Source organism: Limnohabitans sp. (assembly GCF_036804465.1).
Lineage (GTDB): Bacteria > Pseudomonadota > Gammaproteobacteria > Burkholderiales > Burkholderiaceae_C > Limnohabitans.
Map to the genome: position 1 here is coordinate 54,175 of NZ_DAIRSK010000011.1, position 55,813 is coordinate 109,987.

The 55,813-nt window shown below is 56.3% G+C and carries 57 protein-coding genes, 1 tRNA gene and 1 pseudogene (2 of these 59 running past the window's edge); 31 read left to right on the forward strand and 28 right to left on the reverse strand.

Going from position 1 to position 55,813, the window contains the following annotated elements; translation table 11 throughout:
* The 5 genes in view from ccmE to ccmI are tightly spaced (at most 1 nt apart) and all read left to right on the forward strand, a layout consistent with a single transcriptional unit that may run on beyond the window.
* A protein-coding gene (gene ccmE / locus V7Q41_RS07540; RefSeq protein ID WP_333844967.1) for a cytochrome c maturation protein CcmE crosses the window boundary here: on the forward strand, window positions 1-47 show its final stretch. It extends 421 nt beyond the left edge of the window; 47 of the gene's 468 nt are visible here — the last part of the coding sequence; the start codon falls outside the window, past its left edge; the stop codon is at window positions 45-47.
* Entirely contained in the window at window positions 44-1,963 is a 1,920-nt protein-coding gene (locus V7Q41_RS07545) for a heme lyase CcmF/NrfE family subunit (protein ID WP_333844970.1), read from the forward strand. Before ccmE ends, V7Q41_RS07545 begins: the two co-directional genes overlap by 4 nt.
* Window positions 1,960-2,541 (forward strand): DsbE family thiol:disulfide interchange protein, encoded by a 582-nt coding sequence (locus V7Q41_RS07550; RefSeq protein ID WP_333844973.1) that lies wholly within the window; start codon window positions 1,960-1,962, stop codon window positions 2,539-2,541. The genes V7Q41_RS07545 and V7Q41_RS07550 overlap by 4 nt, the downstream gene beginning before the upstream one ends.
* The gene (locus tag V7Q41_RS07555) at window positions 2,538-3,002 is read left to right on the forward strand and encodes a cytochrome c-type biogenesis protein (protein WP_333844976.1); all 465 of its coding nucleotides are present in this window, start codon (window positions 2,538-2,540) and stop codon (window positions 3,000-3,002) included. The genes V7Q41_RS07550 and V7Q41_RS07555 overlap by 4 nt, the downstream gene beginning before the upstream one ends.
* A 1-nt stretch (window position 3,003) precedes the next feature.
* A complete protein-coding gene (ccmI, locus tag V7Q41_RS07560) occupies window positions 3,004-4,320 on the forward strand; it encodes a c-type cytochrome biogenesis protein CcmI (protein WP_333844978.1) in 1,317 nt (438 codons plus the stop codon).
* Window positions 4,321-4,372: 52 nt separating this feature from the next.
* On the opposite strand, the gene V7Q41_RS07565 is transcribed toward ccmI, so the two are convergent.
* From V7Q41_RS07565 to V7Q41_RS07595, 7 genes are all read right to left on the reverse strand, one after another.
* The gene (locus tag V7Q41_RS07565) at window positions 4,373-4,963 is read right to left on the reverse strand and encodes a response regulator transcription factor (RefSeq protein WP_333844980.1); all 591 of its coding nucleotides are present in this window, start codon (window positions 4,961-4,963) and stop codon (window positions 4,373-4,375) included.
* Between the two features lie 22 nt (window positions 4,964-4,985).
* A complete protein-coding gene (locus tag V7Q41_RS07570; protein ID WP_333844982.1) occupies window positions 4,986-6,182 on the reverse strand; it encodes a tryptophan--tRNA ligase in 1,197 nt (398 codons plus the stop codon).
* A 20-nt stretch (window positions 6,183-6,202) separates the two neighbouring features.
* Window positions 6,203-6,874 (reverse strand): site-2 protease family protein, encoded by a 672-nt coding sequence (locus V7Q41_RS07575; RefSeq protein ID WP_333844985.1) that lies wholly within the window; start codon window positions 6,872-6,874, stop codon window positions 6,203-6,205.
* Window positions 6,875-6,920: 46 nt separating this feature from the next.
* The gene (locus tag V7Q41_RS07580; RefSeq protein ID WP_333844988.1) at window positions 6,921-7,556 is read right to left on the reverse strand and encodes an L-threonylcarbamoyladenylate synthase; all 636 of its coding nucleotides are present in this window, start codon (window positions 7,554-7,556) and stop codon (window positions 6,921-6,923) included.
* A 77-nt stretch (window positions 7,557-7,633) separates the two neighbouring features.
* Complete coding sequence (locus V7Q41_RS07585) at window positions 7,634-8,491, reverse strand: 3',5'-nucleoside bisphosphate phosphatase (RefSeq protein ID WP_333844992.1); 858 nt, start codon at window positions 8,489-8,491, stop codon at window positions 7,634-7,636.
* A 4-nt stretch (window positions 8,492-8,495) separates the two neighbouring features.
* Window positions 8,496-9,320 (reverse strand): TatD family hydrolase, encoded by an 825-nt coding sequence (locus tag V7Q41_RS07590; RefSeq protein ID WP_333845121.1) that lies wholly within the window; start codon window positions 9,318-9,320, stop codon window positions 8,496-8,498.
* Window positions 9,317-9,847, reverse strand: a complete 531-nt coding sequence (locus V7Q41_RS07595; protein ID WP_333844995.1) for an Rrf2 family transcriptional regulator — start codon at window positions 9,845-9,847, stop codon at window positions 9,317-9,319. Before V7Q41_RS07595 ends, V7Q41_RS07590 begins: the two co-directional genes overlap by 4 nt.
* A gap of 105 nt (window positions 9,848-9,952) precedes the next feature.
* On the opposite strand from V7Q41_RS07595, the gene nhaR reads away from it, so the two are divergent.
* The gene (nhaR, locus tag V7Q41_RS07600) at window positions 9,953-10,849 is read left to right on the forward strand and encodes a transcriptional activator NhaR (RefSeq protein WP_333844998.1); all 897 of its coding nucleotides are present in this window, start codon (window positions 9,953-9,955) and stop codon (window positions 10,847-10,849) included.
* On the opposite strand, the gene lolD is transcribed toward nhaR, so the two are convergent.
* Window positions 10,846-11,529, reverse strand: coding sequence for a lipoprotein-releasing ABC transporter ATP-binding protein LolD (lolD, locus tag V7Q41_RS07605; protein ID WP_333845000.1), 684 nt, complete (start codon window positions 11,527-11,529; stop codon window positions 10,846-10,848). The two genes, nhaR and lolD, sit on opposite strands and share 4 nt — an antisense overlap.
* 8 nt (window positions 11,530-11,537) lie before the next feature.
* Window positions 11,538-12,809, reverse strand: a complete 1,272-nt coding sequence (locus V7Q41_RS07610) for a lipoprotein-releasing ABC transporter permease subunit (RefSeq protein WP_333845003.1) — start codon at window positions 12,807-12,809, stop codon at window positions 11,538-11,540.
* A 73-nt stretch (window positions 12,810-12,882) separates the two neighbouring features.
* Between V7Q41_RS07610 and V7Q41_RS07615 the strand changes: the two genes are divergently transcribed.
* From V7Q41_RS07615 to V7Q41_RS07660, 10 genes and pseudogenes are all read left to right on the forward strand, one after another.
* The gene (locus V7Q41_RS07615) at window positions 12,883-13,908 is read left to right on the forward strand and encodes a phosphoglycerate mutase (RefSeq protein WP_333845006.1); all 1,026 of its coding nucleotides are present in this window, start codon (window positions 12,883-12,885) and stop codon (window positions 13,906-13,908) included.
* Window positions 13,909-13,911: 3 nt separating this feature from the next.
* Complete coding sequence (gene recJ, locus V7Q41_RS07620; protein WP_333845008.1) at window positions 13,912-15,621, forward strand: single-stranded-DNA-specific exonuclease RecJ; 1,710 nt, start codon at window positions 13,912-13,914, stop codon at window positions 15,619-15,621.
* Window positions 15,622-15,660: 39 nt separating this feature from the next.
* Window positions 15,661-16,680, forward strand: a complete 1,020-nt coding sequence (locus tag V7Q41_RS07625) for a DNA cytosine methyltransferase (protein WP_333845010.1) — start codon at window positions 15,661-15,663, stop codon at window positions 16,678-16,680.
* Window positions 16,681-16,703: 23 nt separating this feature from the next.
* Window positions 16,704-17,665 (forward strand): annotated as a pseudogene (locus tag V7Q41_RS07630) (BsuBI/PstI family type II restriction endonuclease).
* Between the two features lie 5 nt (window positions 17,666-17,670).
* Window positions 17,671-18,429, forward strand: a complete 759-nt coding sequence (locus V7Q41_RS07635) for a spermidine synthase (protein WP_333845123.1) — start codon at window positions 17,671-17,673, stop codon at window positions 18,427-18,429.
* A 120-nt stretch (window positions 18,430-18,549) separates the two neighbouring features.
* Window positions 18,550-19,035: a tripartite tricarboxylate transporter TctB family protein gene (locus V7Q41_RS07640; protein ID WP_333845014.1), complete on the forward strand. Its 486-nt coding sequence runs from the start codon at window positions 18,550-18,552 to the stop codon at window positions 19,033-19,035.
* Window positions 19,036-19,052: 17 nt separating this feature from the next.
* Entirely contained in the window at window positions 19,053-20,564 is a 1,512-nt protein-coding gene (locus V7Q41_RS07645) for a tripartite tricarboxylate transporter permease (RefSeq protein ID WP_333845018.1), read from the forward strand.
* 155 nt (window positions 20,565-20,719) lie between these two features.
* Window positions 20,720-22,558 carry a gamma-glutamyltransferase family protein gene (locus V7Q41_RS07650; protein ID WP_442918822.1) on the forward strand — a complete coding sequence of 613 codons (1,839 nt, stop codon included), beginning with the start codon at window positions 20,720-20,722 and terminating at the stop codon, window positions 22,556-22,558.
* 22 nt (window positions 22,559-22,580) lie between these two features.
* Window positions 22,581-23,081 carry an EndoU domain-containing protein gene (locus V7Q41_RS07655; RefSeq protein WP_333845021.1) on the forward strand — a complete coding sequence of 167 codons (501 nt, stop codon included), beginning with the start codon at window positions 22,581-22,583 and terminating at the stop codon, window positions 23,079-23,081.
* A 2-nt stretch (window positions 23,082-23,083) separates the two neighbouring features.
* Window positions 23,084-23,506, forward strand: a complete 423-nt coding sequence (locus tag V7Q41_RS07660) for a hypothetical protein (RefSeq protein ID WP_333845023.1) — start codon at window positions 23,084-23,086, stop codon at window positions 23,504-23,506.
* A 35-nt stretch (window positions 23,507-23,541) separates the two neighbouring features.
* Here the strand turns inward: V7Q41_RS07660 and V7Q41_RS07665 are convergent, their stop codons facing one another.
* Window positions 23,542-25,311, reverse strand: a complete 1,770-nt coding sequence (locus tag V7Q41_RS07665) for a cation:proton antiporter (protein ID WP_333845026.1) — start codon at window positions 25,309-25,311, stop codon at window positions 23,542-23,544.
* A gap of 87 nt (window positions 25,312-25,398) precedes the next feature.
* On the opposite strand from V7Q41_RS07665, the gene V7Q41_RS07670 reads away from it, so the two are divergent.
* Window positions 25,399-26,193 carry an SDR family oxidoreductase gene (locus V7Q41_RS07670; protein ID WP_333845028.1) on the forward strand — a complete coding sequence of 265 codons (795 nt, stop codon included), beginning with the start codon at window positions 25,399-25,401 and terminating at the stop codon, window positions 26,191-26,193.
* Window position 26,194: 1 nt separating this feature from the next.
* Here V7Q41_RS07670 and V7Q41_RS07675 read toward each other — a convergent pair whose 3' ends face one another.
* Window positions 26,195-27,115, reverse strand: a complete 921-nt coding sequence (locus V7Q41_RS07675; RefSeq protein ID WP_333845031.1) for a DMT family transporter — start codon at window positions 27,113-27,115, stop codon at window positions 26,195-26,197.
* A 105-nt stretch (window positions 27,116-27,220) separates the two neighbouring features.
* Between V7Q41_RS07675 and V7Q41_RS07680 the strand changes: the two genes are divergently transcribed.
* Window positions 27,221-28,204 carry a quinone oxidoreductase family protein gene (locus tag V7Q41_RS07680; protein ID WP_333845033.1) on the forward strand — a complete coding sequence of 328 codons (984 nt, stop codon included), beginning with the start codon at window positions 27,221-27,223 and terminating at the stop codon, window positions 28,202-28,204.
* 16 nt (window positions 28,205-28,220) lie between these two features.
* On the opposite strand, the gene V7Q41_RS07685 is transcribed toward V7Q41_RS07680, so the two are convergent.
* From V7Q41_RS07685 to V7Q41_RS07700, 4 genes are all read right to left on the reverse strand, one after another.
* Window positions 28,221-28,970 carry a 2OG-Fe dioxygenase family protein gene (locus V7Q41_RS07685; protein ID WP_333845035.1) on the reverse strand — a complete coding sequence of 250 codons (750 nt, stop codon included), beginning with the start codon at window positions 28,968-28,970 and terminating at the stop codon, window positions 28,221-28,223.
* Between the two features lie 2 nt (window positions 28,971-28,972).
* On the reverse strand, window positions 28,973-29,473 hold the full coding sequence (lspA, locus tag V7Q41_RS07690) for a signal peptidase II (RefSeq protein ID WP_333845036.1): 501 nt from the start codon (window positions 29,471-29,473) through the stop codon (window positions 28,973-28,975).
* A gap of 23 nt (window positions 29,474-29,496) precedes the next feature.
* Window positions 29,497-32,409 carry an isoleucine--tRNA ligase gene (ileS, locus tag V7Q41_RS07695; RefSeq protein ID WP_333845039.1) on the reverse strand — a complete coding sequence of 971 codons (2,913 nt, stop codon included), beginning with the start codon at window positions 32,407-32,409 and terminating at the stop codon, window positions 29,497-29,499.
* Between the two features lie 75 nt (window positions 32,410-32,484).
* A complete protein-coding gene (locus V7Q41_RS07700) occupies window positions 32,485-33,459 on the reverse strand; it encodes a bifunctional riboflavin kinase/FAD synthetase (protein WP_333845042.1) in 975 nt (324 codons plus the stop codon).
* Window positions 33,460-33,568: 109 nt separating this feature from the next.
* Between V7Q41_RS07700 and V7Q41_RS07705 the strand changes: the two genes are divergently transcribed.
* Window positions 33,569-34,126 carry an HNH endonuclease gene (locus V7Q41_RS07705; protein ID WP_333845045.1) on the forward strand — a complete coding sequence of 186 codons (558 nt, stop codon included), beginning with the start codon at window positions 33,569-33,571 and terminating at the stop codon, window positions 34,124-34,126.
* 130 nt (window positions 34,127-34,256) lie between these two features.
* Here the strand turns inward: V7Q41_RS07705 and purN are convergent, their stop codons facing one another.
* Together purN and V7Q41_RS07715 are read right to left on the reverse strand one after the other, a co-directional pair.
* On the reverse strand, window positions 34,257-34,847 hold the full coding sequence (gene purN / locus V7Q41_RS07710) for a phosphoribosylglycinamide formyltransferase (protein WP_333845048.1): 591 nt from the start codon (window positions 34,845-34,847) through the stop codon (window positions 34,257-34,259).
* A gap of 56 nt (window positions 34,848-34,903) precedes the next feature.
* Window positions 34,904-35,140 carry a DUF1653 domain-containing protein gene (locus tag V7Q41_RS07715; protein WP_333845051.1) on the reverse strand — a complete coding sequence of 79 codons (237 nt, stop codon included), beginning with the start codon at window positions 35,138-35,140 and terminating at the stop codon, window positions 34,904-34,906.
* Window positions 35,141-35,160: 20 nt separating this feature from the next.
* On the opposite strand from V7Q41_RS07715, the gene V7Q41_RS07720 reads away from it, so the two are divergent.
* Both V7Q41_RS07720 and V7Q41_RS07725 read left to right on the forward strand, forming a co-directional pair.
* Window positions 35,161-36,495, forward strand: coding sequence for an RsmB/NOP family class I SAM-dependent RNA methyltransferase (locus tag V7Q41_RS07720; protein ID WP_333845053.1), 1,335 nt, complete (start codon window positions 35,161-35,163; stop codon window positions 36,493-36,495).
* Between the two features lie 50 nt (window positions 36,496-36,545).
* Window positions 36,546-37,757, forward strand: a complete 1,212-nt coding sequence (locus tag V7Q41_RS07725) for a DesA family fatty acid desaturase (protein ID WP_333845056.1) — start codon at window positions 36,546-36,548, stop codon at window positions 37,755-37,757.
* Between the two features lie 71 nt (window positions 37,758-37,828).
* Here V7Q41_RS07725 and rpmG read toward each other — a convergent pair whose 3' ends face one another.
* From rpmG to trxB, 3 genes are all read right to left on the reverse strand, one after another.
* Complete coding sequence (gene rpmG / locus V7Q41_RS07730) at window positions 37,829-37,999, reverse strand: 50S ribosomal protein L33 (protein ID WP_100131508.1); 171 nt, start codon at window positions 37,997-37,999, stop codon at window positions 37,829-37,831.
* A 25-nt stretch (window positions 38,000-38,024) separates the two neighbouring features.
* Entirely contained in the window at window positions 38,025-38,258 is a 234-nt protein-coding gene (gene rpmB, locus V7Q41_RS07735) for a 50S ribosomal protein L28 (protein ID WP_100131507.1), read from the reverse strand.
* A gap of 128 nt (window positions 38,259-38,386) precedes the next feature.
* Complete coding sequence (gene trxB, locus V7Q41_RS07740) at window positions 38,387-39,346, reverse strand: thioredoxin-disulfide reductase (RefSeq protein ID WP_333845067.1); 960 nt, start codon at window positions 39,344-39,346, stop codon at window positions 38,387-38,389.
* Between the two features lie 103 nt (window positions 39,347-39,449).
* On the opposite strand from trxB, the gene V7Q41_RS07745 reads away from it, so the two are divergent.
* The 8 genes from V7Q41_RS07745 to V7Q41_RS07780 all read left to right on the forward strand — a co-directional run bounded on the left by V7Q41_RS07745 (window position 39,450) and on the right by V7Q41_RS07780 (window position 47,977).
* Window positions 39,450-41,801, forward strand: coding sequence for a DNA translocase FtsK (locus V7Q41_RS07745; RefSeq protein ID WP_333845070.1), 2,352 nt, complete (start codon window positions 39,450-39,452; stop codon window positions 41,799-41,801).
* A gap of 10 nt (window positions 41,802-41,811) precedes the next feature.
* Window positions 41,812-42,474 (forward strand): outer membrane lipoprotein chaperone LolA, encoded by a 663-nt coding sequence (lolA, locus tag V7Q41_RS07750; RefSeq protein ID WP_333845072.1) that lies wholly within the window; start codon window positions 41,812-41,814, stop codon window positions 42,472-42,474.
* A gap of 8 nt (window positions 42,475-42,482) precedes the next feature.
* Window positions 42,483-43,001, forward strand: a complete 519-nt coding sequence (locus V7Q41_RS07755) for a DNA-deoxyinosine glycosylase (RefSeq protein WP_333845074.1) — start codon at window positions 42,483-42,485, stop codon at window positions 42,999-43,001.
* A gap of 160 nt (window positions 43,002-43,161) precedes the next feature.
* Window positions 43,162-44,451, forward strand: coding sequence for a replication-associated recombination protein A (locus V7Q41_RS07760; protein ID WP_333845076.1), 1,290 nt, complete (start codon window positions 43,162-43,164; stop codon window positions 44,449-44,451).
* 3 nt (window positions 44,452-44,454) lie between these two features.
* Complete coding sequence (locus V7Q41_RS07765; protein WP_333845079.1) at window positions 44,455-45,384, forward strand: branched-chain amino acid ABC transporter permease; 930 nt, start codon at window positions 44,455-44,457, stop codon at window positions 45,382-45,384.
* Window positions 45,385-45,388: 4 nt separating this feature from the next.
* The gene (locus V7Q41_RS07770; protein ID WP_333845081.1) at window positions 45,389-46,480 is read left to right on the forward strand and encodes a branched-chain amino acid ABC transporter permease; all 1,092 of its coding nucleotides are present in this window, start codon (window positions 45,389-45,391) and stop codon (window positions 46,478-46,480) included.
* Entirely contained in the window at window positions 46,477-47,247 is a 771-nt protein-coding gene (locus V7Q41_RS07775; RefSeq protein ID WP_333845084.1) for an ABC transporter ATP-binding protein, read from the forward strand. The genes V7Q41_RS07770 and V7Q41_RS07775 overlap by 4 nt, the downstream gene beginning before the upstream one ends.
* Before the next feature lies 1 nt (window position 47,248).
* A complete protein-coding gene (locus V7Q41_RS07780; protein WP_333845087.1) occupies window positions 47,249-47,977 on the forward strand; it encodes an ABC transporter ATP-binding protein in 729 nt (242 codons plus the stop codon).
* A 50-nt stretch (window positions 47,978-48,027) separates the two neighbouring features.
* On the opposite strand, the gene V7Q41_RS07785 is transcribed toward V7Q41_RS07780, so the two are convergent.
* The gene (locus tag V7Q41_RS07785) at window positions 48,028-49,059 is read right to left on the reverse strand and encodes a CDP-6-deoxy-delta-3,4-glucoseen reductase (protein ID WP_333845089.1); all 1,032 of its coding nucleotides are present in this window, start codon (window positions 49,057-49,059) and stop codon (window positions 48,028-48,030) included.
* Window positions 49,060-49,093: 34 nt separating this feature from the next.
* Between V7Q41_RS07785 and V7Q41_RS07790 the strand changes: the two genes are divergently transcribed.
* Window positions 49,094-50,008: an SDR family oxidoreductase gene (locus tag V7Q41_RS07790; protein ID WP_333845092.1), complete on the forward strand. Its 915-nt coding sequence runs from the start codon at window positions 49,094-49,096 to the stop codon at window positions 50,006-50,008.
* Here the strand turns inward: V7Q41_RS07790 and V7Q41_RS07795 are convergent.
* The 6 genes from V7Q41_RS07795 to V7Q41_RS07820 form a co-directional block, all read right to left on the reverse strand.
* Window positions 50,005-51,006 carry a Bug family tripartite tricarboxylate transporter substrate binding protein gene (locus tag V7Q41_RS07795; protein ID WP_333845096.1) on the reverse strand — a complete coding sequence of 334 codons (1,002 nt, stop codon included), beginning with the start codon at window positions 51,004-51,006 and terminating at the stop codon, window positions 50,005-50,007. The two genes, V7Q41_RS07790 and V7Q41_RS07795, sit on opposite strands and share 4 nt — an antisense overlap.
* A 47-nt stretch (window positions 51,007-51,053) precedes the next feature.
* A complete protein-coding gene (locus V7Q41_RS07800) occupies window positions 51,054-52,175 on the reverse strand; it encodes an NADH:flavin oxidoreductase/NADH oxidase (protein ID WP_333845098.1) in 1,122 nt (373 codons plus the stop codon).
* A gap of 93 nt (window positions 52,176-52,268) precedes the next feature.
* On the reverse strand, window positions 52,269-53,558 hold the full coding sequence (locus V7Q41_RS07805; RefSeq protein WP_333845101.1) for a hypothetical protein: 1,290 nt from the start codon (window positions 53,556-53,558) through the stop codon (window positions 52,269-52,271).
* A 289-nt stretch (window positions 53,559-53,847) separates the two neighbouring features.
* On the reverse strand, window positions 53,848-54,093 hold the full coding sequence (locus V7Q41_RS07810; RefSeq protein WP_333845103.1) for a hypothetical protein: 246 nt from the start codon (window positions 54,091-54,093) through the stop codon (window positions 53,848-53,850).
* Between the two features lie 142 nt (window positions 54,094-54,235).
* Window positions 54,236-54,367, reverse strand: coding sequence for a hypothetical protein (locus V7Q41_RS07815; RefSeq protein ID WP_333845106.1), 132 nt, complete (start codon window positions 54,365-54,367; stop codon window positions 54,236-54,238).
* 139 nt (window positions 54,368-54,506) lie between these two features.
* Window positions 54,507-54,591: transfer RNA gene (locus V7Q41_RS07820), tRNA-Leu, on the reverse strand.
* 392 nt (window positions 54,592-54,983) lie between these two features.
* Between V7Q41_RS07820 and V7Q41_RS07825 the strand changes: the two genes are divergently transcribed.
* A complete protein-coding gene (locus tag V7Q41_RS07825) occupies window positions 54,984-55,544 on the forward strand; it encodes a hypothetical protein (RefSeq protein WP_333845108.1) in 561 nt (186 codons plus the stop codon).
* On the opposite strand, the gene V7Q41_RS07830 is transcribed toward V7Q41_RS07825, so the two are convergent.
* Window positions 55,541-55,813, reverse strand: partial view of a hypothetical protein gene (locus V7Q41_RS07830; protein WP_333845110.1) — the final stretch only. Its footprint extends 285 nt past the window's final position; only the last 273 of its 558 coding nucleotides appear in the window; the start codon falls outside the window, past its right edge; its stop codon occupies window positions 55,541-55,543. The two genes, V7Q41_RS07825 and V7Q41_RS07830, sit on opposite strands and share 4 nt — an antisense overlap.

Below are 55,813 nucleotides of genomic sequence, written 5' to 3' on the forward strand. Positions count from 1 at the left end.
AAGCTGCCCAGTCTTTGCAAACGCCAACCCCTAAGGCCAACCCATGATTCCAGAACTCGGTAATTTCGCGCTCATGCTTGCTGCCTTGGTGGCGGTGATGCAAGGCGTACTGCCCATCGCAGGCACTTTGGTGCGCCAGCCGCACATGCAAGTGACCTTGCAATCCTTGGCACGCCCAACGGCTGCGTTGCAGTTTGCTTTGGTGGCGTTTGCATTTGGTGCCTTGGCCACTTCGTTTTTGAACAACGATTTCTCTGTGCTGTACGTGTCGCAGCATTCCAACTCCTTGCTGCCCAAGCCCTATCAATTCGCTGCGGTGTGGGGTGGCCACGAAGGCTCGCTCTTGCTGTGGGTGCTGATGCTTGCCTTGTGGTCGGTGGCGGTGGCGTTGTTCTCGCGTAGTTTACCGCTCGACATGGTGGCGCGCGTGATTGGCGTGTTGGGCTTGATCTCGGTGGGCTTTTTGTTGTTCATCTTGCTCACCTCCAACCCGTTTGATCGCTTGCTGCCAGCGGCCTTGGACGGCAAAGATTTGAATCCGCTGCTGCAAGACCCCGGTTTGGTGATTCACCCGCCCATGCTCTATATGGGTTATGTGGGCATGGCCGTGGCGTTTGCATTTGCGGTGTCAGCCTTGATGAGTGGCCGCTTAGACGCCGCATGGGCCCGCTGGTCGCGCCCTTGGACGGTGGTGGCTTGGACCTTCCTCACCTTTGGCATTGGCCTCGGGTCTTGGTGGGCTTATTACGAACTCGGCTGGGGCGGCTGGTGGTTTTGGGACCCTGTGGAAAACGCCTCGCTCATGCCTTGGTTGGTGGCCACGGCGCTGATTCACTCTTTGATGGTGACCGAAAAGCGCGGCAGCTTCAAGGCTTGGACGGTGCTGTTGGCGATTGCAGCGTTCTCGTTGTCGCTGTTGGGTACCTTCCTCGTGCGTTCGGGTGTGCTGACGTCTGTGCATGCCTTTGCGTCTGACCCCAAGCGGGGTGTGTTCATCTTGGTGTTCTTGGCCGTGGTGGTGGGTGCCTCGCTCACGCTGTTTGCGTGGCGTGCGCCGCGTGTGGCGCTCGGTGGGCGCATGGAGTTGGTGTCGCGCGAATCGTTTTTGTTGGCCAACAGTGTGTTGCTCGTGGTGGCCACGGCGGCGGTGTTGTTGGGCACAATTTACCCGCTCATCATTGATGCGCTGAACATGGGCAAGTTGTCGGTGGGCCCGCCTTATTTCAATGCGGTGTTTGCGCCGCTGCTCGTGCCCACGGTGTTTTTGATGGTGCCTGGGTCGGTGGCGCGTTGGCGCGATGCCAATGTGCGTGAGATTGCACACAAGCTGCGTTGGACCTTTGCGGCTGCGCTGGCCTTGGGTGTGCTTTTGCCGTTTGTGCTGGGCGGTTGGTCCATTGGCGCAGCGTTTGGTTTGTTTCTGGGCTGCTGGGTGGCTTTGGGTATGGCTCAGCAAGTCGTCGAGCGTCTGGGCAAGCCCGGTCGCATTGGCGCATCGTTTTGGGGGCAACACACGGCTCATTTGGGGATGGCGGTGTTGGTGATTGGCATCACGGGGGTGAAGTGTTATGAGGTGGAGCGCGAAGTGCGCATGCAAATAGGTGATGTGGTCACCATTGCGCCCTACACCTTTCGCTTGAACTCGCTGGACGAAGTGCTGGGGCCCAACTACAAGGCCGTTCGCGCCGATGTGCAGGTGTTGCGCAACGACAAGGTCATTGAAATTTTGCAGCCTGAAAAGCGCCGTTATTTCTCGTCACCCATGGCCATGACGGAAGCGGGCATTGACTCGGGTTTCATGCGCGATTTGTATGTGTCGTTGGGCGAGCCGCTGAATGACGCACGTACCGAGTGGAGCATGCGTGTGTACTACAAACCTTTCGTGCCATGGCTGTGGGGCGGTGTGTTGTTGATGGTGTTGGGTGGTGCATTGGCTGCCCTTGACCGGAGATACCGCAAATGAAAAAGGTGTTGATCCCGCTGGTCTTGTTCATCGCCTTGGTGGTTTTTTTGGCTGTGGGCCTCAAGCGTGACCCGCGAGAGATTCCCTCGCCCTTGATTGGCAAACCTGCGCCGCACTTCACCTTGTTCACTTTGGACAAAGGCGACAGCCACTTTTCACCCGTGGATATGCAAGGCCAAGTGTGGATGCTCAATGTGTGGGCGACGTGGTGTGTGGCCTGTCGCGAAGAACACCCTGTGCTGGTGGCGTTTTCTGACAAGCACCGAGTGCCCATCGTGGGCTTGAGCTACAAAGAAATTCAACCTCAAGACCCAGCCTACAAAGCGCCGTTTGACGACAAGCTCAAGCTCGCGCGTGAGCGCAGCCAAGTCTGGCTCAAGCGTCATGGCAACCCCTACATCACCACGGTGATGGACCTCGATGGCCGTGTGGGCATCAACTACGGCGTGTACGGCGTGCCCGAGACCTACGTCATCGACAAGGCCGGGGTGATTCGCTACAAATTCGTGGGCGCTGTCACGCCAGCCTTGTTGGCCGAGAAAATTTTGCCCCTGATTACGGAGTTGAACAAGTCATGAAGCGTGTCATCCTGAATGCCGTATTGATGCTGAGCATGGTGTTGTCCGCCGCTGCGAGCAATGGCCGTGAGGCCGTCCCGATGGCCCAAGACCCCAAGCTCGAAGCGCGTTTGGATGAGCTCTCGCATGAGTTGCGCTGCATGGTGTGTCAAAACGAATCCTTGGCCTCTTCCCGTGCCGAGTTAGCCGATGACTTACGCACCGAAGTGCGAGAGCTGCTTCGCTCTGGCAAGTCAGATCAAGAGGTCAAAGATTTCCTCGTCTCCCGTTACGGCGACTTTGTGCTGTACAACCCCGAGGTCAAACCGCTCACCTGGGTGCTGTGGTTTGGCCCATTTGTGTTGCTGCTGATGGCGGTCATCTTCCTTGGCATGTATTTGCGCCAACGCCGTGATTTGGCTGCGCCTGAGGCCATGAGTGAACAAGAGCGCGAACGCGCCAAGCAGCTGTTGAAAGGTTGATGTGAATCCTTCCCTTGTGTTTATTTTTGCTGCTGTGGCCATGATGGCCGTGGTGATGGCCGTGTTGAGTGTGGCTCTGTGGCGTGGTTCGCAAGAAGGGGCGCGAATTGCTTCTCAGCAAATCGACAATGCCAACCACCCCGCCCAAGCCAACGCCGCCGTCTACCGTGACCAAATGGCAGAGCTCGACCGCGAATTCGTCATGGGCAACTTGAACTACGAAGAACTCAAAGCCGCACGTGATGAGTTGTCGCAACGCTTGTTGGTCGACGTGGGTGCCGATGGTTTGAGCGCTGCACCTGTTGCGTCGGTTGCGACTGGCAGCGCGCCGTGGCGCAAACCTTGGGTGGCTATCGGACTGCTGGTGTTGGTGGTGCCTGTCTCGTCCATGCTCATGTACAGCATGTTCGGCGAGCCAGCGGCGCTGGACCCGATGGCGCTCAAGCAGGGCGTGGATTCATCCGCTGAGGTGTCGCCAGAAAAGCTGGCTGAGATGGCCACTGCACTGACACGCCGTTTGCAAGACGAACCCAACAGCATGGAGGGTTGGGTCATGTTGGGGCGCGTTCAGCGTGCCCGAGGCTTGTTTGAAGAGTCTGCCGATGCCTATGCCAAGGCTTTGTCGCTGAGTCGCGATGACAACCTGTCGATTGAGCGTGCCGAAGTGTTGGCACAAAAGAACGGTGGCAGTTTTGCTGGTGAACCTTGGTCACTTATTCAGCGCGTTCTCACGGCTGACCCCCTCCATTTGAACGCCTTGTTCTTGGCAGGCAGTGCGTCTTATGCCGAGATGAATTTCAACACGGCGCTGCGCTATTGGGAACGTGCCCGTGAAGTGGTGCCAGTGGATTCGCCCGAGGCGCCAGAGCTTGACCGTGCCATTGCTGAAGCCCGCAACAAGATGGGATTGCCAGTGATTCCGCCTCGCGCTGCCAACCCAGCAGACTCGCAAGCCAATCAGGCCGCCTTGGTTGCCAGCAGCATCAGCGGTCGGGTGACCTTGGTCAAAGAGCTTCAAGGTTTGGTGGCGCCTAGCGACACGGTGTTTGTGTATGCCACGCCAGTGACGGGCTCGCGCATGCCCTTGGCCATCTTACGCACCACGGCCGACAAATTACCCTTTGATTTTGTGCTCGATGACAGCACGGCCATGAACCCTAACGCCAAGCTCTCGGGCATGGACGAGGTGACGGTGAGGGTGCGCATTTCAAAGAGCGGCCAAGCGATTGCGCAAGCTGGCGACTACGGCGTCAGTTTGACACCTGTCAAGCTAGGCAGCAAGGGCTTGAACTTGATGGTGCGAGAGACCTTGCAATAAAGAAAGCCCCGTAGTCAACCAACTACAGGGCTTTGTTGGCGTGTCAGTTGCGTTACAGCAAACCGTTTGTGCGTGCAAAGTGAAGGGTCTGCGTGCGGCTCTTCACATCTAAGCGGCGGAACAAGCGCCACAAGTGAACTTTCACGGTGTGCTCACTGATTTCTAGTTCTGCTGCAATGTCGCGGTTGCTCAAACCGCGATCGAGCATGACGATGAGTTGCTTTTGGCGCTTAGACAATTTGGTCTCGCCAACCACCACCACCTCTTCGTCGCCGCTCTCGGCAGCAAACAAACCTTGGATAGCCAAAGAAATTTCGTTAGCAGGCGTGGCTTTCTCGATGTAGATATCAGCGCCAGCTTCAATGCACGTCTCCTCTGCCTCACCGGCAGGCATAGAGGAGATCACAGCCAACGGCACGTTGGCATACATGGTCTTGATGTCTTTGACAGCTGAGGTGCCTTTGACGCCCGGCAATAACAAATCGAGTACGAACAATTCGGGATCACCGTTTTTGATGATGGCAGCTTGCAACTCGCTGAACTTTTCCAATTCAATCACCTTGGATGCTGGGCGCATGCGGCGCAGCAACATGGCGATGGCTTGACGCACTAAGGGATGGTCGTCAATGATGTACATACTCATTTTTATTACTCCTGAATCAATATTAGTAGTTTAGCCCCATTGCGGACCGGACTTCTCGCATCGTCTCACGGGCCGTTATGCGAGCTTTTTCAGTACCTGCATCCACGATGTCACGCACAATCTTGGGGTTGGAGATATACGGTTCGGCCCGTTCTAGCATGGGTTGCTGTTCGCGCAAGATGGCATCAATGATGGGCTGTTTGCAGTCTAAGCAGCCAATGCCAGCGGTCTTGCAGCCTTGGGCCACCCACTCACGTTGGCCAGCGTCGCTGTAGACCAAGTGGAATTGCCATACGGGACATTTGTCTGGATTGCCCGCGTCGGTGCGTTTTTGGCGGGCAGGATCGGTGGGCATGCGTTTGACCTTGTGCTCAATCGTGGCACGGTCTTCACGGATGGCGATGGCATTGTTGTAGCTCTTGCTCATCTTTGCACCGTCCAAGCCTGGCAGCTTGCTGGCTTGTGTCAGCAGCGCATGTGGCTCGGTCAAGATCACTTTGCCAGTGCCTTTGAAGTACCCCTCCAAGCGCTCTCGGTCTTGCAAATCGAGTTCGGTTGCGCTGGCGATGTAGCCCAGCGCGCCTTCCATGGCTTTGGCGTCACCTGTCTCTTGGTAAGCTTTGCGAGATTTTTCAAAGCGCTTGATGCTGTCTTTGGGCAGCTTGGCCAAAGAGGTTTGCACTTTTTCTTCGGCATTGATTTCGCGACCATACAAGTGGTTGAAGCGCCTTGCGGCTTCTCGTGTCAGCTCCACATGGCTGGCTTGGTCTTCGCCTACCGGCACATGCTTGGCTTTATAGATCAAGATATCGGCTGCTTGCAGCAGTGGGTAGCCCAAGAACCCATACGTGGACAAGTCTTTGTCTTTTAACTTTTCTTGTTGGTCTTTGTAGGTGGGAACACGCTCCAACCAGCCCAGTGGGGTGCCCATGGCCAAGAGGGTGAACAGCTCAGCGTGTTCGGGAATACGGCTTTGCAAAAAGATGGTGCACGCGTTGGGGTCTAGGCCAGCAGCGAGCCAGTCGATCACCATCTCGTACACATTTTTCTCAATCACCTCACGGTTTTCGTAGTGCGTCGTGAGGGCGTGCCAGTCGGCCACGAAATAAAAGCAATCCAGCTCTGATTGCAAACGCACCCAGTTTTTCAAAGCACCGTGGTAGTGGCCTAAATGCAAAGCCCCCGTGGGGCGCATGCCAGAGAGAACGCGTTCTTTCATATTGTGTTTACTTTAATCAATCAGGGTTGCAACACATATTCAATGGGACCGAGCAAGGTTGACAAAGCGATCACGGTCCACTTCATCAAAGGTCCCATCCAGAGGGTGTCAAGTTGTTTGAAGGCGACCAGTGCCAATACGATGTATATGCCGTAAGGCTCCACCTTGGACAGCCACACCGCAGCTCGCCAAGGCAACAAGCCCACCAACACCCGGCCACCATCGAGTGGTGGGAGTGGAAATAGGTTGAACACAAACATCGACACGTTCACCACGACGCCAGCCAAACTCATTTTCAAAAAATAGTCTTCAGTCACGCCGACATGCTTCATCACATAAAAGGCCAGCAACCAAACCAATGCTTGTAAGAAGTTGATGGCCGGACCAGCCAGCGCCACCCAGATCATGTCGCGTTTGGGGTGGTTCAAATCGCCAAATCGCACCGGCACAGGACGCGCGTAGCCAAACAAAAAGTTGCCGCCTGAGGCGAAGTAGAGCAAGGCAGGCAAAGCAATCGTGCCCAAAGGGTCGATGTGTGGGATGGGGTTCAAGGTGACCCGACCCAGCATCCAAGCTGTGTTGTCTCCCAATCTGTGCGCCACATAGCCGTGGGCCGCTTCGTGCAACGTGATGGCAAACACCACGGGCAAAGCGTAGATCAGGACGGTTTGGATGAGCTCAGAAAAATTCACAGAAGGATTGTCGCATTGCGCACTGCTAGCCTATGCCCCAGGCCGTTCACAGGCCCAATGCACTCAGCGGGCCCCGGCCAAGGCGCATCACTTGCGGGTCGCCACCGCCGTTCATGGGCGTGAGGTCGACCACGGTAGTGGGCTCCAGCGGGCAAGCGCCTGCGTCAATCACGGCGGCAAGCTCGTGTTCAAAGCGGTCACGAATTTCTGCGGCGTCGTTCATGGGGACGGATTCACCTGGGGCGATGAGGGTGGTGGCCAGCAGCGGTGCGCCATGGAGCGCCAGTAAATCAAGCAAGGTTTTGTTCAATGGCACGCGCAGGCCAATGGTTTTGCGCTGCGGGTGGCTGACGCGGCGAGGTACTTCTTTGGTGGCTTCCAAAATGAAGGTGTAAGCCCCAGGCGTTGCGGCTTTGAGCAATCGGTATTGGCGGTTGTCCACCTTGGCGTAATTCGCCAGTTCTGACAAATCTCGGCACATCAAGGTGAGGTGATGTTTGTCGTCGACTTGGCGAATGCGGCGCATTTGCTCGACCGCGGCTTTGTCGTCCAAGTGGCAGACCAAGGCGTAGCTGGAATCGGTGGGCACAGCCACGATGCCGCCGCGCGCTAGCAGTTGCACAGCCTGTTTGAGCAAACGGGGTGGGGGGTTGTCAGGGTGAACTTGAAGAAACTGGGCCATGAGCGTGCACGCCAAAAAATGAGCTGGCTGTGGTGCAGAGCACCAAATACTGATCTGAGGTGTTGCACGACGAACAACTACTGAACGCGGTCAGAAAGCGCTTCCCAAACAGGGGTGAGTTGTCCGGGCAGCCAAGGCAGGGTGCCAAGGTCGATGCGGCTCTCAAGGGGGCTATGAAAATCGCTGCCGCGAGAGGCGAAAAGATCAAACTCTTTGGCCATATCGGCATAAGTCACATACTCGGCGGGGGAGTGGCTGCCTGTGACGACCTCAACACCTTGGCCGCCGTGGTTTTTGAATTCGGTAAAGAGGGCAAACTCTTCGTTGGGCGTGAAGCCATAGCGCGCAGGGTGGGCGATGATGGCCATGCCCTTGGCTTGCACAATCCATTGCACCGCGTCTTTGAGCGAGGCCCAGCGGTGCGGCACATAGCCTGGGTTGCCTTCGGTGAGGAAGCGGCGAAACACCTCGTTGGTGTCTTGGCAAACGCCAGTTTCGACCAAAAAGCGCGCAAAGTGGGTACGTGAAATCAGCGCGTGGTTGCCCGCGTATTTGAGGGCACCTTCGTAGGCGCCGTGGATGCCCACTTTGGCCAGGCCTTGTGCCATTTCTTTGGCGCGTTCGCCACGACCGCCACGTGTTTGCAGCAAGCCTTTATTGAGCTGCTCGTCATGCGCATCAAAACCAAGGCCAACGATGTGCACAGTTTGATGTGCAAAGGTGATGGAGATTTCTACCCCCGTGAGGTAGCTCAGGCCGTTGGCTTTGGCAGCGGCGAGGGCGCGTTCTTGGCCGCCGATCTCATCATGGTCAGTCAAAGCCCACAGCTCCACACCATTGGCTTTGGCGCGCGCGGCCAATTGCTCAGGCGTGAGCGTGCCGTCAGAGACCACAGAGTGGCAGTGCAGGTCAGCGTTGAGGATGGAAGAGGTCACGCCCTCATTGTAGGCGTGGCAAGGCAATTCGTGTGTTGGCGCTGGTCGCAGCGGCCAGCGCATCTAAGGTGAGCCCCCGCACATCGGCGAGCACTTGCGCAATGCGCGGCAGCTCGGCGGGTTCGTTGCGGCCTTGGGGTTGACCAGCGGCACGTTGTTCGGCGGTGGTGTAGAGCCAATGCGGCGCAATATCTGGCGCATCGGTTTCGAGCACGATGGCGGAGAGCGGCAACTCGGCGGCCAAGCGGCGTAACTGCAAGGCGCGCTCAAATGTGAGCGCACCGCCAAAGCCGAGCTTAAAACCCAGCGCAATGAAGGCCTGTGCTTGCTGCAAGCTGCCATTAAAAGCGTGAGCAATGCCGCCCACCACGGGCGTGTCACGCAAGCCTTTGAGTAGCCAGTCGGCGCTGCGGCGCACATGCAAGATGACGGGCAATTGGTGTTGTTGGGCTAGCTTGAGCTGGGCTTTGTAGAAAAGCTGTTGTTTGGCAAGAGCCTCGGGTGTGTTGAGCTCTGGGACAAAACCGTCGAGGCCAATTTCACCCACTGCCACCAAGCGCGGGTCATGGCGGTGGGCGTGCAGCGCGGCATCTAGCTCAGCCAAGTGCGATGGGGTGGCTTGTGGCGTGAAAAGGGGGTGAATGCCCAGCGCATAAGCATCATCCTGCGCATGAGCCAGCAGACGCACCGCGTCAAAGTTGGCGGCGGCCACCGCGGGGATCACACAGGCCATGACGCCTGAGGCGCGTGCCCTGAGATGCACACCAGCCCGGTCGACATCAAACTCGGCGGCGTCTAGGTGGGCATGCGAGTCAATCCACATGCTCAGTGGCTGTTGACCCAGGCATTGCCCAGCGCAAACACCGAGTTGGGTGCTTTGGGAGGGGCAGAGGATTGTGGCTTTTTGGCAAACACACCGCGCTTGGGAGAGTTGTTGCTGGGTGCCACACCCCCTTTAGAGAGTTGTGCCGCAATCAAGCTGTGCAAGCTGATGGATTGCATGTGGTCTTCCATTTTTTGATTCAAGCTAGACCACAACTCTTCGGCAGACACGTAGCCGTTTTGCTCGGCGTCTTCGGGCAATTGCTCTTTTTCGTCAGGGCTGTTGACCGCATCAATGATGTCAGCCACGCTGATGAGGTTGGCATCGCGGTTGAGGGTGTAGCCGCCACCTGGGCCGCGTGTGCTTTCTACCAAACCATGTTGACGCATCTTGCTGAAGATTTGTTCAAGGTATGAGATAGAGATGTGCTGGCGCTGGCTGATGGCTGCCAATGACACAGGGCCTTGGTGTTGACGCAAGCCCATATCAATCATGGCAGTCACAGCAAAACGACTCTTGGTACTTAAACGCATGAAATTCTCCTATCGTTGGTGAAGCCACTTTACGTAGTAAATTACTTCGTGTAAATTCGTTTTTTTATTTTTATTGCTTCGTATAAACCGAAGCCTAATCATCCCATGAACTTCAAACACCTTTATTATTTCTGGGTCACAGCACGCGCTGGCGGGGTTATGCGCGCAGGTGAGCAGTTACACACTACGCCGCAAACGCTGTCTGGGCAAATCAAATTGCTGGAAGAAAGCTTGGGGCGAAAGTTGTTTCGCAAAAACGGCCGACAGCTTGAATTGACAGAGGACGGTCACAAGGCGCTGAGTTATGCCGACGATATTTTCGCCTTGGGCTCAGAACTCAAAGCTGCCATGAACCAGACCCAAGCGGGGGTGCGCACCTTGGAATTTCGGGTGGGCGTGGCCGACTCGGTGGCCAAGTCGGTGGCTTATCGCTTGCTCGAACCCGCTTTGTCCATCCCAGAGCCTGTGCGCTTGATTGGCAGCGAGGGCAAGTTTCCAGACCTGCTGGCGCAGTTGGCTTTGCATCGGCTGGATTTGGTGATTGCCGACGAGCCGCTGTCCAAGCGCATCAGCGTCAAAGCTTTCAACCATGCGTTGGGCACCACGCCCATGAGTTTTTTTTGCACGCCAGCTTTGCACACCACCTTGAAGGGCAAATTTCCGCAATGTTTGCATCATGCGCCCATGTTGATTCAGGGCTCGTCCTCTTCGGTACGCCAGCAACTCGATGGTTGGTTGGTGCGACAAAAAATTCAGCCTCGGGTGGTGGGTGAATTTGATGACGGCGCGTTGATGACTGCGTTTGGCCGCGAAGGGCGAGGTGTTTTCATGTCGCCAAGCATTTTGGAAAACGAAACCGTGGCGCAATATGGCGTCAAGGTGCTGGGCCGCAGCGACGAGCTGGTGGAGGAGTTTTTTGCTGTGTCGGTAGAGCGCCGCATTTCTCACCCCTGCGTGGCCGCCATCACGCAAAACGCACGTGGGCGCTTGTTCAACGGCTAAGTGCTTTGCAGCAAACCAGCACGCAGCTGCAGCTGGCGGTCGCAGCGCGCTGCCAAGCTGCTGTCGTGGGTGACCAAGACAAAGGCGGTGTTGTGTTCGCGGGCCAGTTGCAACATGAGCTCAAACACGTGGTCGGCGGTGTGACGGTCAAGGTTGCCAGTGGGCTCGTCGGCCAACACGCATGCAGGGCGTGTGACCAAAGCACGCGCTATGGCCACCCGTTGACGCTCGCCGCCCGACAGCTCAGCAGGTCGGTGGTGGATGCGCGGCCCCAAGCCCACTGCTTCGAGCATGGCTTGTGCCTGAGCGCTGGCTGCAGCGCGGTTCATACGACGAATCCACAAGGGCATGGCCACGTTATCGAGCGCGCTGAACTCGGGCAGCAGGTGGTGGAACTGATACACAAAGCCCAAGTGTTGGTTGCGAAGCTCACCCAAAGCAGCAGCGCTGAGTCCGTCCAATGCGTGGCCCATCAACGACACGCTGCCTGAGCTGGGTGCATCCAAGCCACCCAGCACATGCAGCAAGGTGCTTTTGCCTGAGCCCGATGAGCCGACGATGGCCAAGGTTTCGCCTGGATTGACCGACAGCTCGACGTGGTGCAAAACGGTCACATCGAGCGGGCCTTCATGGAAGCGGCGACTGATGTTGCGTGCATGGAGTACAGGTGTATTTGACATGGCGAGCCTCATTCGTAGCGCAAGGCTTGGGCAGGATTGACGCGGCTGGCACGCCAACTGGGATAGAGGGTGGCCAAGAACGCCAACACCAACGAGATGAGGGTGATGGGCCAGATATCAGCCGATTGCGGGTCGCTGGGCATGCGACTAATCAGGTAGATGTCACGCGGCAAGAAACTCGCACCCAGCAAGTTTTCAATGGCAGGCACGATCACATCAATGTTGAACGCCACGCCCAGGCCCAACAGCAAACCGCCTAGCGTGCCCAGCACGCCCACCGTCGCGCCCTGAACCACAAAGATAGCCATGATGCTTTTGGGGCTTGCGCCCAAGGTTCGCAAAATGGCAATGTCAGCGCGTTTGTCGGTCACGGTCATGACCAGTGTGGTGACAAGATTGAACGCAGCCACCGCCACGATGAGCGTGAGGATGATGAACATCATGCGTTTTTCTACCTGCACCGCTGCAAACCAAGTGCGGTTTTGTCGGGTCCAGTCGCGCACGATCACATCGGGGCCTAGCACCCGCGCTAAGTCATAAGCCACGCTGCGTGCTTGTTGGCTGTCTTTGATTTTCAGACGCACACCTGTGGGCGCCTCCAGACGAAAAATGCGCTGCGCATCCTCGATGTGCAGCAAGGCAAGTGATGCGTCGTATTCGTAATGGCCCGAATCAAAAATGCCCGACACACGCAGCTGTTTCAATCGCGGCATCACACCAGCGGGCGTGACTTGCCCGCCAGGCGCGATGAGGGTGATGGCGTCGCCCACGCGCACGCCCATGGACATGGCCAGCTCACCTCCTAGCACCACGTTGAAGCTGCTCGGTTGCAAGGTGGCGCGCACCTCGGCGGGGATTTGCAAGGTGAAGTCGCTCACCAAGGTCTCGGGCAAAGGGTCAATGCCGCGCACCATCGCGCCGCGCATGTCTTCGCCGCGAGCCATCAAGGCTTGTTGCGAAACAAATGGTGCAGCTGCAACGACTTGCGTGTTTTGCTTGGCTTGCAGGATGAGGGCATTCACATCGGAAAAACCTTCACCGCCAGGGGCAAAGAGCTCGATGTGCGACACCACGGCCAGCATGCGGTCACGCACTTCTTTTTGAAAGCCGTTCATCACACTCAGCACAATGATGAGCGCAGCCACGCCCAGGGCAATGCCCAGCATGGACACGCCTGAGATGAATGAAATAAAACCGTTGCGGCCAGCAACTCGGCCCGCGCGCGTGTAGCGCCAGCCAATCAGCAGCTCGTAGGGAAGTTTGGAGGAGGTGGGTTGCATGTGAGCTGGATTATCCCGTAGTGAAAAGATTGCCTTGTCGCCCTGTGCGGCTGCATCACGGACAATTCAGCTTATGACTTCTGTGTTGACCTCTGTGCCATCCCCTGTGGAACGCCACACCACCCTGATTGCCTTTTCGCTGTGGACCACCCACGGCCCAGAGGCGTCGCTGTTGGCCCAAGCCGACCTGCCCCATTTGAGTGCGTGGCTGGCGCAGTCACTGCGTGTGGAGGTGCAAGTGGACCCCGTGCAAGAGCCTTTGTTGGCCACACTGTCGCCTCCGCACGAACGCGCTTGGGCACTTGCCGTCGGATGGCCAGTGATGGATGGTGCTTTGCCTTGGGCCGCGCATGCGGCTGCAACCAGGGGTTTGTCTGCTGGCAACGCCCAAGACAACTGGGCTTTCATCACCTTGTGCAACTGGCACGTGAGCAATGGCCAAGTGACCTTGGGCGATCCCGCGTTGTTGCAAATCGACCAAGCCACAGACGCCGCGCTGCTCCAAGCCATGCAAAGCTTCTTTGCCGAAGATGGCATTGACTTGTACCCCTATTTGCCAGGGCAGTGGCTGGCGCAGTCGCCGCTGTTGGCAGGCCTTGCAACCGCTTCGCTAGACCGTGTGATTGGCCGCAACATCGACCCGTGGTTGGTAGGCGGCCATGTGGGTACGGATGCGCTCAACCCTGCATCCAAGCTTTTGCGCCGACTGCAAAACGAAATGCAAATGCTCCTCTACACCCACCCTGTCAACGAGGGGCGCAGCCTGACCCTCAACTCGTTTTGGGTCCACGGCACAGGTGCCTTGTCCGCGCCGCCCGTTCATCGTCAAGAACCAACCCTGATTCAAACCCTGAGACAAAGCGCCTTGCAGCAAGACCTCGTCGGCTGGCTAGACGCATGGCAGCACGTGGATGCCCACGTCATCGCACCCATGCTGACGACTGGGGCTGCGAGCAAGCCGCATCGCCTGGTGTTGTGCGGCGAGCATGAGTTTCATGTTTATGACAGCGCCCCACCTTCGCTGTGGCAACGCGTGCGCACGCGCTTTGCACCCACTTCCCTAGACACCGTGTTGGCGGTGGCGCCCTTGAAAGATTGAGTCATGCATTTCATTCAACGTGATATCCCGCCGCGCAGCATGTGGGCGCTGGAGCAAGCGGGCGTGCATCCGCTGTTGGCGCGTTTGTATGCCGCTCGTGGTGTTCAAGATGCGGCCACGCTCGATGCATCACTCGCTCAACTCTTGCCGCCCACGGGCTTGAAGGGTATTCAAGCTGCTGCTGTGTTATTGGCCGACGCGATGGCGGGTCATAAAAAATTGTGTGTGGTGGCTGACTACGACTGTGATGGCGCGACCGCCTGCGCCGTGGCCCTGCGTGGCCTGCGTTTGTTAGGTGCTACACATGTCAGCTACCTCGTGCCTGACCGCGTGGTCGATGGCTATGGCCTCACGCCACCCATTGCCGAGCGTGTCAAAGCCAGCGGCGCAGAGGTGCTGATCACCGTGGACAACGGCATTGCCAGCGTCGAGGGCGTGGCCACTGCACGCCAGCTGGGTTTGCAAGTGCTCGTCACCGATCACCACTTGCCTGCAGCGGTATTGCCCAACGCGGATGCGATGGTGAACCCCAACCAGCCAGGCTGCACCTTCGAGAGCAAAGCACTCGCTGGTGTGGGTGTGATGTTTTATGTGTTGCTGGTCTTGCGCGCTGAGCTGCGCAAGCGCGGCGTCTTTAGTGCGGAGCAACAACCAAAGCTAGACACTCTGTTGCCACTGGTTGCCTTGGGCACTGTGGCCGACGTGGTCAAGCTCGACGCCAACAACCGCCGCTTGGTGGCCCAAGGTTTGGCGCGTGTGCGCAAGGGCCAAATGCCTGCAGGCATGGCCGCTTTGTTTGCTGTGGCTGGTCGCACAAGTGAGAAATGCACCTCACAAGATTTTGGGTTTGCCTTGGGGCCACGTATCAATGCAGCGGGCCGTTTGTCGGACATGACGCTGGGCATCGAATGCCTCACCACCGACGACCTAGGTCGTGCCACCGAGTTGGCCACCCAACTCGACCGCATCAACCGAGAGCGGCGCGAGATTGAAGGTGACATGCGTGAGCAAGCCCTTGAGCTCGCGCAAGACATGTTTGATCCTGAAGAAGAACCACCCTCCGCTCTGTGCGTGTTCGACCCCGACTTTCACGAAGGGGTGGTGGGCATCGTGGCGGCCAAGCTCAAAGAATTGCACCACCGTCCCACATTCGTGTTTGCGCCCAGCCAAGCGGCGGGCAAGGGGCACGAGCTCAAGGGCTCGGGTCGCTCGATTCCTGGTTTTCATTTGCGTGATGCTTTGGACCTGGTGGCCAAGCGCCACCCCGAGGTGCTGTTGCGTTTTGGCGGGCATGCCATGGCGGCGGGCTGCACCTTGGAAGAGGACAACCTCGCCACCTTTGAAGAAGCCCTGCAACAAGTGGCGCAAGAGTGGCTCGATGAAGCCACCCTGCAACGCCGCTTAGAAACCGATGGCCCCTTGTTGCCCGAATACCGACTCCCCACGCTGGCTGACACACTGGCGCGGGAAGTGTGGGGCCAAGGCTTTGCGCCCCCCACATTCAGCGAAGAGTTGGAGGTGCTGGGCCAGCGTTTGGTGGGTGAAAAACACCTGGCCCTCAAGCTGCGCCACCACGGCCAACCCGTGGACGGCATTTGGTTTGGCCGCGTGGATCCGCTGCCCGCTTTGGCGCATTTGGCGTTTCGCTTAGAGGTGGATGAATGGCAAGGCAACCAGCGCGTGCGCTTTGTGGTGGAAGGCATGGCTATTTAGAATGCCTACCAAGCTAACCATATTTCTAAATCGATTGAGATGACCTACTTAGATTCAATTCATCAGTCGTTGCGACTTCAGGCGAGTGCCTCTCCACTGGTCTTGGATTTGTTCGCTGGGTGTGGCGGATTGGCCCTGGGCTTTGAAGCGCAAGGTTTTGAAACCTACGGGTTTGAAATGAATGCTGATTGCTGCGCTACGTATCAACATAACCTCAAGGGAGATTGCGTTCAAGCAAAACTAGGCAGTGATTTTCAGTTTCCATCGGCGCAAGTGGTGATTGGTGGCCCACCTTGTCAGCCATTTAGTGTGGGCGGGCATCAAAAAGGTATTCGCGATTCAAGAGATGGTTTTCCAGCTTTTATTGCAGCTGTTGAGCAAGCGAAACCAGACATTTGGATGTTTGAAAACGTCAAAGGTTTGATGTATCGAAATAAGCCTTATCTCGATGCAATCATTTCTGAGTTGGAAGACTTGGATTACATCGTTGAATATAAGCTGCTTAATGCTGTTCAATATGGGGTGCCTCAAAATCGTGAACGCATGATTGTGGTTGGACATCGTGGAGATTTCTTGTTTCCTGAACCTGCTGTTGTTCGATATTCAGCAAGAGATGCTGTTGGTGATTTAGCTTGCCAGCATGATGAAAAATCTAAATTTCTGACAGCCAGTATGGATGCCTACGTAGCAAGATATGAGACGGCTTCTAAATGTATTACCCCAAGAGATTTGCATTTAGATCGACCCGCTAGGACGGTGACGTGTAGAAATCTTGCTGGAGCAACTGGGGATATGCACCGCGTTGTTTTGCCTGACGGCCGACGTCGCCGCTTAACTGTTCGCGAAGGCGCTCGTTTGCAGAGCTTTCCTGATTGGTTTGAGTTTCAAGGTAAAGAGGAAAGTCAGTTTAACCAGATTGGTAATGCGGTTCCTCCAATGCTTGCCTATGCAATTGCAGCTGAATTTAGACGCTATCTAGATTCGAAATTTAGGTTTAGCCCATCTGAAATTCAGCAAAGAAAAAATCCAAAGCAACTTGAACTGCTATCTTCAGTATGAATACCAAAAAGAAAATTGATGAGATGGTTGGCGAAGCTTTGCTAGTTTTAGAAGCCTTGGGCGTACCGATGACAGACTTGTCTGAGCGACGTAAGCAAAAGATGGCGAAAGTCTTTTTGGCTGTTGCAGGTCTCAAGCCAGGTCAAGCCTGGAGTGATGCGAAAGATAACGACGATGCTTATCAGTTAACAACAAGAAAAATCATTGATTTTGTGAACTCGTATTGGGGTGAGTCTATTTCGTCAGGCTCATATGACGATATTCGCAGGAAAGACCTCGTGCTTCCAGTGGAGGCTTTCGTGATTATGAATAGCGCTAAAAATCCGAATGCCAATACCAACGATGGCACACGTGGTTTTGCAATTCATCCCTTGGCATCAAAAGCCATACGAGTTTTTGGTAAAACTGCATGGAAGACTGCTCTCAAACAGTTTCATAAAGACCAACCGTCTTTGGCTTCCCAGTTGAGTCGCACTAGAAATTTGGCACGAATTCCGGTCAAGCTGGGTGATGGCAAAACGCTGACGTTTAGTCCAGGAAAACATAATGAGTTACAAAAAGACATCATTGATTCCTTTTTGCCAATTTTTGCTCCTGGAGCTCAAGTCTTGTATGTTGGGGATGCCGCCTCAAAGTATCTGTATTTGGATGAGGAGGCTTTGAAGCGTGTCGAGTTTTTTGAACTTGCACACGACAAATTACCGGACGTCGTCGCCTACGAAGCGAGTAAGAATTGGCTTTTTTGGTCGAAGCAGTTACCACTGCAAACCCGATCAGTGAGTTACGCAGATTGACCTTGAGTCGACTCGCGCAAGCGTGCATTGCGGATTTGATTTTTGTAACAGCATTTCCAGACAGGGATACCTACAGAAAATTTGCCAAAGATATAGCTTGGGAAACAGAGGTTTGGATAGCAGATGCTCCTGAACACATGATCCATTTCAATGGCCACAAATTTTTAGGCCCATATAAAGAGAATCATTGAATCAATTGGCAACCAAGAAAAAAATCGATCTGCCCGAAGTCACCTTTTCTGACTACGGCGACACCCGCTACCTGCACCTTGGCACGCCGTGGGTGCAGGGCTCCATGAACATCGACAAGCCCTTTGAGATCGACCTAGAGTATGTGCAGCGCATGATGGCGTGGCTCTTGTTTGTGGACCTTGACCAAGTAGGCAAACTGCACGCCATGCAATTGGGGTTGGGTGCTGCATCCCTCACCAAGTTTTCGTTCAAGCACTTGCGCATGAAAACCACCGCGATTGAACTCAACCCGCAAGTGGTGGCCGCCTGCCGTTTATGGTTCAAGCTGCCTGCTGACAGCGCCAAACTGCAAGTGGTGTTGGGCGATGCGGCGGAGGTAGCCAAGCACGACTTTTGGCGTGGACAGATCGACACTTTGCAAGTGGACTTGTATGACCACGAAGCCGCCTCACCCGTGTTGGACAGTGCTGAGTTTTATGCCGACTGCCGCAGCCTGTTGACCGACGACGGCTGCATGACTGTCAACTTGTTTGGTCGAAGTTCAAGCTACGAGCAAAGTCTGGCAAAGATGGCGCACGCTTTTGGTGAAGATGCTTTGTGGGCCTTCAAGCCCACGCGCGAGGGCAACACGGTGGTGTTGGCGCAACGCACGCCCATGCATCTCAAACGTGCTGAACTGATGGCGCGCGCTGAGGCGATTCAGGCGCGTTGGCCCTTGCCTGCGACCAAATGGTTGCGCGTTTTTAAACCTTTGAAAGCCTGATCATTTAGGGGTTTACCCGTTGGTTTGTCGACTCAAAAAATAGGTGTAACCCACATCCGAATCGACACAACGAGGCCGCCATAATTCAGCGCATATTTGCTTTTGAATTGAGGAGATGAAATGATCAAAAGTCAAAAAGACTTTTTCTCGGGCCTGATGTTTACATTGGTCGGTGCTGCATTTGCTTGGGGCGCAACCAGCTACAACATTGGAACGGGTGCGCGCATGGGCCCCGGTTACTTCCCTTTGTTGCTCGGCATCTTTTTGGCGGTGCTGGGTGGCTGCATCACCTTTTACTCATTGATTGAGCACACCGAAGACGGCGAGCCTGTGGGCGCGTTTGCTTGGAGGCCGGTTGTTTTCATCTTGGGTGCCAACATTGTTTTTGGCATCTTGTTGGCTGGCTTGCCACGTTTTGGTATTCCACCCATGGGCTTGATCGCTGCAATCTATGCGTTGGTCATCATCGCTGGCAAGGCAGGGGATACCTTTTCGCTGAAAGAATCTGTGATTCTGGCTACCGTCTTGTCCGTGGGCAGTTACCTCGCCTTCATCATGCTGCTGAAATTGCAGATGCCCGTGTGGCCCACTTTCATCACTGGTTGAGCCTGGAGAAATAAAAAATGGATTTAATTTCAAACCTTGCATTGGGCTTTGGCGTGGCCTTCACGCCCATCAACCTGATGTATGCCTTGATCGGTTGTATCTTGGGCACGCTGATTGGCGTGTTGCCAGGCATCGGTCCTGTGGCGACCATTGCCATGTTGTTGCCCGCCACCTATGCGCTGCCCCCAGTGTCTGCGCTGATCATGTTGGCTGGTATTTACTACGGCGCCCAGTACGGTGGCTCGACCACTGCGATTTTGGTGAACTTGCCAGGTGAATCGTCTTCGGTCGTCACCACCATTGACGGCTACCAAATGGCCCGCAAAGGCCGTGCAGGCCCCGCCTTGGCTGCTGCTGGCTTGGGTTCCTTCTTTGCTGGTTCTGTGGGCACCTTGATCTTGGCGGCCTTCGCGCCTCCTTTGACCGAACTCGCTTTCAAGTTCGGCCCTGCCGAATATTTCTCGCTCATGATCTTGGGCTTGGTCGGTGCGGTGGTGTTGGCTTCGGGCTCTTTGCTCAAAGCGATTGCAATGATCGTGTTGGGCCTCTTGATGGGCTTGATCGGCACCGACGTTAACTCGGGCGTGGCACGCTTTAGCTTTGACGTCCCCGAACTCACCGACGGTGTGGGTTTTGTGGTGGTGGCGATGGGCGTGTTCGGTTACGGCGAGATCATTTCAAACTTGTCAAAACCCGCAGACGACCGCGAAGTGTTCACGGCCAAGGTGGAAGGTTTGTTCCCCACCAAGGAAGACTTCAGAAACATGATGCCTGCGGTGCTGCGTGGCACTGCGTTGGGTTCCTTGCTGGGCGTGTTGCCAGGTGGCGGCGCGTTGTTGGCAGCGTTTGCGGCTTACACCATCGAGAAGAAAACCAATTTGCGTCCTGGTGAAGTGCCCTTTGGTCAAGGCAATATCCGTGGTGTGGCAGCGCCTGAAGCCGCCAACAACGCGGGTGCACAAACCTCGTTCATTCCCTTGCTGACCTTGGGTATCCCACCCAACGCCGTGATGGCTTTGATGGTGGGTGCGATGACGATTCACAACATCCAGCCCGGCCCTCAGGTGATGACCAGCAACCCCGAGTTGTTTTGGGGTCTGATTGCCTCGATGTGGATTGGTAATTTGATGCTCGTGATTCTCAACCTGCCTTTGATTGGCATGTGGATCAAGTTGCTGTCAGTGCCTTACCGCTTCTTGTTCCCCGCCATCGTGCTGTTTTGCGCGATCGGTGTGTACTCGACCAACAACAACACGTTTGACATTTGGATGGTGGCTGGCTTTGGCTTGATCGGCTATCTGTTCATGAAGTTGGGTGTGGAGCCTGCGCCTTTGCTGCTGGGCTTTATTCTCGGGCCGATGATGGAAGAAAACCTGCGCCGTGCCCTGTTGCTCTCGCGTGGTGACTGGACTGTGTTCGCAACGCGACCTCTGTCAGCAAGCTTGCTCGCTGTGGCTGCCTTGCTCTTGGTGATTGTGCTGCTGCCGTCCATCAAGTCCAAACGAAAAGAAGCCTTCGTCGAAGAGTAACGCAGCCCGCTGTGTCTTCTCTTGCAAAACGGCACCTTGGGTGCCGTTTTTCATTGGGGCACGGTATGGCTTGGTTTACATTGACAATTGCATGCGTTTTCTATGAAAGACCTCCATGATTGATCGCCCCCAGCAACTGTTTTTGAGTCAAGCATATGCCTAAGTTGCGCGCACAAAACGTGATCGCCCTTGGGCTGTGTGCCGTGCTAGGCGGATGCATGCTGCCGCCAAGCACGGCGGTCCTTGCTCCGCTACAACCCGAAATTGCCAGTGGCTTCAGCCCTAAGCCTGATGTGGTGACGCGCAAGTTTGCCGTGGCTGCGGCCAATCCTTTGGCCACGACAGCAGGCTTTGATGTTTTAAAAGCAGGGGGCTCGGCGGTGGACGCTGCCATTGCGGTGCAAATGGTGTTGGGCTTGGTCGAGCCGCAGTCAAGTGGCATTGGCGGCGGTGCTTTTTTGATCCACAGCACTGCGGGCGAGGGGGCGCATGCAGCCCCCAAGTTACAAGCCTTTGATGGCCGAGAGACGGCACCTGCAGCTGCCACCGAAGACCTGCTGCTGAATGCCGATGGCAAGCCACTGGCCTTTCATGCTGCCGTGGTGGGTGGTCGTTCGGTGGGCACGCCCGGTGTGCTGCGCATGTTGGCGCAAGCCCATGCACAACACGGCAAGCTGGCGTGGGCCCGGTTGTTTGAGCCAGCCATCAGTTTGGCTCGCCAAGGCTTTGCCATCAGCCCACGCCTGCATGCACAGCTCCAGGCAGATGCGTTCTTGCGACTTGACCCAACAGCACGCGCGTACTTCTACCAAGCCAATGGCGAGCCACATGCCATTGGCCATGTGTTGCGCAACCCAGAGTTGGCTGCTGTGTTAGAGCGCATTGCCTTAGAGGGCGTGCAAGCGTTTTACAGCGGTGACGTCGCTGAGGCGGTGGTACGCAAAGTGCAACAGCATCCCAGCAACCCAGGTCGTTTGGCCTTGAGTGACCTTGCCAACTACCAAGCCCAAGAACGCACGCCGCTGTGCTTTGACCATGCGGCGCTCAGCCGCGTGTATCGTGTGTGTGGTTTTCCACCGCCTAGCTCGGGCGCCATTGCCATGGGCCAAATACTGGGCATGCTGCAACACACGCCCGCATCATTGATGGCCTCGCCCGCCGATACGGTGGATGGTGCGCCGGACCCGCGTTGGTTGCATCTGTACACCGAGGCCTCGCGCCTGGCCTTTGCTGACCGTGCCCAATACGTGGCCGACCCAGACTTTGTCAGCGGTCCAGGCGGCGAGTGGCAAAGCCTGCTGGCCCCTGCCTATCTGCGTGAGCGAGCCAAGCTCATTCGCCCCACGGCCATGCTGCAAGCCTCGCCCGGTGTACCTGTGCGCGCTCAAGGCAGCAGCTTTGCGCCCATGGCAGAGCAAGCCGAGTTTGGCACCTCGCACATCAGCATCGTCGATGGGCAGGGCAATGCATTGGCCATGACCACCACCATTGAAGACGCGTTTGGTTCGCGCCAAATGGTGAAAGGCTTTTTGCTCAACAACGAGTTGACCGATTTCAGCTTTGTCCCGCGTGATCCGCAAGGCCGCGCAGTGGCTAACCGTGTGCAGCCCAACAAACGCCCGCGCTCGTCCATGTCACCCACCTTGGTGTTTGACAAAACCACGGGCCAGTTGCTGATGAGTGTGGGCAGTCCCGGCGGCGCGATGATCATTCACTTCACTGCCAAAACTTTGTACGGTGTGTTGAATTGGGGGTTGAGCCCGCAGCAAGCCATTGCGTTACCCAACTTCGGCACTGTGGGCGGGCCCTTGGTGTTGGAAGGTGGCCGCTTTACGCCTACTTTTGTGGCGGCCCTGCGTGAACGCGGCCACGAGGTGCGTGAACAAGCATTGACCAGTGGCTTGCAAGCCGTGGTCAAACAACACAAGAATGGACAAGCTGCGTGGGTCAGCGGCGCTGATCCAAGGCGTGAAGGTTTGGTCTTAGGTGAGTGATGAAAGAAAAAGAAAGTCAGCCATGTTTTTGAAGCGAAGTTTTGACACTCAGTGGCGCTCAGTTGTCTTGAGCTTGCTCGCGGTGCTGGTGTTGTTGGTCTCAGGCGTGGCCAGTGCACGTTCACCCATCGATATGGAACACATCTTGGGTGCGGACTTCAACCGCCGCACTGGTTTGCCTACCGGCGGGCACACCCTGCTCAACGGGGATGTGCGCATCATCCCAGGCAGCGAGTCTGCGCCAGATGCCACGGGCGTGTACCGCGCCCAAGTGCAAATGGCGGACCCAGCCAAGCCGGGCCTGTGGCTGACCAAAACAGATCGCAATGGCAAGCCCATGCAAAACACCATGTTTCCCAAAGCATGGAGTGCCGAGCGTGTCGCGTCCGAGTTAGACGCGGCATGGAACAGCCCCCATAAAACCCTACGCGGCGACAAGTGGAGCGCCCTCACACCCAGCGGTGTTCGCGTGGAGGGCTACACCGCGCCTCGCGTCACGGCCTATCCTGTCTACAGCAAATGACCATGCAACACATTCATTTCTTTCACCATCAAGAGTTGCCTGTGCCAGGCTCTTTAGCCAAGCCAGTCACTTATCCGGTGTGCGAATGGCGTGGGCCTCAAGGGCAAGCAGTGGATGCCGCCCAGCATCCACTCAACCGATTTGTGTGCAGTTGGCTGACCAGCGACATGGCGGATGTGGCACGTTGTGACGATGCGCTGAGCGCATTGGCGCTATTGCAAAACCACAGCTTGGCCGAGTGGTTTGCCGATGGCGATATGTTTTGCGTGGACTTCAAACTTCAAGGCGTGCAGTTCAACCAAAGCAATGTGGACCCAGAGGACACGGATTGGTGGAATTTGCCAGAGGGCCGATTTGCCTTAACTGATGTGATGGCGGTTTTGCAAGCGTGGCGGGATTTCTTGGCTCAAGCTACCAAGCCCTGAGTGTTCAGCAGAATTGAAAAGCTTGGGCCGCTCAATTAATGCGGCTGAATATCGTCCAAGTTATCTTTGTGTTTCAATGCATCGCGCATGAGCGCGTAGCGCGTCATACGCTGGCCTTGCACCAAACGAATCACACGTTTTAAGGGAATGCCAATGTGCGCCAAGGTTTGGCTAGCAAGCATCAAGCTGCCTTCAATCACTTCTGGTACCACTTCGGCAGCGCCTGCTGCGCGCAGGTCTTCTAGGTGTTCGTCGTCGTGGGTGCGCACGATCACGGGCACGCTGGGTGCGTGCTCTTTGACCCAAGCCAACACCTTGAGCGCAGAGGGCAAGTCGGGATAAGTGACCACCACAGCAGCTGCACGCACCAAGCCTGCGGACATGAGGCTAGAGAATTGGGTGGCATCGCCAAGTTCGATCAGGTGGCCATGGTCGCGACCCATTTGCACGCGTTCAGGGTCTGAGTCCATCGCCAGGAAAGGAATTTTCTCTAAGGTGAGTAAGTCGGCCAAGTTGTGGCCGCTGCGCCCATAGCCGCAGACGATGACGTGGTGTTCAATCTTCAAGCTACGCTGTGCCACGCCGGTGAGTGCCAGCGACTGCAACAACCAGTCGTTGCTGATCAGGCGGTTGACGATGCGGTCGGCGTTCATCACCAAGAACGGGGTGGCAATCATCGACAACACCATGGACGCCAAGATGGGGCTCATCCATTCTGGGGGGATGAGCGCGTTTTGCAAGCCGAGTGAGAGCAACACAAATCCGAATTCACCCGCTTGCGCCAGGTACAGCGCAGTGCGCAGGCTCACGCCCGCAGGCGCACCCGTGAGACGGGCCAACACAAACACCAAGGCGGCTTTGAGAAACAAAGGGATAAGCGAGAGCAACAGCACCCAGCCCCAACTGTCGACCAGCACTTCCCAATCCAGCTTCATGCCGATGGTGATGAAGAACAAGCCCAGCAAGACATCGTGGAAGGGCCGAATGTCGGCCTCCACCTTGTGTTTGAAATCGGTCTCGGCAATCAACATGCCCGCCAAAAACGCCCCCATGGCTAACGACAAACCTGCCAGCTCGGTCAGCCAGGCCATGCCCAGCGTCATGAACAACAGGTTGAGCATGAACAGCTCATCGCTCTTGCGTTTTGACACCACCTGCAGCCATGCCCGCATGACCCGTTGCCCTCCCCACAGCAGCAAGCCCACCAGCACCGAGGCTTTGAGCATGGCGATCGAAAGCACGCGCCAAATGTTGTGCTCGCTCATGTCCGCCAGCGCAGGGATGAGCACCAACAGCGGCACCACGGCCAAGTCCTGAAACAGCAACACACCCATCACACGTTGGCCGTGAGGGGACTCCATCTCCACGCGATCGATCATGAGCTTGACCACAATCGCCGTACTCGACATGGCCAGCGCACCGCCTAGCGCGATAGAGGCTTGCCAGCTCAAGCGCCAGATGTAGCCGAATTCTTTGAGCGCAAAGCCCAATGCGAGGTTGAACAACAAGGCCCCCGTGAGCGTCAGCACCACTTGGCCCAGACCCAAACCAAACACCAGCTTGCGCATGCGCATGAGTTTGGGTAGGTTGAATTCCAAGCCGATGACGAACATCAAAAACACCACACCAAATTCGGCCAAGTGTTCAACCGCCACCGATTCTTTGGCCAGTGCCAACGCATTGGGACCAATCACCACGCCCGCAAACAAATAGCCCAACATCGCGGGCAAATGCAGCAGTCGGCACGCCACCACGCAGAGCACGGCAGCGCTCAGGTACAGCAGGGTGAGTTCAAGGGAAGACATGGCCCTGATGTTACCGAGCGTTTGTGACGTGCCCTCACGTCTCCTCACATAAACTCAGGTTTTGATGATCAAGCAGGGTGTTATTCCATGGATTTAGGACTTCAAGGCAAGTGGGCATTGGTGGGCGGTGCAAGCAAAGGCTTGGGCCTTGGCTGTGCGCAATCGTTGGCGCGTGAAGGTGTCCATCTGGTCATCGTTGCGCGTGGGGCTGAGGCGTTAGAAACCGCGGCCGCTGAGCTGCGCGAGCTGGGCACCACCATCCTCACGGTAGCGGTAGACATCACCACATCCGCAGGTCGCGAGGCCATTTGGTCCGTCGAGGGTGGCCCTGGCAAACGCTTTGACATCGTGGTGACCAATGCAGGCGGTCCTCCTCCTGGCGACTTCCGTCATTGGGAGCGAGACGATTGGATCAAGGCGGTGGACGCCAACATGCTCACGCCCATTGAGCTCATCAAAGCCACGGTGGATGGCATGGCCGAGCGCGGGTTTGGCCGCATTGTCAACATCACCTCCAGCGCGGTGAAAGCGCCTATTGATATTTTGGGTTTGTCCAATGGTGCGCGTTCAGGCCTCACTGGTTTTGTGGCGGGTCTGGCACGCACGCCCAAGCTGGCGGCCAACAATGTGACCATCAACAACCTGTTGCCTGGCGCCTATGACACCGACCGGCTGAGGTCCACCATGCAAGGCGCGGTTGAAAAAACCGGCCAATCGATGGCCGTGATTGCTGAGGCGCGCAAGCAAACCATTCCTGCCCAACGCTTTGGCCATCCGCAGGAGTTTGGTGATACCTGCGCGTTTTTGTGCTCTGCCCAAGCGGGTTACATCACGGGACAAAACATCTTGACAGATGGTGGGGCTTATTCTGGTACGTACTGAGTTACTGGCGTGATGACACCACAATGCCGCCAATGATCAACACAAATGCGGCCACGTGGTAGAGCTGCGGCAACTCGCCCAAGGCCAGCACCGAGAGGGTGGCAGCAAACAACGGCGTGAGGTTGGCAAAGAAGCTGGCAATGTTGGGTCCCACGCGTTGCACGCCCAAGCCCCAGCAGCGGTAGGCCAACAGCGCTGGACCCACCGCCACATACACAAGGGCTGCCACGAGGGGCCAACTCCAACTGATGTGGGCATCGACCCAGCCAGTCAAGCCTGCCCACTCAGCGGCCGTGAACGCGCCCGACCAGACCAATCCAAACGCAATTTGCGCCATCAAAAAGAACGCCCAATTGCCGCGCACCTCTGCGGGTGCTGGCGAGTGTGAAAGCAGCCAGCTGTACCAGGCCCAGCAGAGCGTGGCGATCAGCACAAACACATCGCCGAGCACCCAATGCACATGGGCCAAGGCGTGCCAGTCACCCCGACACAAGACCAACATCACGCCCGCAATGGACAGCACAGCGCCAAACATTTGGCGCTTACGCACGGTCTGCTTGAAAAACAAGGCACCCATGGCCAACATGAATACAGGTGAGCTCGAGGCAACCAAGGTGACATTGATGGGGGTCGACGTTTGCAGGGCCAAATACTGCAAGCTGTTGTAGCAACCCACGCCCAATAAGCCTAGCAAAGCGAAATGCCGCCAGTGCGGCCACAAAGGACTGGTGCGTTTCAGCACTTGATGTGCGATGGGCAAGAGCACCACAAAGGCCAACAGCCAGCGCAAAAAGTTGAGTGTCAGCGGGGGGATGAGTTCATGGACCAGTCGTCCTACGATGGCGTTGCCCGCCCAAAGCAGTGGCGGGACCAATAAAAGCGCCGCGGTGCGCGGCGTCAAAGCATGTGGGACAAAAGGCATATGCCGAGAACTCTACCTGAGCGTCTATAACCCAAGTGACATCTGTGCGACCGATTTCATGGCAGGATTCAAAAACTTACAAATTTACCTCTGGAGCAGCACCCCATGACCCAAGCAGTCATCATCGAACAACACGGCGGCCCTGAAGAGCTCAAGCTCGTTGACGTGACCGTGGGCCAGCCGGGTCCAGGCGAAATCCGCATTCGTCACAAAGCCATTGGCTTGAACTTCATTGATGTGTACCAACGCACGGGCGTGTACCCCTTGCCCATGCCTTTGCATTTGGGCATGGAGGCCTCAGGAGTGATTGAAGCCGTGGGCGAGGGCGTGACGCATTTGAAAGTGGGCGACCGCGCTGCTTACGCCAGCCAACCTCCAGGCAGCTACTGCGAAGAGCGTGTGATGCCCGCCAAGTGCGTGTGCAAATTGCCTGATGCGATCTCGTTTGAAACTGGCGCAGCCATGATGCTCAAAGGCTTGACCGCGCAGTATTTGTTGAAGCGCACCTTGCCCCAAGGTGGCTTGCACACGGGTGACTTCATCTTGTTCCACGCCGCCGCTGGCGGTGTCGGCCTGATTGCTTGTCAATGGGCCAAGGCTTTGGGTTATCAACTCATTGGCACTGCAGGCAGTGATGCCAAGTGCGCTTTGGCCAAGGCCAACGGCGCAGCACACGTGATTAACTACAACACCGAAGATTTTTTGGTTCGCGTCAAAGAAATCACAGGCGGCAAGGGTGTGAAGGTGGTGTATGACTCGGTGGGTAAAGACACGTGGGACAAGTCGCTCGACTGCATTGCACCATTTGGTTTGATGGCCAGCTTTGGCAATGCCTCTGGCGCGCCTGCCCCGATTGCCCCCGGTATCTTGGGCCCCAAAGGCTCGATCTACCTCACACGTCAAACTTTGTTCAGCCACATTGTCACGCGGGAAAGCACCCAAGCGATGGCCGATGATTTGTTTGAAGCAGTGACCAGTGGCAAGGTCAAGATCCACATTGAACAAACGTACCCCTTGGCCGACATTGCCCAAGCACACCGCGACTTGGAAGCCCGCAAGACCACAGGTTGCACCCTCATCACCTTGTGATGATTGCGCAGGCGTTTCAGGCGCTGGGTTCAGCGTCCTGAAACTTGTCAGCGCGGCAGGTGAGAACCAGCGTATCGCGATGGCCGCCCTCAGCCAGCGGCTGAATCGGCGTGCTTTCGTGAATCACGCGGGTGTCGTCTAACAACAGCAACGACCACGGCTCATGCAAGGTGAAGCGTTCACCGTGTGGGCCATTGGCTTCAAACACGCGGGTCTCGCCACCTTTGATGTCGGTGCGGTTGACCATGAACACCCCCACAAAATCCACGCCATCGCGATGCGCGCCTTCGGGGGTGGGGCGGCCAATGCCATCGGTGGTGTCGATGCGGAACTGATGCGCTTCGATGCACCATTTGCTGGCGGAAATGCCGCGCACTTGAGCTGCTGTGCCGGCAAACGCTGTGAGCAACTTGATCCAAGCAGGTGCCGTCACGGTGCTGTGACGCATGGGTTCAAACCAACGCTCCATGCCGCCGTGCAGCGCGTTGTAGTCAACCGATTGCCAATGGGCGCGATGCGGTACTTGGGCCAAGGAGCCGTGGTCAAGCACAAAGCTGCTGTGCAAACGGCGGCGGTAGCGACCCCCATCTTTGAGGTAGTTGTCGGGTGGCATGTGGTCCCAGTGGGGCGACAGCGCTTGCAGCGCGTCCACTGTGCAACCCGCCCAATCGGCCACTTGGGCCGCGCTTAAAACGGCATAGCCTTTTTGTTGAACAGTGCTTGTGAGTTCTGAAACAGAAACGGTTTGGGGTGAAAGTATTTGCATAGTCAGTGTCCGCGGCGAACGCGCAGCACTTCGTCCAAGATGAGACAAATCGCACCCAGCGTGATGCCGCTGTCGGCCAGGTTGAACGCGGGAAAGTGAATGCCAGCGTAATGAAAGTCCAAAAAGTCCACCACATAGCCGTACAGCACACGGTCAATCACATTGCCCACGGCACCGCCCAAGATGCAGGCAATGGCAAAGCCAAACAGCTTTTGACCAGGATGCTTTTTGAGCATCCACACCATGGCGATGGTGGCCACCATGCCAAGACCTGTGAAGAACCAACGCTGCCAGCCGCCCGCTGTGGCAAGGAATGAAAACGCAGCGCCCTCGTTGTGCACACGCACGATGTTGAAAAAGCTGCTGACTGCAAAACCCTGACCCAATTGATACGTGCTGACGATGAGCACTTTGGTGAATTGGTCTGCCAAGAGCACCAAGGTGGCGAGTCCTAACCACACCCAATAAGAGGTGGTGTTGCGAATGAAAGTGTGGCGTGCCATGTGTGCTTTCTTTCGTGCGTCGTTTAGGCGAAGTGACGCAGTTCACCAGCGCCGTGCAAGTTGCTGTCGCAACGGCCGCACAGGGTGGGGTGAGTGGGGTTGTGGCCTACGTCATCGCTGTAGTGCCAACAACGGTCGCACTTGGTGGCTGCGCTGGCTTTGACCTTCACAGCCCCGTTCTCATCCTTGATGAGAACAACCTTGGAGGTGATGAAGACGAACTTCAAGTCCTCGCCCAACGAAGCCAGCGCGTCATAGCTTGCACCGTCGCAGTGGATGACCAGCTCGGCTTGCAGTGATGCACCTACTAAGCCCTCTGTGCGTTTGTTTTCGATTTCTTTGTTGGCCATCTCACGCATCTGTTGGATGTTGTGCCACTTGTCCAGTAACGCAGTGTTGACTGCGCCGAGCTCGGTGAAAGTCTCCAAGAAAATCGATTCAGACTTGCCAAACGTGGTCCACGCCTCTTCAGCGGTGAAGCTGAGAAACGGAGCCATCCAGCGCACAAAAGCGTGGGTGATGTGGTGCAACGCAGTTTGTGCGCTGCGACGAGCAATTGATTTGGGCGCTGTGGTGTACAGGCGGTCTTTGAGCACATCCAAATAAAAAGCGCCCAAATCTTCCGAGCAATACAGCTGCAACTTCGACACCACGGGGTGGAACTCATACGCATCAAAGTGCGCGCGAATCTCGGCTTGCACTTGCGCCGCGCGCGACAGCGCGTATTGGTCGATCTCTAACAAATCATCAAAGGCCACGGTGTCAGTGGCGGGGTCAAAGTCGCTCACGTTGGCGAGCAAAAAGCGCAAGGTGTTGCGAATGCGGCGGTACGCATCGACCACGCGGGCCAAAATTTTGTCGTCGATGTTCAGGTCGCCCGAATAGTCGGTGGAGGCCACCCACAAGCGCACGATCTCGGCGCCCATCTTGTCGCTCACCTCTTGCGGTGCGACGGTGTTGCCCAAGCTTTTGCTCATCTTGCGGCCTTGGCCGTCGGTGGCAAAGCCGTGGGTCAACAGGCCTTTGTAGGGCGCACGGTCGTACAAGGCGCAGCCGAGCAACAAGGAGCTGTGGAACCAACCACGGTGTTGGTCATGACCTTCTAAATACAAATCGGCTTCGGGAATCGAGTTGTCGGGTGAGGCGTGGAAAGGCGCGCGGTGGTTCACGCCAAAGTTGTAGGCGTCTTTGTGGCTGCCGCGCAGCACATGTTGGAAGGTGGAGCCCGAGTCAAACCACACTTCCAAAATATCGGTGCTTTTGGTGTAGTGGGTGGCGTCGTCGCCTGGCTGGTGGAGGATGTCCTCTACCGTCACGCGGCTCCAGGCTTCGATGCCGCCTTGCTCCACGATGTCGGCTGCTTGGTCCATGATGGCCATGGTGCGTGGGTGCAACTCGCCGCTGTCTTTGTGCAAAAAGAAGGGCACAGGAACGCCCCAGCTGCGTTGGCGCGAGATGCACCAGTCGGGGCGGTGGGCAATCATGTCGCGCAAGCGCGCACGGCCGTTGTCGGGGTAGAAGTGGGTGTGGTCAATCGCGTTCAGCGCAAGTTTGCGCAGTGATTGGCTCGACTTGTCGGTGATGAACTTGCCGGTGGTTTTTTCGGTGGTGTTGTCAAATTCATCCATGCGAATGAACCACTGCGCCGCTGCGCGGTAGATGACCGGCGTTTTGTGACGCCAGCAATGCGGGTAGCTGTGCGTGATGGTTTGCGTGGCCATCAAGCGGTCTGCGTTGTGCAGGGCTTGCAAAATGACGGGCACCGCTTTCCAGATGTGTTGACCACCGAACAGTGGAAAGTCTGCCGCATACGCGCCGTTGCCTTGCACGGGGTTCAAGATGTCGGTGTACTTCATGCCGTGGGCCATGCATGAGTTGAAGTCATCTACGCCGTAGGCAGGCGCGCTGTGCACAATGCCTGTGCCGTCCCCTTCACCCACGTAGTCGGCCAAGAACACAGGAGCGGTGCGTTGGTAGCCAACGTCCACAGCGCTCAGTGGGTGGTTGAATTCAATCAGGCTCAGCTTGTCGCCCGTGGCAGTGGCGAGCACTTGGCCCGCGAGCTTCCATCGTTCCAAACACGTGTCCACCAAGGATGCGGCGCACACCATCAAACCACGCTCGGTATCCACCAAGGCGTAGTGGATGTCTGCTTTCATGTTGAGCGCTTGGTTGGCAGGGATGGTCCAAGCAGTGGTGGTCCAGATCACGGCGAACGCTGGCTTGTCGAGCTGGGGCAAGCCAAACGCCGCAGCCAATTTTTCGGGTTGGGCGCACAAAAAAGCCACGTCAAGTGTGTCGCTTTTCTTGTCAGCGTATTCAATTTCAAACTCGGCCAAAGAGGAGCCGCAGTCAAAACACCAGTACACAGGCTTTAAGCCACGGTAAACAAAGCCACGCTCCATCACGCGTTTGAAGGCACGCAACTGGCCCGCTTCGTTGGCGGGGTCCATGGTGCGGTAGGGGCGCTCCCAGTCGCCCAACACGCCGAGGCGTTTGAAGTCTTCGCGTTGTTGGTTGATTTGCTCCGTGGCAAAGGCGCGGCTCTTGGCTTGCATGTCGTCGCGGCTGAGTTGGCGGCCATGCAGTTTTTCAATCGCGTTTTCAATCGGCAAACCGTGGCAGTCCCAGCCGGGAATGTATTGCGCATCAAAGCCTGCGAGCTGCTTGGATTTGACAATCATGTCTTTCAGCACTTTGTTCAGCGCATGGCCAATGTGCAGCTTGCCGTTGGCATAGGGCGGGCCGTCGTGCAACACAAACAGCGGAGCGCCATGGCGAGCCACGCGCAGTTTTTTGTACAAGCCTTCTTCATTCCACTTCTGGGCCCACGCGGGCTCGCGTTTGGGCAAGTCACCACGCATGGGGAACGGGGTGTCCATCATGTTCAGTGTGGAACGGTAGTCCGTGGAAGAGGGGGTGGCTTTGTCGGTCATGGCTGTCTCAGGTCAGAGGCTCTAAAAAATAAGGATTCGCGGGGCAATTCGCAGCACAGGGGGCCGCACGCCCCCTCAAATTCGGGCTGCGAGCCAAGCGCGTGCGTCAGCGCAATCTTGATGAATGCCTTGCATCAAGGCGTCCAGACCGTCGTACGTCAGCTCGTCATGTAATTTGTGTAGCAGTTCCACGCGAATGATTTTACCGTAGCCCCCCTCGGCATCTAGGCTTTCGGGCCAGTCTAGGCAATGCGTCTCAAGCAGCACGCGGCCACCGTTCACATCCGAGGCGTCAAGCGAGGGGCGTATGCCCAAATTGGCCACGCCCGCCAAGGGCTGGTCGGTCAAGCCGTGCACCTGCACCACAAAGATGCCGCTGGCCGCGGGCTTCCAGTGCGTGAAGCGCAAATTGAGCGTGCGGCAGTTCAGCTCGCGACCCAGCTTGCGGCCATGCACCACATGGCCCGAAACGGCATAGGGGCGGCCCAGCAACTGCGTCACCTCTTGCATGGCGCCACGGCTCATGGCTTCACGCACGGCGGAGCTTGACACGCGCAAGCCACGCACTTCGTAGCTGTTCATGCGGGCCACATCAAAGCCCAGTGTTGAGCCAGCGGCGTCAAGCATGCTGTAGTCACCCGTGCGTTTTGCGCCAAAGCGAAAGTCATCACCCACCAGCACATATTTGACGCCCAAGCCTTTGAGCAGCACTTCTTCGATGAAAGCCTCTGGCTGTTGCGAGGCAAAGTCTTGGTTGAAGGGCAGCACCACGCATTGTTGGATGCCACATGCGCGCAACTCATTGAGTTTGTCACGCAGGGTGGCGATGCGCGCGGGGGCCAGGTCGGGCTGTTGATGCAGCTTGGCAAAGAAGTCGCGCGGGTGTGGCTCAAACGTCATCACGCAACTGGGCACGCCGCGTTGGCGAGCCTCGTTTCTCAGGAGGGCCAGCATGGCTTGGTGGCCCCGGTGAACGCCGTCAAAGTTGCCAATGGTCAAAGCGCAAGACTTGGCCAGCAGCGGATGATGAAAACCTCGAAAAATTTGCATAAAAAGTCTAGCAGGTGAGTGGCATAAAACTGTCACTCTTTCAGGTTATATTGTCTCTGATAGATGGGCATTCCCGAACGGTCGTTGATAAAGCGAATGGAGGTCAGGTTTGAAGGTCTTGAAACTGTCAGCCCAAGGGCTACCGCAGTCATGGATTTCACTAGAACAAGCAGTGATTCATTACGCGGCTGAAGAAGTACGCTGGGAATCCGGCGGCGAAGTGGCAGTGTTTCACGGCGGCACCAACGCCATCACAGGGCAGCAGTCCATCATCACGGTCAACAGCATCATCGGCACAAAAGGCGTGCCCAACATCAACCCGTTTGATTTGAAATCTGGCCTGACCAACGACAAACTTTTCAGCCGCGACCGCAACGTTTGCGCTTACTGCGGCAACCACTTCCACGAATCTGAACTCACCCGCGAACACATTCGTCCCGTGGGCCAAGGTGGCCCCAATGTGTGGATGAACGTGGTGACGGCGTGCAAATCGTGCAACCACCGCAAGGGCAACCGCACGCCTGAGCAAGCGCGTATGCCGCTGCTGTACACGCCTTATGAGCCTTCGCTGTGGGAGGACTTCATCTTGCGTAATCGCCGTATCTTGGCGGACCAGATGGAGTTTTTGATGGCGCATGTGCCTAAGAGTTCTCGGCTCTTGGCTTGAGTCTTTTCGCTCGGTAAGTAGTTCTGACGCTCCGCTGAGAGGGGGATGGGCAGCTTCCTCATGCTGGTGCACCAGAAATCGTCAGCTGCCCATCCCCCTCTCAGCTGCGAATTTCCTGACTCGGTCACCGTCAAGGCGCCAAAAGTGCAGCAACCGCCTTCGGATACATCAAATGCTCCTGCGTCAGCACCCGCGCAGCCAGAGTGTCTGCGGTGTCGTCGGGCAACACAGGCACCACGGCTTGCGCCAATATTTCCCCGTGGTCTAGCTCGGCGGTGACGCGGTGCACGGTGGCTCCGGCAAATTTGCAGCCGGCTTCGATGGCGCGTGTGTGGGTGTTGAGGCCTGTGAAGGCGGGCAGCAGCGAGGGGTGGATGTTGATGAGTCGGCCCTCGTAGTGCCCCACAAAGCCTGGGGTGAGGATGCGCATGAAGCCGGCCAGCACCACGAGGTGGGGCTGGTGTTGGTCGATCTCGGCCATCAAGGCGGCGTCAAAGGCTTCGCGGGGTTGTGGCTGGTCAGCAAAGGCTTTGTGTTCCACCACCGCAGTGGCGATGCCGTGTTGTTGGGCCAAGGTCAAGCCTTCGGCGTGGGCTTTGTTGCTGATGACGGTGCTCACGCGGGCGTTGAGGTGTTTGGCCCAGTTGTGTTCTTGTGCGGTGCGGATGATGGCGGCCATGTTGGAGCCGCTGCCAGAAATCAGGATGACGATGTTTTTCATTGCCGCGAATTATCGCGGGGCAGGCAGCGCTGCTGCGCACAAGGCTCAGTCAAGGCTTAATCGATTTTTGCAAAGCGCGGCTGCATCACACCGTCCATCAGCACTTGTTCGCCAAACATCGCGGCAGGGCGCACCCACAGGCCGTGCGCGCCGTACAGGGCGCGGTAGAGGGTCAGCGGTTCTAGCGTTTCGCTGTGGCGTACCGTCCCTATGACTTCGTATTGGCCACCTTTGTAGTGACGGTAGAGGCCGATGGGAGTTTCAATCAGTGGGGGGAGGTCTTGGTCGTTCATAGGGTGGGACAATACACCTTATGCATCCAAAAGCCCTTGTTGAAGCTTGTACCGAGCTCGTTCGCCTCACTTTGAAGTTTGACCACCCTGCCGATGCGGTGGTGTCTAAGTTTTTCCGTGACTACCGTAAAACCTATGCCTTCGGCCCGCGCGAGCGTGCGGCCTTGGCTGAAACCACCTACAACGTCTTGCGCAACAAACTGCGTTTTGACCACTTTGCGCCTTCGGGCTCTGGCCCCAAAGAGCGCCGCTTGGCCATCCTTGGCTTTGCCCAGCATTTGAAAGACCAAGCGCCTGCCAACAACGCACCCAAAAGCGCCAAGCATGTCAACAACAGCCCGCTCGACTTTTTGATGAGCGCGTTGAACAAGCAAGAAGCCGCTTGGCTCGAAGCCTGCGAAGCCGTGCGCCCTGCCGACCTGATGGATCGCCACCGCCACAACATGCCCGAGTGGTTGGTGGAGCCACTCAAAGCCCAGGTGGGCGAGGGCTTTTGGCCCTTGGTCGAACGCCTCAATGGCGGCGCACCGCTGGACTTACGCGTCAACACCTTCACCGACAAACGCGCCGATGTGCAGCAGGAGTTGAAACTTGCCGGCATCCAAGCGCTGGACACGCCGTTTTCGCCTTGGGGCTTGCGCATTGACGGCAAGCCTGCGTTGTCTGGGCTGGATGCGTTTTCGCGGGGCGCCATTGAGGTGCAAGACGAGGGCTCACAGCTGTTGGCCCTGTTGCTCGACGCCAAGCGCGGCGAGATGGTGGTGGACTTTTGTGCTGGTGCAGGCGGTAAAACCCTGGCCATCGGCGCGTCTATGCGCAGCACGGGCCGCCTGTATGCGTTTGACACCTCAGCCCATCGATTGGAATCACTCAAGCCGCGTTTGGCGCGCAGCAAACTGTCTAATGTGCACCCCGCTGCCATTGCGCACGAGCGCGATGAACGCGTCAAGCGCTTGAGCGGCAAGATTGACCGTGTGTTGGTGGATGCACCTTGTTCAGGCCTAGGCACCTTGCGCCGCAACCCTGATTTGAAGTGGCGTCAGTCGCCTCAAGCCATCGAAGAGTTGACGGCCAAACAAACCGCCATCTTGGCCAGCGCGGCGCGCTTGGTGAAGTCGGGTGGTCGCTTGGTCTATGCCACTTGCAGCGTGTTGCCCGAAGAGAACGAGGCCATTGCCCAGGCTTTCAGCGCAGCGCACCCCAACTTTGTACCGTTGTCCGTTGCAGACACGCTGACTGAGTTGAAAGTAGCCAATGCAGCCACTCTTTGTACGACTGAGGGCTTGTATTTGCGCCTTTGGCCTCACCTGCATGCAACAGATGGCTTTTTTGCTGCGGTTTGGGTAGCCAAATAAGGCCTAAAACTCTAAAATTAAGTGCTAATTCATAAAAATGAAAGAACGACATGTTGTTACCCAATTGGGCTTGGCTGGATGCCACTTTGAACTGGCTGAGCTACGGCCTGCTTGATTTCTCTGGCTGGCAAGTCTTCATCGTCACCATGGTGCTCACCCACATCACCATTGCCAGTGTGACGATTTATTTGCACCGTCACTCGGCTCACCGTTCGTTGGACCTGCACCCCATCCCTGCGCATTTCTTTCGTTTTTGGCTGTGGCTCACCACGGGTCAAGTGACCAAAGAGTGGACGGCCATTCACCGCAAGCACCACGCCAAGTGCGAACAAGCCGATGACCCGCACAGCCCTCACATCCATGGCATCAAAACCGTGCTGTTCACAGGCGCTGAGCTGTATCGCAAAGAGTCCAAAAACCTGGACACGCTTGCGCGTTACGGCCACGGCACGCCTGATGACTGGATTGAGCGCAACATCTACACCCGCTTTTCATGGCAGGGCGTTGCCTTGATGCTGATCATCAACTTGGCCTTGTTTGGTGCTTTGGGTCTGACCGTGTGGGCCGTGCAAATGATGTGGATTCCCATCACGGCCGCGGGCATCATCAACGGTGCCGCGCATTATTGGGGTTATCGCAACTTTGAGGCACCAGATGCCAGCGCCAATATTTCGCCTTGGGGCATCCTGATTGGCGGCGAAGAGTTGCACAACAACCATCACACCTATCCCACCTCGGCCAAGTTGTCGGTCAAGCCTTATGAGTTTGATTTGGGCTGGCTCTACATCCGAATTTTGGAAACCTGTGGTTTGGCCACCGTCAAAAAGTCGGTGCCCAAGCTGGCTTTTGGTGACATCAAGCCTGTGGCTGACGAAAAAACCTTGGAAGCCGTCATTGCCAACCGATACGAAGTGATGGCCAATTACGCACGACAGTTGCGCTTGACGGTGAACCAAGAGTTGGCCAAGCTACCCACTTTGCCTTCAGACTCCGTGTTGATGGCAGCCAAGCGTTGGATGCACCGCGACGCCGAGAAGGTGCCTGCTGCCATGTTGGCGCAGCTCGCCGCAGCGCGTGCCGCTTTGCCCGACGTGGACACCATGGTCAAGATGCGTGAAGAGCTGCGCCAGTTGTGGCTCAACACCCACCTCAACCGTGCTCAACTCGCGCAAGACCTGCAAGCGTGGTGCAAACGCGCTGAGGCCAGCGGGATTGCGGCTTTGCAAGAGTTCTCCATGCACTTGCGTGCGGCGCGTGTGTAAGCGTTTTGGGTAGGCAATAAAAAACCCGCTGATCGCAAGATCAGCGGGTTTTTTGATGGGGCCAGCCTGAATTACTTCAGCTTGGTTTCCTTGTATTCCACATGCTTGCGAGCTTTGGGATCAAATTTCATGATCAACATTTTCTCGGGCATGGTTTTCTTGTTTTTGCTGGTCGTGTAGAAGTGACCAGTACCTGCTGTAGATTCCAGCTTGATTTTCTCGCGTCCGCCTTTGGATGCCATGATCGTGTCCTTTCAGTAACTGGAATTAAGCTTGACCGCGCGAACGCAAGTCAGCCAACACGGCGTCGATGCCGTTTTTGTCGATCAAACGCAGAGCTGCGCTAGAGACGCGCAAGCGCACCCAACGGTTTTCAGTCTCTACCCAGAAACGGCGGTATTGCAGGTTAGGCAAAAAACGACGTTTTGTTTTGTTGTTTGCATGGGAAACATTGTTCCCAGACATTGGGCCTTTGCCCGTGACTTCACATACGCGTGCCATATGGACACTCCCTATCAACAGCGGTCGTTCCTACGAGCGCCTCACCTCGCCAAAAGGGTGGCGGTAACCCATCTGTTCGCTGAATTCAGCAAAGCCTTAGATTGTATCGCTTTTTAACAACGCCACTGTCAATGTGATTCTTGCTCTAAAAAGCGTTGAGCGTCCAAGGCCGCCATACAGCCCGTACCCGCGCTGGTGATGGCTTGTCGGTAGATGTGGTCTTGCACGTCGCCGGCAGCAAAGACGCCCGGCACGCTGGTCATGGTGGCAAAGCCCTCAGAGCCACTCTTTGTCAAGATATAGCCCCCCTTCATATCCAACTGGCCTTCAAAAATGCCGGTGTTGGGGGAGTGGCCTATGGCAATGAAGCAGCCTTGCGTGGCAATGTCGCGGGTGCTGCCGTCGGCCGTGCTCTTCAAACGCACGCCTGTCACGCCAGAGGCGTCGCCCAGCACTTCATCCAAGGTGCTGTTGGTTTCGAGCACGACCTTGCCTGCGGCGACTTTGTCCATGAGCTTGTCGATCATGATGGCCTCTGCCTTGAAGGTGTCGCGGCGGTGCACCAAGTGCACTTTAGAAGCAATGTTGGACAAATACAGGGCCTCTTCCACCGCGGTGTTGCCACCGCCAATCACGCTGACCACTTGGTCGCGGTAGAAGAAACCGTCACAGGTGGCGCATCCCGACACGCCTCGGCCCATGAAGGCTTCTTCAGAGGGGAGCCCCAAATACTTGGCCGATGCGCCCGTGGAGATGATCAGGGTGTCGCAGGTGTAAGTGCCGCTGTCGCCTGTCAAGGTGAAAGGACGCTTGCTGAAGTCGACCTTGTGGATGTGGTCAAACACGATTTGGGTGTTGAAGCGCTCAGCATGCTCTAAAAAGCGTTGCATCAGCTCTGGGCCTTGCACGCCGTGCACGTCGGCGGGCCAGTTGTCCACTTCGGTGGTGGTCATCAATTGGCCGCCTTGGGCCATGCCAGTGATGAGCAAGGGTTTCAAATTCGCGCGAGCCGCGTAGACGGCGGCTGTGTAGCCAGCAGGGCCAGAACCGAGAATTAATACTTTGGCGTGTTGTTGTTGGGTAGACATCAGGAGGGGCAATCAAAGGGAGAATAAAAGCCAGATTGTAAGAACCTCTCTTTTTACCCCTGACGGAACAAGGTTGCCGCTCGGGTAAGCTCTGCCTCTAGACATGACTTACTCGCTCAACACACTCAAGAACGATCCTCGCGCCTCTGCCGCCGCTGGGGACAAAAAGCCCACAGGTTTTCGTCGCTTTGCGCAAGAAATTGCGCTGACCGCAGGCTTTGTGTTCATGGCCTTTTGGTTGCTGGCGCTGCTCACCCATTCGCCGATGGACCCTGCGTGGACGACGTCTGGCACGGGCAACGCCGTGCGCAACTTTGGCGGTCGCTTGGGCGCTTTGTTTGGCGACCTGAGTTTTTTCATGTTGGGTTATTCGGTTTGGTGGTGCTATGCCGCGGCCTTGGTGTCGTGGCTGGCGGCTTTGGCTAACCGCTTGCGTGACGAAGACGAGCCGCAGCCTGAGCACAGCAGCTGGCGCTACACGCGCTTTGCGTTTTGGTCTGGATTGGCCTTGTTGCTGATATCGAGCACCGGCCTCGAATGGACGCGCATGTACCGCTTTGAAGACCATTTGCCTGGCCATGTGAGTGGCGGCGTGTTGGGCTATTTGGTGGGGCCATCGAGCTTGAAGTGGCTGGGCTTTAACGGCTCGGGTTTGATTTTCATTGTGTTTGGCGTGGTCGGCGCATCGTGGGTGTTTCGCTTCTCATGGGGGCAAACCGCTGAAAACATTGGCGCCGTGTTAGACGGCTTGTACGAAAGATGGCGCGAGCGCCGTGAGCGCGAAGAAGACGTTGCTTACGGTCTGGTAGCGGCCCGCGAGCGCGAAGAAGTGGTGTTTGAAGAACGCGTTGAAATCAAGGAGCACCCCCCTATTGCTGTGCACATCGAGCCAGAAATGATCGAAGTGCCCAAAAGCGCGCGCGTGGCCAAAGAGCGTCAAAAAACACTGTTCACCGATGCGGCCACAGATTCGCGCTTGCCTCAAGTTGACCTGCTGGACGAACCGCTGATTCGCCAAGACACCGTGGCGCCTGAAACGCTCGAGATGACCAGCCGCATGATTGAGAAAAAACTCAAAGACTTCGGCGTGGAAGTGCGGGTGGTGGCAGCTTCTCCAGGCCCAGTCATCACACGCTACGAAATTGAGCCCGCGACTGGTGTGAAAGGCTCGCAAGTGTTGAACCTGGCCAAAGATTTGGCGCGCTCACTCTCCTTGGTGTCAATTCGCGTGGTCGAAACCATTCCTGGCAAAAACTTCATGGCCTTGGAGTTGCCCAATGCCAAACGCCAGTCCATTCGCTTGAGCGAAATTTTGGGCTCTGATGTGTACAACGAATCCAAGTCCATGCTCACCATGGGTTTGGGCAAAGATATTGTGGGCAATCCCATCGTGGCGGACTTGGCCAAAATGCCGCACGTCTTGGTGGCGGGCACCACGGGTTCAGGCAAATCGGTGGGCATCAACGCGATGATTTTGTCCTTGCTCTACAAGGCTGACGCACGCGATGTGCGTATTTTGATGATTGACCCCAAGATGTTGGAAATGTCGGTGTACGAAGGCATTCCGCATTTGTTGGCCCCTGTGGTCACTGACATGCGCCAAGCGGCCCACGGGCTGAACTGGTGCGTGGGCGAAATGGAAAAACGCTACAAGCTCATGAGCAAACTCGGCGTGCGCAACCTCGCGGGCTACAACGCCAAAATTGACGAGGCAGCGGCACGCGAAGAATTCATCTACAACCCCTTCAGCTTAACGCCCGAGCAGCCCGAGCCGCTGCAACGTTTGCCGCACATTGTGGTGGTGATTGATGAGTTGGCCGATTTGATGATGGTGGTGGGCAAAAAGATTGAAGAACTCATTGCGCGCCTCGCGCAAAAGGCGCGTGCAGCAGGCATTCACTTGATTTTGGCCACGCAACGTCCGAGTGTGGATGTGATCACGGGCCTCATCAAAGCCAACATCCCAACCCGTATCGCCTTCTCGGTGGGCTCCAAAATTGACAGCCGCACCATCCTCGACCAAATGGGCGCTGAAGCCTTGTTAGGCATGGGCGACATGCTCTACATGGCCAGCGGCACAGGTTTTCCGGTGCGTGTGCACGGCGCGTTTGTGAGTGATGAGGAAGTGCATCGCGTGGTGAACTACCTCAAAAGTCAAGGCGAACCCGACTACATCGAGGGCGTGCTCGAAGGCGGCACGCTCGACGGCGATGGCAGCGGCGCTGGCCCTGATTTGTTTGGCGAAGTACCCGCCGAAAAAGACCCGATGTACGACCAAGCCGTTGAGGTGGTGCTCAAAAATCGCAAGGCCAGCATCTCGTTGGTGCAACGCCACTTGAAGATCGGCTACAACCGCGCCGCACGTTTGGTGGAAGACATGGAAAAAGCAGGCATGGTCAGCGCCATGAGCAGCAATGGCCAACGCGAAATTTTGGTGCCCAAGCGTGATGACTGAGCGTGTTGCCATGAGCGCGCTGCGCCATGCAGGTGTTGTGCTGACAGCCTTGTTGCTCAGCATTTGCGTCGTCCATGCCAATAGCTTGGATAGCTTGGAAACGTTTTTGAAGTCCACCAAAAGTGGCCGCGCTGATTTCACGCAAGTGGTCACGCCACCCGCCAAAGCTGGGCAGACCTCGGCGCGAATCAAAACCTCGACGGGGCAGTTTTCATTCATGCGGCCCACGCGTTTTCGTTTTGATTACCTCAAGCCATTTCCACAAGTCATCGTGGCCGATGGTCAAACCTTATGGCTGTACGACGCTGACCTTGAGCAAGTGACAGCCCGCAAACAAGCGCAAGCCTTGGGCAGCTCGCCGGCCGCTTTGGTGGCCACGGCGGCAGACGTGAGCGCTTTGCAAAAAGAGTTCAACCTTGAAGCGCAGGCAGATGCTGACGGCCTGCAATGGGTGCAAGCCACCCCCAAAAACCGCGACAGCACGATTCAATCGGTGCGCATGGGTTTACATACCGATGGCGCGCAGGTCAGCCTTGCCAAGCTAGAGATTTTTGACGCCATGGGCCAACGTTCGGTGCTGAGCTTTGAGCGCTTTGATGTCAACCCCACCAACCTAGGTGCAGCGCAATTCAACTTTGTGCCGCCCAAAGGCGTGAGCGTCATTCGCCCTTGAGCGTTGGCATGACACAGGCCACGCCCCTGTTGCAAGGTTTGCCGCCATTGCTGGATGCCAACACGCGTTTGTTGGTATTGGGTAGTTTTCCCGGTGTGGCGTCGCTGCGTGCGCAGCAGTATTACGGCCACCCACAAAATCAATTTTGGAAAATCATGGCCACGCTGCTGTCGCCCAATGCAGCAGAGGTGTTGGCCATGGCTTATGCCGAGCGAACTCAGTGGCTGCTCAGTCAAGGTGTGGGTTTGTGGGATGTGTACGCTGCGTGTGAACGCCAGGGCAGCCTAGACGCCCACATTCAAAATGCTCAGCCCAATGATTTTCAAAGCCTGCGCACACGCTGCCCCGCGCTCGTGGCGATTGCGCACAACGGCGGCGAAAGCTTCAAACACGCCAAGCTCACGCGGGCTTTGGGTTTGCCGGTGCATCGCTTGCCGTCCACCAGCCCTGCGCATGCGAGTTGGACGTTTGAACGTAAGTTAGACGCTTGGCGTGGGGTTTTTCATGCCGCAGGTTTGTTGCGCTGATGAACGTTCGCGTTGGATGATGAAAGCGTTGTCTGCAGCTGTAAATCCTACTTTTGGGTAATAGCCCATGGCCGCAGGGGCCGACAGAAGAATCAAAGAAATCTCGGGACTGAGCCCTTCGCTACACTCAAGGTCAGAACAAATCAAAGCCTTTTTAAGAGTGTCTTCCACCCACATTCCCCTTGCCGAACGCTTGCGCCCGCGCACGCTGGGCGACGTCATCGGCCAGCAGCATCTGCTGGGCGAGGGCATGGCGTTGCGCGTGGCGTTTGAGTCGGGCCAGCCGCACAGCTGCATTTTGTGGGGGCCGCCAGGGGTGGGCAAAACCACCATCGCGCGTTTGATGGCGGATGCGTTTGATGCGCAGTTTTTGTCCATCAGCGCGGTGTTGGGCGGCGTGAAAGAAATTCGTGAATCGGTAGAGCAGGCGACTGCCGCACGCGATTCGCTCGACCCCAAACGCACCATCATGTTTGTGGACGAGGTGCACCGTTTTAATAAAAGCCAGCAAGACGCGTTTTTGCCGCATGTCGAATCGGGGCTGTTCACCTTCATTGGTGCGACCACTGAGAACCCTTCGTTTGAGGTGAACTCGGCGTTGCTCTCGCGCGCCGCGGTCTATGTGTTGCAGTCGCTCAGTGTGGACGACCTCACGCAAATCATTGCCAAAGCACAAACGATAGGCGCTGTGCCTGCTTTGGAAGAGGCCGCTTTGCAGCGACTCATCGCCTACGCCGATGGCGATGCGCGGCGCTTGCTCAACACACTCGAAACCTTATCGGTGGCTGCCAACCGCGAGCAGCTAGCAGAAATCAACGACGCATGGCTGATGCGCGTGCTGGGCGAGCGCATGCGCCGTTACGACAAAGGTGGCGAACAGTTTTACGACACCATCAGTGCGCTGCACAAATCGGTGCGCGGCTCTGACCCCGATGCGGCTTTGTATTGGTTGGTGCGCATGCTCGATGGCGGGGCGGAGCCCAAATACATGGCTCGCCGTTTGATTCGCATGGCGGCTGAAGACATTGGCTTGGCCGACCCGCGTGCCTTGCGTTTGGCGCTGGACGCGGCAGAGGTGTATGAGCGTTTGGGCTCACCCGAGGGCGAGCTGGCGCTGGCCGAATGCGTGGTGTATTTGGCAGTGGCCCCCAAATCGAACGCGGTCTACAAGGCCTATAAAGAAGCCAAGGCCCTCATCAAAAAAGACGGCACACGCCCCGTGCCCATGCATTTGCGCAATGCCCCGACCCAGATGATGAAAGACATGGATTGGGGCAAGGGCTACCGTTATGCTCACGACGAAGAAGACGGCTTTGCTGCGGGCGAGAACTACATGCCGCAAGGCTTGGAAACTACGAGTTTTTACCGACCCGTTGAGCGCGGCTTAGAGATCAAAATCGCCGAAAAATTGCGTCAATTGCAGTTAAAAAACAAACAAGCAGGGCTTTAACAGATGGACGTTTTGCTTCAACAGGTCATCAACGGCTTGGTGCTGGGCAGCATGTACGCGTTGGTGGCCTTGGGCTACACCATGGTCTACGGCATCATCAACCTCATCAACTTCGCGCATGGCGAGGTGTTGATGATTGGTGCGCTGTGCAGCTGGTCGGTCATCGGTTTGCTGCAACCCCTCATGCCCAACACCCCAGGCTGGGTGTTGTTGCTCATCTCCATGGTGCTGGCATCGATCGCAGCGGCAGCGCTGAACTACGCCATTGAAAAAATTGCCTATCGCCCGCTGCGCAATGCGCCCAAGTTGGCGCCGCTGATCACCGCCATTGGCATGTCGATTTTGTTGCAAACCTTGGCCATGATTGTTTGGAAGCCCAACTACAAACCTTTTCCCGCTCTGTTGCCCACCACGCCGTTTGAAATGGGTGAGGCCGTCATCACACCCACACAGCTGATGATTTTGGGTTTGACTGCGGTGGCTCTGGCGGTGTTGTCGTGGTTGGTCAACCGCACCAAGCTTGGCCGCGCCATGCGTGCCACCGCTGAGAACCCAGGTGTGGCCAGCCTCATGGGTGTCAAGCCCGATGTGGTGATTTCTGCCACTTTCATCATTGGCGCGGTGCTGGCCACGATTGCGGGTGTGATGTGGGCCATGAACTACGGCACGGCGCATCACGCCATGGGTTTTTTGCCTGGCCTCAAAGCATTTACCGCGGCGGTGTTTGGCGGCATTGGCAACTTGGGCGGGGCGGTGGTGGGTGGCTTGTTGTTGGGGCTGATCGAGTCGATTGGCTCGGGCTATTTGGGCGAGCTCACAGGGGGTGTGCTGGGCAGCCACTACACCGACATTTTGGCGTTTGTGGTGTTGATTGTCGTGCTCACGCTGCGCCCCTCGGGCCTGCTGGGCGAGCGCGTGGCAGATCGGGCTTGACCACATGTTGCAGCACAACATTTTCTCCAACCGTTGGCTCTTGGCCGCTGTGTTGCTGGTGTTGCCGCTGGTGCTGCAAAACTTTGGCAATGCGTGGGTGCGCATTGCCGACATGTCGCTCTTGTATGTGTTGCTGGCGCTGGGCTTGAACATCGTGGTGGGTTATGCGGGCTTGCTGGATTTGGGCTATGTGGCCTTCTTCGCCGTGGGTGCGTATTTGTTTGCCTTGTTGGCGTCGCCGCATTTGACAGATGTGTTCCCTTGGATTGCGGTGATGTTTCCCAACGGTTTACACCTGAGTCTGTGGTGGGTCTTGCCCTTGGCCGCGGGCTTGGCAGGCCTGTTGGGTGTGTTGCTGGGTGCACCCACTTTGAGGCTGCGTGGCGACTACTTGGCCATCGTCACCTTGGGGTTTGGTGAAATCATCCGCGTGTTTTTAAACAACCTCGATCACCCTGTGAACATCACCAACGGGCCCAAAGGTTTGGGACAAATTGACGCGGTCAGTGTGTGGGGTCATCCGCTCTCCAAACGTTTGGATTTGGGCTTCATCGAGTTGCCGTCCGTCACCTTGTACTACTACCTCTTCCTCACCTTGGTGGTGGTGAGTGTGGTGGTCTGTCACCGCTTAGAGAACTCGCGCATTGGCCGTGCCTGGATGGCGATTCGTGAAGACGAAATTGCTGCCAAGTCCATGGGCCTCAATACGCGCAATTTAAAGCTCATGGCTTTTGGCATGGGGGCCACTTTTGGCGGGGTGTCGGGCGCCATGTTTGCGGCCTTCCAAGGTTTTGTGTCGCCTGAGTCATTCAGCCTCATGGAGTCTGTGATGATTGTGGCGATGGTGGTGTTGGGAGGCTTGGGGCATTTGCCTGGCGTGATCTTGGGTGCGGTGTTGTTGGCCGCGCTGCCTGAGGTGCTGCGCTATGTGGCGGGACCTTTGCAGGCCATGACCGATGGCCGTTTGGATGCGTCCATCTTGCGCCAGTTGTTGATTGCCTTGGCCATGGTCACCATCATGCTGTGGCGACCCCGCGGTTTGTGGCCCACGCCCGAGCATGGTCAGACCCTTCATTCGCAAGGCCTGCCAAAATGAGCGATCTCGTATTCAAGGTCGCAGGTATCTCCAAACGTTTTGGCGGCTTGCAAGCCCTCAGCGATGTGGGCATGCAAATTGAACGTGGCCAAGTCTATGGCTTGATTGGCCCCAACGGTGCTGGCAAAACCACCTTTTTCAACATCATCACCGGTTTGTACACCCCCGACAGCGGCAGCTTTGAGTTGGCTGGCAAGCCCTATGAGCCCAGCGAGGTGCATTTGGTGGCGCAGGCGGGCATTGCGCGCACGTTTCAAAACATCCGTTTGTTTGGCGAGATGACCGCACTTGAAAACGTGATGGTGGGTCGTCATGTGCGCACCAGCTCTGGCTTGCTCGGGGCGATTTTTAGAACTGCCCAATTCAAAGCCGAAGAACTGGCCATTGAGCAACGCGCGCGCGCGCTGTTGGACTATGTGGAGATTGCCAACTTGGCCGATTACAAAGCTCGCACGCTGAGCTACGGCGATCAGCGCCGTTTGGAAATTGCCCGCGCCTTGGCTACGGACCCGCAACTCATTGCGCTGGACGAGCCTGCAGCTGGCATGAACGCCACCGAGAAAGTGCAGCTGCGAGCCTTGATTGACAAAATTCGCAGCGACCACCGCACGGTGTTGTTGATTGAGCACGATGTGAAGTTGGTGATGGGTCTGTGCGACCGCGTGACCGTGCTCGACTATGGCAAGGTGATAGCACAAGGTACGCCTGCCGAAGTGCAGCGCGACCCTCAAGTGATTGAAGCCTATCTCGGCACGGGAGGGCATTGAGATGACACACGACAACGCCGCGGTGTTGCTCAACGTCAGCGATGTGAAGGTGGCTTACGGCGGCATCCAAGCGGTCAAAGGCGTCAGCTTCGCGGTGCGCGCGGGTGAACTGGTGTCGCTCATTGGTTCGAATGGTGCTGGAAAAACCACCACCATGAAAGCCATCACAGGCTTGCTGCCTTTGGGTGGCGGGCATATCGCGTTGGCAGGCAACACGCTTGCAGGTCTTGGCCCTTGGGATTTGGTGCAACAAGGCTTGGTCATGGTGCCAGAAGGGCGCGGGGTGTTCACCCGCATGACGATTGTGGAGAACCTACTGATGGGTGCTTACATTCGCAATGACAACGCAGCCATTGCCGACGATGTTGAGCGCGTGTTCAACACATTCCCCCGCCTCAAAGAACGCCGCGACCAATTGGCAGGCACCCTGTCTGGTGGTGAGCAACAAATGTTGGCCATGGGCCGTGCGTTGATGAGTCGCCCCAAAGTGTTGCTGCTGGATGAGCCGTCGATGGGGTTGTCACCCCTCATGGTGGACAAGATTTTTGAAGTGATTCAAGAGGTGTCAGCACAAGGCGTGACGATTGTGTTGGTCGAACAAAACGCCAGTAGAGCTTTGCAAATTGCAGACCGCGGCTATGTAATGGATTCGGGTCTGATCACGCTGAGTGGCAATGCCCATGAGCTGCTGCACAACCCCAAAGTGCGCGAAGCTTATTTGGGCGAATAAGTCGCAGAGCAAATCAGGGCTGACCCCTGCATCATCCCAAGGCGATCGGCCTAGGCCTTGTCAGCGGCAGAGGTGAACGAGTCTGCATAGAACTCATCGGTTGGCAAGCCCGCTTGCGTGTAGGCCGCGCGTGCCAAGTCCACCACGATGGGCGCACCGCAGGCATATACCTGATAGCCACTGAGCTCGGCATGGTCTTGCAGCACAGCTGCGTGCACAAAGCCAGTGCGGCCTGCCCACTGGTCTTCGGGCAATGCGTCAGACACCACGGGGATGTAGGTGAGGTTGGGCATGTTGGCGAGTTGGGCTTGCACCCAGTCGTGCATGTAGAGGTCGGCAGGACGGCGGCCACCCCAGTAGAGGGTGGCAGGGCGCGTGATGGCTTTGTGTTGCATGTGTTCCAAGATGGCCTTGATAGGGGCAAAGCCCGTGCCAGACGCCAAGAACACCAAAGGCTTGTCAGAGTCTTCGCGCAAAAAAAAGCTGCCTTGCGGGCCTTCAATTCGTTGGATTTCTTTTTCTTTCATCGCACCAAACACATGGTCGGTGAACTTGCCACCCGGCATGTGACGGATGTGCAGCTCAATCGCGGGTGAGCCTTCAACAAATGTGTGCGGCGCATTGGCCATGGAGTAGCTGCGGCGGTCGCCGTCGCGCAACAAAAAGTCAACGTATTGACCCGCGTGGAATTTCATCGGGTCGGTTGCTGGCAGTTGCAGCTTGACGATCATCACGTCGTGCGATGCTTTCTCTAACGAGATCACACGCACTGGCATTTTCTTGATGGGGAACGCGCCTTCTTCCACCACTTGACGCGACTCCAACACCACATCGCTGTGCGCGGTGGCGCAGCAGGTGAGCACAAAACCCTGGGCTTCTTCGTCGGCGCTCAGGGCTTTTTCTTGGTGTGTGCCGTGGGTGACGTCGCCTGAAATCTTTTTGCATTTGCATGAACCGCAAGCACCATCTTTGCAGCCATAAGGCAAGCCAATGCCTTGGCGCAGCCCGGCTGCCAGCAAGGTTTCGTCAGAAGTGGCGGTGAATGCGCGGCCGCTGGGCTGGACCGTGATGTTGAAACTCATCTTTGGGTATCCTTGAACTTTTATAAGGTGTATTTTGCCTTCCAATCAATCCCCCCTTGGCGCTTTGCCTTCTCGTTTCAAACGCGAGCGTTTGCTCATCATCGGTTGCGGTGATGTGGGTCAGCGCGTGGTGCGTCTGCAGCGCCATGCGCGCGTGGTGGCGCTCACCTCTAGCCCAGAGCGTGTCGCCGCCTTGCGTGCCCAAGGTGTGACGCCCATCGTGGGTAATTTGGACGCGCCTGCCACCTTGCAACGTTTGGCAGGTTGGGCCACGCGGGTGCTGCACCTCGCACCGCCCCCCTTGCAGGGCAGTGTGGATCCGCGGTCCTTGGCGCTCACCCGCATGTTGATGCGCCGCAGTGCGCCCAGCAGTGTGGTGTATGGCTCGACCAGTGGTGTGTATGGCGACTGTGCGGGCGCTTGGGTGGATGAAAGCCGCAGGGCAAGCCCCATCACGCCCAGAGCGCAACGCCGTGTGGATGCCGAAGCGCGCATGCGCCATTTTGGGCGTTTGCGTTCCAGCGCTGTGCGGGTGAGTGTGTTGCGCATCCCCGGCATTTACGCACCCGACCGAGAAGGTGGCACGCCGCGAGATCGTTTGCTGCGCGGCACCCCAGTGCTGACGCGCGAGGACGATGTGTTCACCAACCACATCCATGCCGACGATTTGGCACGGGCCTGCCACCTCGCGCTGTGGCGTGGCCAGCCCCAACGCGCCTACAACGTGAACGACGACAGCCAACTGTTGATGGGGGAGTACTTTGACATGGCGGCAGATTTGTACGGCATGGCCAAGCCACCGCGCATCAGCCGCGCCCAAGCGCAAACCGAGTTGCCCGCGATGCAGCTGAGTTTCATGAGCGAGTCGCGCCGCCTCATGAACACCCGCATGAAGCGCGAGCTGCGTCTGCAACTGCGCTACGCAGATGTCAAAGACGGTTTGGCTTAATCCGATTTGATGTTGCCTGCTTTGATGGCCTTGGCCCAACTGGCGGTATCGCGCTCGAGAAGCTTGGTGGTGTTGTCAGAGGTGAGGTAGCGCACTTCAATACCTGCGGCGTCCCCGCGTTGCTTGGCCTCAGGTTGTTCCAAGCTGCGCTTGACCTCAGCCGAGAGCTTTTGTACCACCTCTTTGGGGGTGCCATTGGCTACGTACAAGGCCACCCATGACTCCAACTCAAAACCAGTCAATCCCGCCTCAGACGCCGTGGGCACTTGCGGCAGTTGAGGGTGTCGAATTTTGCCAGTCACCGCCAAAGCTTTGAGCTTGCCGCTCAGCACATGGCCCATCACCGAGGGCGGCGTGGTGATGAAGACCTGCACTTGGCCCGCCAGCACGTCTTGGATGGCTTGGCCCGAACCCTTGTAGGGCACGTGCGTCATGTCAATGCCGGTTTGTTGTTTGAAAATTTCCGTGCCGATGTGTGACACCGAGCCATTGCCCTGCGAGGCGTAGTTGAGCTTGCCCGGGTTTTGTTTGGCCCAAGCGATGAACTCTTTCAAGGTGTTGGCGGGCACGGAAGGGTGAACCGCAATCACGTTGGTGGCGATGGTGATGAGGCCCACTGGCGTGAGGTCTTTGAGCTCCCAGGGTAGTTTGTCCATCAGGATAGGGTTGGCAATGTGATATCCCGAATACGACACCAGCACGGTGTAGCCGTCTTTGGCACTGCGTGCCACGTTGGCATAGGCCAAGTTGCCGCTGGCGCCTGGTTTGTTGTCGACGACCACCGTTTGGCCAGTGAGGCGAGCCAAGGGCTCACTCACCAAGCGTGCCGAGGTATCCACCAAGCCACCGGGAGGGTTTGGCACCACCAGTGTGATGGGTTTGCTGGGGTAAGCATCGGCTTGTGCGAGGGCAGCAAGGGGCGCAATCAGGGCGCTTGCGCTGAGGAGGCTGGTGGCGAGCACCGCCTTGGTGAGGCTTCGACGCGTGAGGTGTTGCATGTGTTGTCTCCTGTTGAGTGGATTGGCTTAGATGCTGGGACTTGCTTTTAGCGTTGACCGATTTGCACGGCTTCAAAAATGCCTTGGGCCTCTCGCGGCATGCAGCGCCAGTACTGCGGGCTGGCTTGCACCTTGCCGTGCAAGGCGGCAGCAGCTTCCCACACCCAGCGGGGCTTGTAGAGAAAGGCGCGAGCCAAGGCAATCAGGTCAGCATCGCCGCGCACCAAGATGTCTTCGGCTTGTTGCGGTTCGGTGATCAGGCCCACGGTGATGGTGGGCATGCCCGTTTTTTGTTTTACCAATTTGGCGAATGGCACTTGGTACTCTGGGCCAATGGCAATTTTTTGTTGCGCAGCCACGCCGCCTGATGAGATGTGCACAAAGTCTGCGCCTGCGAGTTGCAGGCGAAGCGAAAAGTCAGCAGTTTCTTCAGGTGTCCAGCCGTTGTCCACCCAATCTGAGGCCGAGATACGCATGCCCAACGAACCTTGGTACACCGCACGCACGGCTGCAAACACTTCCATCGGAAAGCGCGTGCGGTTGTCAAAGTTGCCCCCATAGGCGTCTGTGCGGTGGTTGGCGATGGGGGATAAAAATTGGTGCAACAAATAGCCATGTGCGCTGTGCAACTCAATGGCTTCGATGCCCAAGGCTTGCGCGCTTTGGGCGGCTTTGGCAAAGGCTTGTTTGATCTGCTCAAGGCCTTGGCTGTCTAGTTCGTGCGGTGCAGTTTCTTGCGCTAAGTGTGGAATGGCAGAGGGGGCGTGTGTTTCCCAGCCGCCTTGTTCGGCTGTGAGCAACTGACCGCCCTGCCAAGGGGCAGCGCTGGAAGCTTTGCGGCCTGCATGGGCGAGCTGGATACACACAGGCACATGAGGCGCCAATTTGCGTGCGCGGTGCAGTTTGTCCTCTAGGGCGGCGGCAGTGGCGTCGTCCCATAGCCCCAAGCACAGGGGTGTGATGCGACCCTCTGGCGCCACGGCTGTTGCCTCGATGATGAACATGGCCGCACCGCTGTTGAGCAAGCTGCCCCAGTGCATCAAGTGCCAGTCGGTGGCTTGGCCATGGTCTGCCGAGTATTGGCACATGGGCGCGACGATGGCACGGTTGGCCAAGGTAACTGGGCCGCGGGGCGAGGTGAGGGTGAATTCAGAAAAGAGATGGCTCACAGAAACTCCAAAACAAAAATGCCTGCGCAAAAGGCAGGCATGTATCGTAATCAGTGATGGACCATGCGCTTGGCATGTGGGAGACATCAGCCTTTAGTCAAGGTCAACGTGGAAATCTTGGGGATTGCCTTTGTCGAGTTTGGCATCTTCCATGTGAAATTTGTGTTCAAAATCCGTCAGTCGGTTATTCAAATTGTCTACGTTTTGCTTGATGCCTGCTAAGCGTCCATGAAATGCATCCTTTGCATTCATTGCATTTATTGCGTTCGGCTTTGCCTGTTGCTGCCCAATTGCAATGGACGATGTTTGCGCGCTAGCGACCTTGTTTTGCTTGGAGGGCGAATTGCGATTGTCTGCAGGGCTTGAGAAGTCGACTTTGTTACGCTCAAGAGGAGCCGTTTGCACTTGTTCGAAGTGGGACTGTATCTTGCCGTTTTCTACGCCTTGGCGGTTGGGTGATGGCGCGTGATCGCCCACCCCTTGGATGTTGGGGGTGATGCCAGGCGCAGGAGCAAGGGTTTGGTGGTTACTGGCGAGCTTGCCCTGGTCCAAGGATTGTTTGTTGTCTTGAATGCCAAGCTTGGCTGTTGTTTGCCCGTTGTTGCCCGAGGCATTGGGGGCAATATTGGCATTGTTTGAGCTGTTTGCGTCTTGGCTGAGTGCTTGGCGATGGGTGCTTGTCTCGGTCTGCGGCAGGTTGTGCAGATCAGCGCTGTTGGTTGGGCTTAGGTCTAAGCCTTGGTGATTGAGCAAAATTTTTTCTTGTGCAATCGCCTGGTTGTTCGCGCTGGCTGATTCTTCGCTGATGTCTTGCACATTTGCTGCAATGTTGCCAGCAGGGATGCGCTGCACATTGGAGGCAATCACATCTGTAGGGATGCCTTGGCGATTGGTTTCAATGGCTTTATCGCCAGCAATCTTCTGTGTGTTGGCCGCGATATTGCCATTGCTGATGCTTTGCACATTGGCAGCTATTGCATCTGCTGCGATGTTTTGGATATTGGCAGCAACCACGTTGTTGTTGCTCACCGTTTGGATGTTGTCTTGAATTTTGTCTGTGCTGACTTGTTGCTTGTTGGCCTCAAGCACATCGGTGCTCACATTTTGGACATTGGGCTTTGCCGCAGCATCACCTGCAATGCTTTGCAGATTGTTAGCAGTTTGTTTGTCCGCGACTTTTTGAATGTTGGCGTCTTGCGCGCCGTCGTTGGGGATGTCAAGTTCTGCGTGTTCGGCCAACGCGTCTGCCAATGCTTTTTGCGCCTCTAAGGCTGCAAGTACTTGTTGTTCAAAGGCGCGTTTTTTGGCTAGCGTTTCTTCTTCGTGAGAAACAACATTGTTCTTTGGGGTTTTGGCGTTGCCGGTGTGTTCGGAAACAGACACATGGTGCTCAGAGCCACTTCTGACTATCTTGGAAAAGTCGTCGTCATTCATAAGATTTGAAGGCGTCGCTATCTGGTCAGGACGGTAGAGTATTACCGATGGTGCCCAGGGCCAGAACCGTACTCCCTAATTTGGCAAGGCTTCAAGGCTCCGTCTGGGGATTTTTAAGGGGTGTATACGTTCAGCTCACGCACCGCAATCACCACATCACATGATTATACCAGCAGCCTGATTGATCAAAGCAAAGCGTTTTATTTGAGGTCAGTCATGCACTGACAGAACTTCAATTTCAAACTTTTTGCCCTGCCGCAGATGTGACCTCATATCTTTGACCAGGCATGCGCCTGTAGCTGTTTTGATAGCTAATAAATCCACTAACCATCGCGGCGCTGGCCCACTCATCGAATGCCTCATTGGGCGTGGGTTTTGAACTTGAGAGTAAGACCTTATTGATGTCTGTACGAAAAACTTGAAATTTGCTCATGATTTTTACCCCTGTGCGTAGGAACTGCCCCATACCTATTTCGATACTCAAGTATTCACTCATCCAATTAGAATCGATATTTTTTTAATCAAAATAATTACTAGGATAAACCCCAATAAACGCAAAAAAGCCCCCACCCTTTCGGGTGGGGGCTTGTGACAGCAACTTATCAAAACAGGCCAGCAGGCTCCGCTTACACGTCCCAATTGCTGATGATCAGCTCCATTCGGTCAACGCCATGGCCTCCACCCACCGTGTATTTAATGGGCACCTCTTCAATGTGGATAGTCCAGCGGCCAGACGCTGTTTTTTTGGGTGCTGCCATGGGAATTTTGCTAGGGATTTTTTGGGGTTCGCTTTGTGCAAACCTGTGCGATTGATGCACTTTATCAAATACCAAGCTACCCATGAACCCAGATTTGATACGGGTTTGTGCAATTGCCGCACATTGCTGAATATGCTAGTGGTGCCCGGGGCCGGAATCGAACCGGCACGCCTCGCGGCGGGGGATTTTGAGTCCCCTGCGTCTACCAATTTCACCACCCGGGCACGGGAGAGGAGGAATGGATTATGACACAAATTTCGTCCCATAAATGAAAATTCTCCCCGTGAATTCATTGCCAGCCTGTTTTTTAGTTCCAAAATTTTTCTGATGGCTCAGTTCAGCGTGGGTCCACTTTTCTTGAACCCTGAAGAACCCTGCTACCACGGCGCCTGACGGTGCCGACCATGCGCGGATTCATTGCCTCATCGAACTCTAATGATGGAGCCATCAACCAAGATGGCATGCCACTGGTCAAAGTATCGGCACTAACTGGGAAAACTTGGGGGTGACGTAAAGATGTCGGTTAAACCGACTTGGCTCAGGCAAGGGGTGATGTCTTAGTCCTCTGTGTCTATATAGGCATCTTGTAATATGCGTAAATCAATTGGAGCATTTAGTGTCAAGTCTTTACGAAACCCTGAAACAAGTTAAATCTGAGGAAGATGTCAAGGACGCCTATATCAAAGCTCTTGGGCTCAAGGCATATACAAAAGGGTTGATTGACATTCAAACTGATGAAATTTGGTTTGAAGCAAAAGACAGCGGCAAGAACTCTAGTTACGCGATGTTCACCCAGTTGCTGCATTACGTGCAGGTGGCCTTGAACAAGGGTGAAAAAGTACCGCCACTGCTGGCAGTAATTGATACCGAAAAAGCCGCGCTCATGAAAAGCGCAGATGTATTACCCTTTTTGGCAAAGAAAACAGTTAAATGGGGTAAGTCTGCAAGTCAGTACACGCAAGAAGCACTTGACGAAATTTCAGCTTACATCGGCACTTACTTTGTGTCATTCAAGATGTCTACTCATGAAGATGAGTTCATCAGCACAGTCAAAGCGGCAATCAAGTCTGGCGACATCATTCGTACACAAATCACGCCAGACAACTTGAAACAAGTGTTCGACAAATGGGTGGCCATGATTGGTCGAGAGATTGCTGGCGTTAAAGAAGAAGACTAGCCTTGTGGGCGTACAAGTTCTGCGTTGGTAAACCATGTGAGTAGCAGGCACCCATCTTGAGGAAAGATTTCATTAGTGTTTTGGTAGTAAATAGCTTTTGCTAATTTTCTGGAAAAAACTTCTACGGCCGTTTGCATCTCATCCGTAACGTTTACGACACAATTTTCTTGATGAGTTTTGCCTTTTTTTAATGTGAGGCCAAGTGTTCTGTTTGTTCGACGCGCTTCTATAGCGGAAGGCATCATTTTTTCAAATAGCGTCGGGTACTG

Bases quoted from the DNA above. Each gene is read 5' to 3' on its own strand.
- V7Q41_RS07545 (WP_333844970.1), top strand. From the start codon at position 44: ATGATTCCAGAACTCGGTAATTTCGCGCTCATGCTTGCTGCCTTGGTG.
- V7Q41_RS07550 (WP_333844973.1), top strand. From the start codon at position 1,960: ATGAAAAAGGTGTTGATCCCGCTGGTCTTGTTCATCGCCTTGGTGGTT.
- V7Q41_RS07555 (WP_333844976.1), top strand. From the start codon at position 2,538: ATGAAGCGTGTCATCCTGAATGCCGTATTGATGCTGAGCATGGTGTTG.
- V7Q41_RS07565 (WP_333844980.1), bottom strand. From the start codon at position 4,963: ATGAGTATGTACATCATTGACGACCATCCCTTAGTGCGTCAAGCCATC.
- V7Q41_RS07570 (WP_333844982.1), bottom strand. From the start codon at position 6,182: ATGAAAGAACGCGTTCTCTCTGGCATGCGCCCCACGGGGGCTTTGCAT.
- V7Q41_RS07580 (WP_333844988.1), bottom strand. From the start codon at position 7,556: ATGGCCCAGTTTCTTCAAGTTCACCCTGACAACCCCCCACCCCGTTTG.
- V7Q41_RS07595 (WP_333844995.1), bottom strand. From the start codon at position 9,847: ATGCGTTTAAGTACCAAGAGTCGTTTTGCTGTGACTGCCATGATTGAT.
- nhaR (WP_333844998.1), top strand. From the start codon at position 9,953: ATGAACTTCAAACACCTTTATTATTTCTGGGTCACAGCACGCGCTGGC.
- lolD (WP_333845000.1), bottom strand. From the start codon at position 11,529: ATGTCAAATACACCTGTACTCCATGCACGCAACATCAGTCGCCGCTTC.
- V7Q41_RS07610 (WP_333845003.1), bottom strand. From the start codon at position 12,809: ATGCAACCCACCTCCTCCAAACTTCCCTACGAGCTGCTGATTGGCTGG.
- V7Q41_RS07615 (WP_333845006.1), top strand. From the start codon at position 12,883: ATGACTTCTGTGTTGACCTCTGTGCCATCCCCTGTGGAACGCCACACC.
- recJ (WP_333845008.1), top strand. From the start codon at position 13,912: ATGCATTTCATTCAACGTGATATCCCGCCGCGCAGCATGTGGGCGCTG.
- V7Q41_RS07625 (WP_333845010.1), top strand. From the start codon at position 15,661: ATGACCTACTTAGATTCAATTCATCAGTCGTTGCGACTTCAGGCGAGT.
- V7Q41_RS07640 (WP_333845014.1), top strand. From the start codon at position 18,550: ATGATCAAAAGTCAAAAAGACTTTTTCTCGGGCCTGATGTTTACATTG.
- V7Q41_RS07645 (WP_333845018.1), top strand. From the start codon at position 19,053: ATGGATTTAATTTCAAACCTTGCATTGGGCTTTGGCGTGGCCTTCACG.
- V7Q41_RS07650 (WP_442918822.1), top strand. From the start codon at position 20,720: ATGCCTAAGTTGCGCGCACAAAACGTGATCGCCCTTGGGCTGTGTGCC.
- V7Q41_RS07655 (WP_333845021.1), top strand. From the start codon at position 22,581: ATGTTTTTGAAGCGAAGTTTTGACACTCAGTGGCGCTCAGTTGTCTTG.
- V7Q41_RS07660 (WP_333845023.1), top strand. From the start codon at position 23,084: ATGCAACACATTCATTTCTTTCACCATCAAGAGTTGCCTGTGCCAGGC.
- V7Q41_RS07665 (WP_333845026.1), bottom strand. From the start codon at position 25,311: ATGTCTTCCCTTGAACTCACCCTGCTGTACCTGAGCGCTGCCGTGCTC.
- V7Q41_RS07670 (WP_333845028.1), top strand. From the start codon at position 25,399: ATGGATTTAGGACTTCAAGGCAAGTGGGCATTGGTGGGCGGTGCAAGC.
- V7Q41_RS07675 (WP_333845031.1), bottom strand. From the start codon at position 27,115: ATGCCTTTTGTCCCACATGCTTTGACGCCGCGCACCGCGGCGCTTTTA.
- V7Q41_RS07680 (WP_333845033.1), top strand. From the start codon at position 27,221: ATGACCCAAGCAGTCATCATCGAACAACACGGCGGCCCTGAAGAGCTC.
- V7Q41_RS07685 (WP_333845035.1), bottom strand. From the start codon at position 28,970: ATGCAAATACTTTCACCCCAAACCGTTTCTGTTTCAGAACTCACAAGC.
- lspA (WP_333845036.1), bottom strand. From the start codon at position 29,473: ATGGCACGCCACACTTTCATTCGCAACACCACCTCTTATTGGGTGTGG.
- ileS (WP_333845039.1), bottom strand. From the start codon at position 32,409: ATGACCGACAAAGCCACCCCCTCTTCCACGGACTACCGTTCCACACTG.
- V7Q41_RS07700 (WP_333845042.1), bottom strand. From the start codon at position 33,459: ATGCAAATTTTTCGAGGTTTTCATCATCCGCTGCTGGCCAAGTCTTGC.
- purN (WP_333845048.1), bottom strand. From the start codon at position 34,847: ATGAAAAACATCGTCATCCTGATTTCTGGCAGCGGCTCCAACATGGCC.
- V7Q41_RS07715 (WP_333845051.1), bottom strand. From the start codon at position 35,140: ATGAACGACCAAGACCTCCCCCCACTGATTGAAACTCCCATCGGCCTC.
- V7Q41_RS07720 (WP_333845053.1), top strand. From the start codon at position 35,161: ATGCATCCAAAAGCCCTTGTTGAAGCTTGTACCGAGCTCGTTCGCCTC.
- V7Q41_RS07725 (WP_333845056.1), top strand. From the start codon at position 36,546: ATGTTGTTACCCAATTGGGCTTGGCTGGATGCCACTTTGAACTGGCTG.
- rpmG (WP_100131508.1), bottom strand. From the start codon at position 37,999: ATGGCATCCAAAGGCGGACGCGAGAAAATCAAGCTGGAATCTACAGCA.
- rpmB (WP_100131507.1), bottom strand. From the start codon at position 38,258: ATGGCACGCGTATGTGAAGTCACGGGCAAAGGCCCAATGTCTGGGAAC.
- trxB (WP_333845067.1), bottom strand. From the start codon at position 39,346: ATGTCTACCCAACAACAACACGCCAAAGTATTAATTCTCGGTTCTGGC.
- V7Q41_RS07745 (WP_333845070.1), top strand. From the start codon at position 39,450: ATGACTTACTCGCTCAACACACTCAAGAACGATCCTCGCGCCTCTGCC.
- lolA (WP_333845072.1), top strand. From the start codon at position 41,812: ATGAGCGCGCTGCGCCATGCAGGTGTTGTGCTGACAGCCTTGTTGCTC.
- V7Q41_RS07755 (WP_333845074.1), top strand. From the start codon at position 42,483: ATGACACAGGCCACGCCCCTGTTGCAAGGTTTGCCGCCATTGCTGGAT.
- V7Q41_RS07765 (WP_333845079.1), top strand. From the start codon at position 44,455: ATGGACGTTTTGCTTCAACAGGTCATCAACGGCTTGGTGCTGGGCAGC.
- V7Q41_RS07770 (WP_333845081.1), top strand. From the start codon at position 45,389: ATGTTGCAGCACAACATTTTCTCCAACCGTTGGCTCTTGGCCGCTGTG.
- V7Q41_RS07775 (WP_333845084.1), top strand. From the start codon at position 46,477: ATGAGCGATCTCGTATTCAAGGTCGCAGGTATCTCCAAACGTTTTGGC.
- V7Q41_RS07780 (WP_333845087.1), top strand. From the start codon at position 47,249: ATGACACACGACAACGCCGCGGTGTTGCTCAACGTCAGCGATGTGAAG.
- V7Q41_RS07785 (WP_333845089.1), bottom strand. From the start codon at position 49,059: ATGAGTTTCAACATCACGGTCCAGCCCAGCGGCCGCGCATTCACCGCC.
- V7Q41_RS07795 (WP_333845096.1), bottom strand. From the start codon at position 51,006: ATGCAACACCTCACGCGTCGAAGCCTCACCAAGGCGGTGCTCGCCACC.
- V7Q41_RS07815 (WP_333845106.1), bottom strand. From the start codon at position 54,367: ATGGCAGCACCCAAAAAAACAGCGTCTGGCCGCTGGACTATCCACATT.